Origin of the sequence: Ideonella sp. (genome assembly GCF_041287625.1) — a bacterium.
GTDB lineage: Bacteria > Pseudomonadota > Gammaproteobacteria > Burkholderiales > Burkholderiaceae_C > Ideonella.
The window spans coordinates 1-55,890 of record NZ_JBGGNH010000013.1 but is presented as its reverse complement, the minus strand read 5'-3'; the positions used below and the strand labels follow the sequence as shown (position 1 = coordinate 55,890).

Below are 55,890 nucleotides of genomic sequence, written 5' to 3'. Positions count from 1 at the left end.
ATCGGCATGACGCTGAAGGACACGCCGCAGATCGTCTCGCCCTCCGGCATCAAGGACCTGGTCTTCACCGACGAGGCGACCGCGGTGAACAACCTGGTACCGGTGCTGAAGGCGGCCGGTGTCGAAGCCATCGTCGTGCTGATCCACCAGGGCGGCGCACAGACGGGCACCACGCCGGTGGACATCAACGGCTGCGTCGGCAACCTGGATGGTTCGCCGATCCCGGCCATCGTCGGCCAGCTGGACGACGCAGTGGACCTGGTCATCAGCGGCCACACCCACGCGGCCTACAACTGCCAGCTGCCGCTGGCCTCGGGCCGAAACATCCCGGTCACCAGCGCCAACACCCAGGGCCGCGTGCTGACCGACATCGACCTGACGCTGCAGCGCGGCAACCGCGATGTGGTGGCCGTGGCCGCGAAGAACGTCGTGGTCGACCGCAGCAATGTGGCGATCACGCCGAACCCCGAGATTGCCGGCATCGTCGCCGGTTACAAAACGCTGGTGGCGCCGGTCGCCAACCAGGTCATCGGCCGCATTGCCGCCGATGTGCCCAACACCAAGGACGCCGCCTGCAACATGCCCGCCGGTGACCTGATCGCCGACTCTCAGCTGGCCGCCACCGTGCAGGCCGGCGGCGCGCAGCTGGCGCTGATGAACCCGGGCGGCGTGCGCAGCCCCGGCTTCATTTACGCCGGCAGCCCCGTTGGCGAAGGCGACGGCAACGTGACCTACAGCGAATCGTTCACCGTGCAGCCCTTCGGCAACAGCCTGGTGACGCTGACGCTGAACAACCAGCAGCTGCACGACACGCTGGAGCAGCAGTTCCCGAACTGCTTCGGCCAGGTCACCTTCTCCAAGGTGCTGCTGCCGTCCAATGGCGTGCACTACGAGTGGGACAACGCGCAGGCCTGCGGCGCCAAGGTGCGCAACCTGACGGTGACCACCAGCGCCGGCACGGAGACCATCGTCGACGCCAGCGGCACCGTGCTGAACCCGGGCAAGACCTGGCGTGTCACGGTCAACAACTTCCTGGCCGATGGCGGCGATGGCTTCAGCGTGCTGAAGGGTGGCACCAACCGCGTGGGCGGCGGGCAGGACATCGATGCACTGACCGCCTACCTGGCCGGCACCCAGGCGCCGAACCCGCCGTACGACCCGGCCGCTGCCAACCTCGGCAAGCCGCGCATCGTGCGCGTGGACGCGGGCACCGTCTGCCCCTGAGCGAGCGCGCTTGAACGGCCGCGGGCGGCAAGGCTGCGCCCGCGGATCGCGAAGGGCCTCCCCTACACTTGCCGCCCATGACCCTGGACGATCTCGAACCGCTGCTGGCGCGCGCCGAGCGGGTGTTGGCCCGCCTCGAGGCCAACCTGCCGCAGCCGCTGCCGGCGCCTGACTGGGCCGCCTCGGCCGCCTTCCGTTACCGCAAGCGCCAGGGCCAGGCGCGGCTGGAGCCGGTGCGGCTGGTGGCCGGCATCCGGCTGGCGGACCTGCAGGAGATCGACGGCCAGAAGGTGCGGCTGCAGCGCAACACCGCGCAGTTCGTCGCCGGCGCCACCGCCAACAACGTGCTGCTGACCGGCGCGCGCGGCACCGGCAAGAGCTCGCTGATCAAGGCCTGCCTGAACGAATACGCGGCGCAAGGGCTGCGCCTGATCGAGGTCGACAAGGCCGACCTGGTGGATCTGCCGGACCTGGTGGAGCTGGTGTCCGGCCGGCCCGAGCGTTTCATTGTCTTCTGCGACGACCTGAGCTTCGAGGAAGGCGAGCCCGGCTACAAGGCGCTGAAGTCCATCCTCGACGGTTCGGTTTCCGCAGCCAGCGACAACCTGCTGATCTACGCGACCAGCAACCGCCGCCACCTGCTGCCCGAGACGATGAAGGACAACCTCAGCTACCGCCACACCGAGGACGGCGAGTTGCACCCGGGCGAAGTGGTCGAGGAGAAGATCTCGCTGTCCGAGCGCTTCGGGCTGTGGATCAGCTTCTACCCGTTCAGCCAGGACGAGTACCTGGCCATCGTGCACCAGTGGCTGTCGCACCTGGGGCTGGACGAAGCCGCGATTGCCGCGGCCCGGCCGCAGGCGCTGCTGTTTGCGCTGGAGCGTGGTTCGCGTTCGGGCCGCGTGGCCTACCAGTTCGCCCGCGACCTGGCCGGCCGGCGTGCGATCGGCGCCGTCGAGGAGGCATCGTGAGCGACGCTGCAACGGAGCGCACGCCGGTCGACGTGGCGGTGGGCGTGCTGATCGAGCGCGACGCTGCTGGCAACGAAGGGCGCTTCTTGCTCACTTCGCGGCCCGAGGGCAAGGTCTACGCCGGCTACTGGGAATTCCCGGGTGGCAAGCTTGAAGCCGGCGAAAGCGTGCACCAGGCACTGGCGCGTGAGCTGCACGAGGAGCTGGGCATCATGATTGGCGAGAGCCATGCCTGGCGCGAGCTGGTGATGGACTATCCGCATGCCCGCGTGCGGCTGCATTTCTGCAAGGTCTTCGACTGGCAGGGCGAGTTCCAGATGCGCGAGCAACAGGCCATGGCCTGGGAGCAACTGCCGGTGACCAGCCAGCCTGTGCTGCCGGGCACCATTCCCGTCCTGCAGTGGTTCGCCGAAGAGCGGGGCCACCCTGGCGCCACCCATCGCGGATGAGCAGTGTCGCCCCTGGCCAGCTGGCTACACTTGGCCCCATGGATTGGCTGGATCACATTCGCTGGGACCGTGACGGGCTGGTGCCTGTCATCGCCCAGGAGCAGGGCAGCGGCGACGTGCTGATGTTCGCCTGGATGAACCGCGAGGCGCTGGCGCGCACGGCGGCGCTGGGCCAGGCGGTGTATTTCAGCCGCTCGCGGCAGAAGCTGTGGCACAAGGGTGAAGAATCCGGTCACTTCCAGACGGTGCATGAGATCCGCCTCGATTGCGACCAGGACGTCGTGCTGCTGAAGATCACGCAGCACGGACACGAACCCGGCATTGCCTGCCACACCGGTCGCCACAGCTGTTTCTACGAGCGGCTGGAAGGGGGGCAGTGGCAGGCGGTCGACCCGGTGTTGAAAGACCCCGGCAGCATCTATCGCTGAGTTGCCTTTTTCCAAGAATTCCCAAGACTTTCACCGAGATTCGACGATGACTTCCCAGGACACCTTGATGCGGCTGCATGCCGTGATCGAGACCCGCCGCCAGGGCGATCCGGACAAGAGCTACGTGGCGCGCCTGTTCCACAAGGGCACGGACGCGATCCTGAAGAAGATCGGCGAAGAGGCCACCGAAACCGTGATGGCGGCCAAGGATGGCGACAAGCAGAAGATCGTCTACGAGGTGGCCGATCTCTGGTTTCATTCGATGATTGCGCTGGCACAGTTCGGTCTGTCGCCGGCCGAGGTGCTGGCCGAGCTGGAACGCCGCGAAGGCCTGTCCGGCCTGGAAGAGTTTGCCGCGCGCAAGGCGCAAGTCAGGGAACAACAGGAGGGTTCATGAACCAGGTTTACGACACCACGCCATCGGCCGAGCGCCTGGCCAGCTTGAAGCAGATCACGCTGGTCACCTACGTGCTGTACGCGGTCTCGGCGTTTGTGGGGCTGACGGCCATCATTGCGATCATCATCAACTACATCAAGCGCGAAGAGACGCACGGCACGATCTACCAAAGCCATTTCACCTGGCAGATTCGCACCTTCTGGTGGAGCCTGCTGTGGGCTTTCCTGGGCTTTGGCACGATCTGGATGCTGGGCCTGGGTTTCATCGTGTTGCTCGCCGACTCGATCTGGGTCATCTACCGCATCGTCAAGGGCTTCCTGAACTGGAGCGACGGCAAGCCGATGCCGGTGCCGGTCTGACATGAGTGCCGATCCGAACTGCATCTTCTGCAAGATCGTCGCCGGCCAGATCCCGGCGCAGAAGGTCTTTGAAGACGACGAGGTCCTGGTTTTCAAGGACATCCAGCCCTGGGCGCCGGTGCATCTGCTGCTGATCCCGAAACGCCACATCGTCTCGATGGTCGACGTGACGCCGGCCGAGCAGGCCTTGATGGGCAAGCTGATGGTGCTGGTGCCCAAGCTGATGGCCGAGGCGGGTGTCACCAACGGCTTCCGGCAGGTCATCAACACCGGGGTGGACGGCGGGCAGGAGGTGCTTCACCTGCACATGCATGCCGTGGGCGGGCCTCGCCCATGGGCCAAAGGGTGAGCTGACAGGACGCTTCCTCTCAGCCAAGACCCTCCGGGCGTGGCGGACACGGCTTGCACCGTGCTGCCGCGACCCCATCTTCCCGCAGGGGCGTTTTGCGCCTCCTGCCCGAGGGCCGTCACGGACGGCCCCGTAGAATCAACGCATTCGCTTTCTGGAGAATCGTCATGGGATCGTTCAGCATCTGGCATTGGCTGATCGTGTTGGTTGTTGTGGTGCTCATTTTTGGCACCAAGAAGCTGAAGAACGTCGGCTCCGATCTGGGTGGCGCCGTCAAGGGCTTCAAGGACGGCATGCGCGACGGTGGCAGCGATGCTGCGGTGCCGCCGAACCAGCAAGTCACTGGCAGCCCGAAGCCCGCGGACGCCGACACGGTGGACGTCGAAGCCCGTCGCAAGTCCTGAGCGGCCGACTTGGCTGCAACGTCGCTGCAGGCGCCTTCAGGGCGCAGCCGCGTCGCCTCGTGATGTCCGCCCGGGTCTCGCATGATTGATTTTGGTTTCGACAAGATCGCGCTGATCGGGGCCGTCGCCCTGATCGTGATCGGCCCTGAAAAGCTGCCGCGCGTGGCCCGCACCGTGGGCCACCTGGTGGGCAAGGCGCAGCGTTACGTGGCCGACGTGAAGGCCGAGGTCAACCGCTCGATCGAACTGGAGGAGCTTCAGAAGATGAAGAGTCAGTTCGAGACCGCGGCGAACGACGTCAGCAACAGCGTGCGCCAGGAAATCCATTCGGCTTCCACCGAACTGGAAAAGACCTGGTCCGAGGCTGCGGATGGCCTGAACGGCAGCGCCGGCGCCTCCTCCTCCTCGGCGGAATGGAGCCCGCCGCCGCCCGTCTACCAGCCGCCGCGCAAGCACTGGCGCGTCAAGCGCGGTGCGGTGCCGCGCTGGTACAAGCAACGCAATGGCGTGCGCCAGCATGCCCAGTCCGGTGCGGCCCGTGTGGCGCGTTTCCGCCCACCCCACAGCGGATCTTCGTCTTCCACATGAGCAGTCCTGAACCCCAAGACGAACTGGCGGGCACCGAAGCACCGTTTGTCTCGCACCTGATCGAGCTGCGCGACCGCCTGGTCAAGTCGGTGATTGCCATCGGCATCGCCTTTGGCGTGTTGGCGCTCTGGCCAGGCCCTGGTGGCCTGTACGACCTGCTGGCCGCGCCGCTGGTGCACTCGCTGCCAGCCGGCGCCACGATGATCGCGACCAACGTGATCTCGCCTTTCCTGGTGCCGCTGAAGATCACCTTGATGGCCGGCTTCCTGCTGGCGTTGCCCGTGGTGCTTTATCAGGTCTGGGCCTTCGTGGCGCCTGGCCTGTACAACCATGAGAAGCGGCTGGTGCTGCCCTTGGTCGTGTCCAGCACCTTGCTGTTCCTGCTGGGCGTTTGCTTTTGCTACTTCTTTGTCTTCGGCCAGGTCTTCAAGTTCATCCAGGGCTTTGCGCCAAAGAGCATCACGGCCGCGCCTGACATCGAGGCCTACCTGGGCTTCGTGATGACGATGTTCATCGCCTTTGGCGCTGCTTTCGAAGTGCCGGTGGTGGTGGTGGTGCTGACGCGCATGGGCGTGGTCAGCGTCGAGAAGCTGCGCGAGTTCCGCGGCTATTTCATCGTGCTGGCCTTCATCATCGCAGCCATCTTGACGCCGCCGGACGTCGTCTCGCAGCTCTCGCTGGCGATCCCGATGTGCCTGCTGTTCGAGGTGGGCCTGATCGCCGCCAAGGTGTTCATCAAGCACACCCAGGCGCCGGACGCCGACGCTTCGTCGTCCTCGTCGTCGACCTGACGCGCCGATGGGTCGGACGCGGCGCCTTGCCGCCGCGTGACGCAGGCGCTCACTGCGTGTCGTCTTCCTCGTCCATCGGCCCGGGTGCCTGAGGCGCCTGGGCCTGTGCCTTCGGGCGCTGCGCGACGTGCACCGTCAGGTCCAGGGCCTGGGTGCCGCGCTGCACGCCGATCACCGTGTCGCTCAGCGGCTTCAGTGCCGCGACCACGTTCAGCAACTGCGAGGTGTTGCGGACCGGTTGGCCGGCAATGCGCACCACCACGTCACCGGGCTTCATGCCGGCCTTGCTGGCTGGGCCGTCCTGCAGCACGCCGGTGATCAGCACGCCTTCGTCGACCGGGATCTTGAAGCTCTGCGCGAATTCAGGGTCCAGGTCGCGCGGCTGAACGCCAATCCAGCCTCGCGTGACCTGGCCATCCCGCACCAGGCCTTCCATCACCTGGCGCGCCAGGTCGATGGGGATGGCAAAGCCGATGCCCAGGCTGCCGCCGCTGCGTGAGTAGATGGCGGTGTTGATGCCGATCAGGTTGCCGTTGACGTCGATCAGCGCGCCGCCGGAGTTGCCGGGATTGATCGCGGCATCGGTCTGGATGAAGTTCTCGAAGGTCGACAGGCCCAGCCCGCTGCGGCCCAGCGCGCTGATGATGCCGCCGGTCACCGTCTGGCCGACGTTGAACGGGTTGCCAATGGCCAGCACCGAGTCGCCGACCTGCAACTGGTCCATCTGGCCCAGGCTCACGACCGGCAGCCGGTCCAGGTCGATCTTCAGCACCGCGACGTCGGTTTCGGGGTCGGTGCCGACCAGCCTGGCCTTGGCCTCGCGGCCGTCCGACAGCCGCACGCGGATTTGGTCCGCACCTTCGACCACGTGGTTGTTGGTCAGCAGGTAGCCTTCGGGTGAGACGATCACGCCCGAGCCCAGGCCGACTTGCGGCTCGGCTTCTTCCTGCGGCATCAACTGCGGCTTGCCGCGCTGGCCAAAGAAGCGGAACCACGGGTCTTGCGGGTTCGCCGAAGCGCCAGGCTTGGCGCTGCGGCTGGCCGTCACGCTGACGATGGCGGGCGAGGCCTTGCGCGCGGCCGCGCTGAGCGGCTGGACCGGCACGTTGACGTCTGCAATCTGCACCGGCACGGTGCCGCCTTCGGCGCGGGTGTTGCTGGGCCACCAGGCCTGCGGGCGCTGCTGCAGCCAGCCCGGCTTGAGGGTGCTCACCACAAACACCATGGCCACCGCGACGGTGACGGCCTGGGAGAAAATGAGCCAGATTCTGCGCATGACTTGGAAGGATGGAGCCCATGGCCGCAAGAGCCGAGATCGAGAGCCTTCTCAACCAGTGGCTTCAGCCTGAGCGTTTCAAGGATTATGGGCCGAACGGTCTGCAGGTGGAGGGCAAGCCGGAGGTGCGCAAGATCGTCTCCGGCGTCACCGCCAGCCTGGCCTTGATCGAGGCAGCCATCGAGGCAGGTGCCGACGCGCTGATCGTGCACCACGGCCTGTTCTGGCGTGGCCAGGACGGGCGGCTGACCGGCTGGCTGAAGGCCAGGGTCGAGCGGTTGATGGCCAGCGGCCTGAACCTGTTTGCCTACCACCTGCCGCTGGACGCGCATGCCGAGCTGGGCAACAACGCGCAGTTGGCGCTGCAGCTTGGCTGGACGGCGGACGGCCGCTTTGCCGAGCAGTCGCTGGGCTTCCTGGGCACACGCGCTGCCGGCGTGCCCGGCAGCGCACAGGCGCTGGCCGACGAGGTGGGCGCTGTGCTGCGCCGCCCGCCGCTGCTGCTGCCCGGCGATGGCCGGCCGCTCCGCCGGCTGGCCTGGTGCACCGGCGGCGCGCAGGGCTATTTCGAGGCGGCCATTGCCGCCGGCGCGGACCTGTTCCTGACCGGCGAGATTTCCGAGCCGCAGGCGCACCTTTCGCGCGAGACCGGTGTGGCCTTCCTGGCCTGCGGCCATCACGCGACCGAGCGCTACGGCGCGCCCGCGCTGGCCGGTGCGGTGGCGCGGCAGCTCGGCCTGGCGCACGTGTTCATCGAGATCGAGAACCCGGCATGAAGACCGACACGCCGCTGCTGCTGACGATGGGCGACGCCTGTGGCATCGGGCCGGAGATCATTGCCAGGGCTTTTGTGCGCCGCACGCTGGGCCGGGCCGTGGTGATCGGCGATGTCGCCGTGATGCGGCGGGCGCTGCAAGCCGTCGGTCATGCCTGCCCCGTGGCGAAGCTGGACACGCCTGGGGACCTGGCTGCGGTGCCGGCAGGCGTACTGGCCGTCATCGTGCCTGCAGGCATGCCCGCCGGCTTGGCTGAGCTGCCCTGGGGCCAGGTGAATGCCAAGGCGGGCGCGGCTGCAGCGCGCTGCATCGAGGCCGCGGTGGCGTTGGTCAGGGCAGGGCAGGGCGCAGCCGTCGTCACGGCACCTGTCCACAAGGAAGCGCTGAGCGCGGCCGGCGTGGCCTACCCGGGTCATACCGAGATGCTGCAGGCCTTGTGCGGTCAGCCGGACGAACCGTTGCCGCCGGTGCGCATGATGCTGGCCAACGAGCAGTTGAGGGTGGTGCTGGTGACGATTCACGTCGCGCTGCGGCGGGCCATCGAACTGCTGGAAACGCCTGGCCTGATCCTGGAGACGCTGCGCATCACGCACGCCGCCGGTCAGCGTTTCGGCATGGCGTCGCCGCGCATTGCGGTGGCCGGGCTGAACCCGCATGCGGGCGAGGGCGGGCTGTTTGGCGACGAAGAGATCCGCCTGATCCGCCCCGCGATTGAAGCGGCGCGCGCCCAGGGGCTGAACGTCAGCGGGCCGCATGCGCCGGACACGGTGTTCATGCGGGCGCGGGATGCCGCCGGCCACCCCGGCGAATTCGACTTCGTGGTGGCGATGACGCACGACCATGGCTTGATCCCGGTCAAGTACCTGGGCGTGGAAGAAGGCGTCAACGTCACGTTGGGGCTGCCGCTGGTGCGCACCAGCCCCGATCACGGCACCGCGTTTGACCTGGCCGGCACCGGCTCGGCAGACCCGGCGAGCTTCGAGGCTGCGGTGCGCATGGCCCGCCGGCTTGCCGGCCCGAACTGAAGCCGGGGCCGGCAAGCCAAGGCGACTTCAGCGCTTCAGCGAGTCGCGGATCTCACGCAGCAGCAGCACGTCTTCTGGCGTGGGTGCCGGTGCAGCGGGTGCAGGGGCCGGGGTGTTGGCGGCCTTCAGGCGATTGATCTGCTTGATCATCAGGAAAATGATGAAGGCCAGGATCACGAAGTTCAGCAGCACGGTGAGGAAGTTGCCATAGGCGAACACCGCACCCGCCTTGCGGGCCTCGGCCAGCGTGGCGGCGGGCGCGCCCGAGAACTGGATGTAGTAGTTCGAGAAGTCCAGCCCGCCAATCGCCAGGCCGACCAGCGGCATGATCAGGTCGGTCACCACCGAATCGACGATCTTGCCAAAAGCGCCGCCGATGATCACGCCGACTGCCAGGTCGACGACATTGCCCTTGATGGCAAATTCCTTGAATTCGGTGGCAAATCCCACGGCCTTGCTCCTCGTTGATTGGTCTCAATGACGGGTTCTCCCGCGGCCCACAGTATCGCGCCTTAGGGTACACCCCTTGGTACATGCAACAGCAGTATTGCGCAGGCCGGCCGGCTGTCAACGGTGAGAGCCACGAGTCGCCAACAAGATTGAGAAATCGCAAATTGAACAGCGAATGCGTCCGCTAAACTCACCGGCTAACCAGAGCCGGATTGCGAAGGGCGGCAGTCCTTGCAGCAGTTCCAACAGAGTCCCAGAGAAGGATCCCCATGAGTGACAACGCGGTGGACCAAGGCAAACGCACATGGCTGATCGCCACGAGTTGTGCGGGTGCGGTCGGTGGCGTGGCAACGGCCGTGCCCTTCGTCAGCAGCTTTGCGCCTTCCGAGCGCGCCAAAGCAGCCGGCGCCCCGGTGGAGGTGGACATCAGCGCGCTGAAGCCGGGCGAGAAGATGACGGTCGAGTGGCGCGGCAAGCCGGTCTGGGTGGTGCGCCGCACGCCTGAGCAACTGGCCTCGCTGAAGGGACTCGATGGCCAGCTGGCCGATCCGAAGTCTGAGCGCACGGCCTATCCGATCCCGGATTACGCGAAGAACGAGTACCGCTCGATCAAGCCGGAAGTGCTGGTGGTGGTCGGTGTCTGCACCCACCTGGGCTGCTCGCCGTCCGACAAGTTCGTCGCCGGCCCGCAGCCTTCGCTGCCCGACGACTGGAAGGGCGGTTTTCTCTGCCCCTGCCATGGCTCCACCTTCGACATGTCGGCCCGTGTCTTCAAGAACAAGCCTGCGCCCGACAACCTGGAAGTGCCGCCGCACATGTACCTCTCCGACGCGAAGCTGCTGATCGGCGAAGACAAGAAGGCCTGAACGGGCACCCGAGACAAGAGGACGAAAGGCAATCATGGCTGAATTCAAAGTCGCGCCGGCAGACGCGTCGACCGGTGAGAAGCTGCTGACCTGGGTGGACAACCGCTTCCCTGCGTCCAAGCTCTACAAGGAGCACCTGTCGGAGTACTACGCGCCGAAGAACTTCAACTTCTGGTATTTCTTCGGCTCGCTGGCCATGCTGGTGCTGGTGATCCAGATCGTCACCGGCATCTTCCTGGTGATGCACTACAAGCCCGATTCGGCCCAGGCCTTCGCCTCGGTCGAATACATCATGCGGGACGTGCCATGGGGCTGGCTGATCCGCTACATGCACTCGACCGGCGCGTCGTCGTTTTTCGTCGTCGTCTACCTGCACATGTTCCGCGGCCTGCTGTACGGCTCATACCGCAAGCCGCGCGAGTTGGTCTGGATCTTCGGCTGCGCGATCTTCCTGTGCCTGATGGCCGAGGCCTTCATGGGCTACCTGCTGCCCTGGGGCCAGATGTCGTTCTGGGGGGCGCAGGTCATCGTCAACCTGTTTGCCGCCGTGCCCTTTGTCGGCAACGACCTGGCGCTGCTGATCCGCGGCGACTATGTGGTGGGCGACGCGACGCTGAACCGCTTCTTCAGCTTCCACGTGATCGCCGTGCCACTGGTGCTGCTGGGCCTGGTGGTGGCGCACATCATCGCGCTGCATGAGGTGGGCTCGAACAACCCCGACGGTGTCGAGATCAAGGCCAAGAAGGACGCGCTGGGCCGGCCGCTGGACGGCATTCCGTTCCACCCGTACTACACGGTGCACGACATGCTGGGCGTCGGCGTCTTCCTGATGGTCTTCAGCGCCATCATCTTCTTCTCGCCGGAGTTGGGCGGCTACTTCCTCGAGTACAACAACTTCATCCCGGCGGACCCGCTGAAGACGCCGCTGCACATCGCGCCGGTCTGGTACTTCACGCCGTTCTACTCGATGCTGCGTGCGACCACCGACGACATGCTGCTGGCCTTTGACGCCGTGGTCGTGTTGGCTGCCTTGGCGGCCATCGTGCGGGGCCGCTTCTCGTCGGGTGTGAAGCTGGGCATCGCGGCGGCGGCGTTCGCTGCGCTGGCCTGTTTTGGCGCCTTCAAGTTCACAGGCCTCGCCGTCTTCGCCGGCTTCGATGCCAAGTTCTGGGGCGTGGTCGTGATGGGCGGTGCGGTCATCATGCTGTTCTTCCTGCCCTGGCTGGACCACAGTCCGGTCAAGTCCATCCGCTACCGGCCCGATTGGCACAAGTACCTGTACGCGGTGTTTGTCGTGTTCTTTTTCGTGCTGGGTTACCTGGGCATCCAGCCGCCGTCCGCGATGGGCACCCTGGTCGCCCAGGTCGGCACGCTGTACTACTTCGGCTTCTTCCTGCTGATGCCGTGGTGGAGTCAGCTGGGCACCTTCAAGGCCGTGCCCGACCGCGTGACCTTCCACTCGCACTGAGCCCGAGCAGGAGCCATACAAACATGATCAAGCTCAAGCAACACATTGGCGGCGCCGTCGCGGCGCTGTGCATGGCCGGCGCCCTGGTGGGGGCGGCGCAGGCCAACGAAGGCGGCGTGCCGTGGGACAAGTTCCCGACCGAGCGCGTCACCGATGTCTCGGCGCTGCAGAACGGCGCCAAGCTGTTCGTCAACTACTGCCTGAACTGCCACGGTGCGGCCTACATGCGCTACAACCGCATGCGCGACATCGGCCTCACCGAGGCGCAGATCAAGGCCAACCTGATGTTCGCCACCGAGAAGGTCGGCGACACGATGAAGGTTGCGCTGGATGCAAAGTCGGCCAAGGAATGGTTTGGTGCGGCGCCCCCTGACCTCAGCGTGATCGCCCGCTCGCGAGCGGGCGCCCAGGGCAGTGGTGCCGACTACCTTTACACTTACCTCCGCAGCTACTACCGCGACGAGAGCAAAGCCACCGGCTGGAACAACACCGCGTTCCCCAGTGTGGCCATGCCTCATGTGCTCTGGGAGCTGCAAGGTCCGCAGAAGGCGGTTTACGAGGAAGTGCCTGACCCGCACGAGCACGGCAAGACCGAGCACCATTTCAAGGGTTTCGAACCGCTGGCGCCGGGCAAGCTCAGCACCGCCGAATACAACAGCGCAGTGGCCGATCTGGTCGCTTACCTGCAGTGGATGGGCGAGCCGGCCCAGAACCAGCGGGTGCGTTTGGGGGTGTGGGTGTTGATCTTCCTGGCGGTGCTGACGACCCTGACCTGGCGCCTCAATGCGGCGTACTGGAAAGACGTGAAATAAAATAGCCGAAAATACGCGGCTTGGCCGTTCGCGGCCAGACACCATGCGCAGTGGGTTCAATCCAGGCCCACTGCGTTTTCTTCTTTCGGCGCCTGCCGTCGACACAGCTATTTGAAGGAGCCCACCTCCATGATGGTGCTTTATTCCGGAACCACTTGCCCCTACTCGCACCGCTGCCGCTTTGTGCTGTTCGAGAAAGGCATGGACTTCGAGATCCGTGACGTCGACCTGTTCGCGAAGCCGGAAGACATTGCGTTGATGAACCCCTACAACGAGGTGCCCATCCTCGTCGAGCGCGACCTGATCCTGTATGAGTCGCACATCATCAACGAGTACATCGACGAGCGTTTCCCGCATCCGCAGCTGATGCCCGGCGACCCGGTGGCCCGTGCCCGCGTGCGCCTGTTCCTGTTCAATTTCGAGAAAGAGCTGTTCTCCAATGTGAACATCCTCGAAAGCCGCGGGATCAAGGGCACCGACAAGCAGCTGGAAAAGGCCCGCTCGCAGATCCGCGACCGCCTGACCCAGCTCGCGCCGATCTTCCTGAAGAACAAGTACATGCTGGGCGACGACTTCTCGATGCTCGACGTGGCCATCGCACCGCTGCTGTGGCGCCTGGACTACTACGGCATCGACCTGTCGAAGAATGCTGCGCCGCTGCTGAAGTACGCCGAACGCATCTTCTCGCGCCCGGCCTACATCGAGGCGCTGACGCCTTCCGAAAAGGTCATGCGCAAGTGAGCGTGCGCCGGTAAGCAGAGAAGGTTTCATGAGTCCTGTCACCCCTTCGGACGCCCAGGGCAGTTCGACCCGACCCTACCTGATCCGCGCCCTGCATGACTGGTGCACCGACAACGGCTTCACGCCGTACCTGGCGGTGTATGTCGACCGTGGCGTGCAGGTGCCGATGGAGTACGTCAAGAACAACGAGATCGTGCTCAATGTCGGCTTCGAGGCCACCAGTGGCCTGAAGCTGGGCAACGACTACATCGAGTTCAAGGCGCGCTTTGGCGGCGTGGCGCGCGAGATCGTCGTGCCGGTGGACCACGTGGTGGCCATCTACGCCCGTGAAAACGGGCAGGGCATGGCCTTCCCGATGCCGGTCAGCGCACCGGCTGCAGACGAAGGCGGCGACGCACAGGCGGGTGACGACCCGGCTGAGCGCGCGCCGCGCGGCCTGCGCCTGGCCGGCACCGAGGCGAACGGCAGCACACCGGCCCGGCCGGCGCCGCTGGCGTCCGTTCCGGCGCCGGAGCCCGAACCCGCCGCGCCAACTGCTGCCACGGCACCCGACGCAAGCGACGACACGCCGCCACCCGCCACACCCGGCGGTGGCCGGCCGGCGCTCAAGCGCATCAAGTAGGCGGCAGCGGCGGCGCAACCGCCGCTCACCCAGCCTCTACACCCTGTTGCACAGGGGCCATTCAAATCGGCTTTGGGGCTGGCTCGCCAGCGCCAAAAGCACGCCTAGAATCGCGGCTCCCGAAGAGTTTCAAAGTGCCGGCTTAGCTCAGTTGGTAGAGCAACCGCCTTGTAAGCGGTAGGTCATCCGTTCGATTCGGATAGCCGGCACCACGCCACGCGGCGCGCCCGTCGTTCAGGCTCGTTCGGATTGAACCTTGACCCGGATCTCGCGGCGGGGCCAGCCTTGATCGGCCAGCACCTGCGCCAGCAGCGGCAGGCATTGCCGCAGCTTGGCGGCCACCGCGCTGTTGGGCACCAGCAGGTTCCATCCCTCGTCGTCCAGCACGCCGGGCCGCACATGGGCCGCCAGCGCGGCCGGCAGCACCAGGCGCACGGTCGCCATGCGGGCTTCCGATTCGCGCAGGCGCTCCAGCAGCCGGCCCAGCGTGGCATTGGCGCCCAGTGCTTCGGCAATGGGGCGAGTGAAGGGCTGGTGCATGGGCAGCGGCATGGCAGGAGTGTAGCGATGCAGATCATGATCACCCACGGCGGACTGGCGCGCACCCGCGTGGTCAGCTTCAGCCGCATGCAGCTGGGCCTGGCCATTGCGGCGCTGGTGCTGGTGCTGCTGCTGGCCTCCGGCGCGGTCTACCACTTCATCTTCCTGAAAGCGGCGCGCGAGGGCTGGCCCATCGTCAGCCAGCTGGTCAAGCTGGTGGTGCATGACGAAATTGCCCAGCGCGACCGCTTCATGCGCGAGAACCTGGACGCGATGGCCGTCAAGGTCGGCGAGATGCAGGCCCGCATGGTCAAGCTGGAAGCCATGGGCGACCGCGTCACCGGGCTGGCCGGTGTGAAGCCCGATGACCTGAAGGTGATGACGGCGCCAGCGCCCGGACCGGCTGCGAGTGGCGCTTTCCGCGCTGCGCCCGGTGTTGGCGGCCCCTATGTGCCGCTGGACCACCCGACGCTGGACCAGCTGAACCTGGCGCTGCAGGGCCTGGAAAGCCAGGCCGAGCAGCGCACCGACCTGCTGACCTTCGCCGAGTCGCGGCTGTTCGAGACCCGGCTGCGCGCGCTGATGGTGCCCAACAGCCGGCCGATTGCCAGCGACGTGATCGGCTCCGGCTTCGGTTTCCGCACCGACCCCTTTACCAACCGTCCGGCGTTGCACACCGGGCTGGACTTCGCGGCCGATGTCGGCACCACCATCGTTGCCGCCGCTGGCGGTGTCGTGTTGTCGACCGATTGGCACCCGCAATACGGCCACCTGCTGGAGATCGACCACGGCAACGGCCTGGTGACGCGCTACGCGCACACCTCGGCCATCCTGGTCAAGGCCGGTGACCTGGTCAAGCGTGGCCAGCCGGTGGCGCGTGTCGGCACCACCGGCCGCTCGACCGGGCCGCATTTGCACTTCGAGGTCGTGGTCGACGGCGTGCCGCAGGACCCGGCCAAGTTCCTCGCCGCCGGGCCGGCGCCTGCACTGCCGGCACTGGCGCAGCGGACCTTGGTGCCGACGCCGTCAGGCCCGCTCGGCACCCACTGATTGCCCCTTTCCGGGCCTTGCGAGGTGCTGCCGGCACCCCTTGGCCGGGGCTCAGGCCTGCCACACCCCGGTGCTAAACTCGCACGCTTTTGCGAAGCGCATCGCGCTTGCAAGATTGCGCGCCGCCCCCATCTGCATCCGCTGGAACATGGCCTGCGCGCATCTGTGCAGGCCGTGGCTCGCGTGGCCGGCATCTCGGCCACCGCGGGCGCTGTCGCCACCCGAATCACCAGGCCCTGACGCTGCATGTTGCCCAAGCTTCTTACCCAGATTTTCGGCAGTCGCAATGACCGCCTGCTCAAGCAATATCGCCGCGTCGTCGAGCAGATCAACGCGCTGGAGCCGCAGTTCCAGGCCCTGGACGACGCGGCGCTGCAAGGCAAGACGGCCGAATTCCGCGCCCGCCTCGAAAAAGGCGAAACGCTGGACGACCTGATGCCCGAGGCCTTCGCCACCGTGCGCGAGGCCGGCAAGCGGGTGCTGAAGATGCGCCACTTCGATGTGCAGATGCTGGGTGGCATGACGCTGCACAACGGCAAGATCGCCGAAATGCGCACCGGCGAAGGCAAGACGCTGATGGGCACGCTGCCGGTCTACCTGAATGCGCTGCCTGCCAAGGGCGTGCACGTGGTGACGGTCAACGACTACCTGGCCCGCCGCGACGCCGAATGGATGGGCCGGTTGTACACCTGGCTGGGCCTGAGCGTGGGCGTGAACGTGCCGGGCATGGACAAGCCCGAGAAGCAGGCCGCCTACGCTGCCGACATCACCTACGGCACCAACAACGAATACGGCTTCGACTACCTGCGCGACAACATGGTCTACGAGCCCAGCGAGCGCGTGCAGCGCGGCCTGGCCTACGCCATCGTCGACGAGGTCGACTCGATCCTGATCGACGAAGCCCGCACGCCGCTGATCATCTCCGGCCAGGCCGAGGACCACACCGAGCTCTACGTGCGCATCAATGCCGTGGCGCCCAAGCTGAAGAAGCAGATCGGTGAAGCCGACCCGCGCACCGGCGAAGGCGTGATCGAACCTGGCGACTTCACGGTCGACGAGAAGAGCCACCAGGTCTTCCTGACCGAGGACGGCCACGAAAACGCCGAGCGCATCCTGGCCGAAGCCGGCCTGCTGGTCGAAGGCGCGAGCCTGTACGACCCGGCCAACATCACGCTGATGCACCATGTGTACGCAGCGCTGCGGGCCACCCACCTCTACCACCGCGACCAGCACTACGTGGTGCAGAACGGCGAAGTGGTCATCGTCGACGAATTCACCGGCCGCCTGATGACAGGCCGCCGCTGGTCCGACGGCCTGCACCAGGCCGTCGAGGCCAAGGAAGGCGTGCAGATCCAGAGCGAGAACCAGACCCTCGCTTCGATCACCTTCCAGAACTACTTCCGCATGTACGGCAAGCTGGGCGGCATGACCGGCACGGCCGACACCGAAGCCTACGAATTCCAGGAGATCTACGGCCTGGAAACCGTGGTCATCCCGCCGAACCGGCCGACCATCCGCAAGGATGAGCTGGACCTGGTCTACAAGACCGCGCGCGAGAAGTACAACGCCGTCACCGAAGACATCCGCGACTGCCACACGCGTGGCCAGCCGGTGCTGGTCGGCACGACCTCGATCGAGAACTCCGAGCTGGTCTCGGAGCTGCTGACCAAGGCGAAGCTGCCGCACCAGGTGCTGAACGCCAAGCAGCATGCCCGCGAAGCGGAGATCGTGGCCCAGGCCGGCCGGCCTGGCGTGATCACCATTGCCACCAACATGGCAGGCCGTGGCACCGACATCGTGCTGGGTGGCAATGTCGAGAAGCAGATCCAGTTCATCGAGGCCGACGACGCGATTGCCGAGGCCGACAAGGCCACGCGCATCCAGCTGCTGAAGGACGAGTGGGCGGGGCTGAATGCCGCGGTCAAGGAAGCCGGCGGCCTGCGCATCATCGCCACCGAGCGCCACGAATCGCGCCGCATCGACAACCAGTTGCGCGGCCGCTCCGGCCGCCAGGGCGACCCGGGTGCCTCGCGCTTTTACCTGTCGCTGGAAGACCCGCTGATGCGCATCTTCGCCGGTGACCGCGTGCGCGCGATCATGGACCGGCTGAAGATGCCCGAAGGCGAGGCCATCGAGGCCGGCATCGTCTCGCGCTCCATCGAGTCCGCGCAGCGCAAGGTCGAGGCGCGCAACTTCGACGTGCGCAAGCAACTGCTGGAATACGACGACGTCTCGAACGACCAGCGCAAGGTCATCTACCAGCAGCGCAATGAGATCCTGGAAGCGAGCGAGCTGACCGAACAGATCACCAACCTGCGCGCCGCGACGATGGAGGACGTGACACGCGACTTCGTGCCGGCCGACAGCGTCGAAGAGCAGTGGAACCTGCCAGGCCTGGAGAAGATCCTGAAGGAAGAGTGGCAGCTGGACGTGCCGCTGCAGGCCCTGGTCGCCGGTGCCAGCAGCATCACCGACGAGGAAGTGCTGGAGAAGGTCCAGGCCGTTGCGAACGCCGCGTTCCAGGCCAAGCTGGACCTGGTCGGCGAGGGGCAGTTCACGCCCTTCATGCGCATGGTGCTGCTGCAGGCCATTGACTCGCACTGGCGCGAGCACCTGGCTGCACTCGACTACCTGCGCCAGGGCATCCACCTGCGCGGCTATGCCCAGAAGAACCCGAAGCAGGAATACAAGCGCGAGGCTTTCGAGTTGTTCGCCCAGCTGCTGAACGTCGTGAAGATGGAAGTCACCCGCGTGCTGATGACCGTGCGCGTGCAGACGCAGGAGCAGGTCAGCCAGGCGGCCGAGGCCATCGAGGAACAGGCCGAGCAGCTGCGCAACATCACCTACACCCATCCGAACGAAGACGGCAGCATCAGCGCCGAGACCGATCCGGCCACGGTGGCTGGCGAGATGCCGCGCGTCGGCCGCAACGACCCTTGCCCTTGCGGCAGTGGCCTGAAGTTCAAGGCTTGCCACGGCAAGCTGGCCTGAACCTTCTTTCACTGACAACCCCGCGAGGCGCACCGCCTGCGCGGGGTTTTCTTTTTCCTGGATTGCTTTGCCTTGTTCAAGAACCTGATCGTCTACCGCATCGGCCCGGACTGGGTGCCGGACCTCGGCGCCGCGCTGGAAGCCTTCGAGCACGAACCCTTTGTGCCCTGCGGCGCCACGCAGCCCACGTCCTCGGGCTGGACGCCGCCGCGTGGCGTGGTGCACGCACCGCTGGTCGAGAGCATTGGCGGCCAATGGCTGACGAAGCTGATGGTCGAGCAGAAGGTGTTGCCGTCGTCGGTCGTCAAGCGCCGCACCGACGAGATTGCCCACCACATCGAACTGCAGACCGGCCGCAAGCCCGGCAAGAAGCAGCAGAAGGAGCTCAAGGAGCAGGCCACGCTGGAGCTGCTGCCGATGGCCTTCACCAAGCAGTCCGCCGCGCAGGCCTGGATCGACCCCGAGCACCGCCTGCTGATCCTCGACGCCGGCAGCGCCAGCCGCGCCGACACGGTGGTCACGCACCTGGTCAAGGCCTTGCCCGGCTTTGCGGTGCAGCTGTTGCAGACCCGCTGCTCGCCCGCCGTGGCCATGGCCAACTGGCTGGCCAGCGGCGAGCCCCCGGCCGGCTTCAGCGTGGACCGCGAGTGCGAGCTGAAGTCCACCGACGAGATGAAGTCCGTCGTGCGCTATGCCCGCCATCCGCTGGACACGGACGAGGTGCGCCAGCACATCGAGCTGGGCAAGCAGCCCACGCGCCTGGCCATGACCTGGGCCGAGCGCATCTCGTTTGTGCTGACCGATCAGCTGCAGGTCAAGAAGCTGAAGTTCGAGGATGTCGTCTTCGAAGGCAAGCAAGGCTCGGCCGACCGGCCCGAGGACGCCTTCGACACCGATGTGGCCATCACCACCGGCGAGCTGGTGCAGTTGATCCCGGACCTGATCGAGGCGCTGGACGGCGAGCTGCAGCCCGGTGAGCTGCCTTCCGAGCTGACTGGTGCGGCACCCGCGGCCAAGCCCGCTGCGGTCGCATCGCCGGCCGCGACAGACGCTTCGTCCGCCTTGGCGACCGATACCGCGCCCTGGGACTGAAACCCGGCCCTGGTGCATGGCGCCCCGCGGCGGTGCGGGGGTTGCCAGGGTCGCGATGCCAGCCGTGACATCCGACCGTCGGCCTGACCCATCGCTGGGCGACAGGCCGCGACGCGGCATGGTGCGGATCTTGATCGACAGTTGCATTCCGATCACTGCCCCATGAACGCCTCCTTGCCCACCGCCGCCCTGGATCCGCCGCCACCTGATGCCCAGCCCGCTGTGCACCAGCAGGTCGTGAAGATCCGGCGCGACTACAACCTGTGGGTCGCCAGCGAGACGATGGAGGACTACGCGCTGCGCTTCACGCCGCGCGCCTTCCGCAAGTGGTCCGAATGGCGGGTGGCGAACACTGCCTTTGGCGCCGCGTCCTTCCTGGTGCTGGAAGCGGTGGGCGCCACGCTGCTGGTGCGCTACGGTTTTGCCAACGCCTTCTGGGCCATCCTGGCCACGGGGCTGGTGATCTTCCTGGCGGGGCTGCCGATCAGTGTCTATGCCGCCCGGCACGGCGTGGACATGGACCTGCTCACGCGCGGCGCCGGTTTTGGCTACCTCGGCTCCACGCTGACCTCGCTGATCTACGCCAGCTTCACCTTCATCTTCTTTGCGCTCGAAGCCGCGGTGATGGCCTACGCGCTGGAACTGGCCTTCGACATCCCGCCGGTCTGGGGCTACCTGCTCTGTGCGCTGGCGGTCATTCCGCTGGTCACCTATGGCGTGACCGTCATCAGCCGGCTGCAGGTCTGGACCCAGCCGCTGTGGCTGCTGATGCTGGTCGCGCCGTATTTCTACGTCTTCCGCGAGAACCCGGGCCTGCTGAAAGGGCTGGTCGCCTACGCCGGCGAGAGCGGCCGCTTCCCTGGCTTTTCGCTGCAGGCCTTTGGCGCGGCGATGACGGTGGGCGTGGCGCTGATCACCCAGATGGGCGAGCAGGTCGACTATCTGCGCTTCATGCCCGAGCTCACGCCGGCCAACCGCAAGCGCTGGTGGTTCGGCGTGATGGTGGGCGGGCCCGGCTGGGTGCTGCCGGGCGTGCTGAAGATGCTGGGCGGCGCGCTGCTGGCCTGGCTGGCGATCGAACATTCGGTGCCGGTGGACCGCGCGGTGGACCCGAACCAGATGTACCTGGCGGCCTACGAATACGTGTTCCCGCACTACGGCCTGGCGGTCGCCGCCACGGCCTGTTTTGTCATCGTCTCGCAGCTGAAGATCAACGTCACCAACGCCTACGCCGGCTCGCTGGCCTGGTCCAACTTCTTTTCGCGGCTGACCCACAGCCACCCCGGCCGCGTGGTGTGGATGGTGTTCAACATCGGCATTGCGTTGATGCTGATGGAGCTGGATGTGTTCCAGGCGCTGGGCGGCGTGCTGGGCCTGTTCTCCAACATCGCCATCGCCTGGATCATGGCGGTCGTCGCCGACTTGGTCATCAACAAGCCGCTGGGCCTGAGCCCGCCCGGCATCGAGTTCCGCCGCGCTTATTTGCATGACGTGAACCTGGTCGGCGTCGGCGCGATGGGGCTGGCCTCTCTGCTGTCGGTCGCCGCGCACCTGGGTGCGTTTGGCGCCATGGCCCAGGCCTTCTCGGCACTGATCGCGCTGGTCACGGCGCTGGTCGCGTCGCCGCTGATCGCCTGGTACACCGGCGGGCGTTACTACCTGGCGCGCGAGCCGGAAGCGCCCGAGAGCCACACCAACCGCGGCGACGGCCGCGGCGGCTACGCCCGGCTGCGCGCCCACACCTGCGTGGTCTGCGCCCGCAGCTACGAGGGCGAGGACATGGCGCGCTGCCCCGCCTATGGCGGCTTCATCTGCTCGCTGTGCTGCACGCTGGACGCTCGCTGTGGCGACCAGTGCAAGCCGCAACAACGCGCGGTGGACCGCTTCTGGCAAGGCTGGCGCCAGTTGCTGTTGCGCGTGCTGCCGCAGCGCCTGGCGCCACAGGTGGACACCGGGCTGGGTCAGTACCTGCTGCTGATGGGCCTGATCGTGCCGGCGCTGGGCGCGCTGTTCGGCCTGCTGTACCACCAGGAGCTGAAGGTGCTGGTCGAGCGCGGCGGCGAAGTCGCGGCGCGGCTGGCGCCTTCACTGCAGGGCAGCTTCGTGAAGGCCTATGCGGCGCTGCTGCTGGTCTCGGCCGTGGTCGCCTGGTGGCTGGTGCTGGCGCACAAGAGCCGGCAAGTGGCGCAGGAAGAAACATTGCGCCAGACCGAGGCGCTGATGCGTGAAATTGCCTCGCACCGGCAGACCGACCTGGCGCTGCAGCAGGCCAAGCGCGTGGCCGACGCAGCGAACCAGGCCAAGACCCGCTACATCACTGCCATCAGCCACGAGCTGCGCACACCGCTCAACAGCATCCTCGGCTATGCCCAGCTGCTGGAAGACGACGACAGCATGCCGGCGCACCGGCGCCAGGCCGTCAGCGTGATCCGCCGCGGCGGCGACCATTTGCTGAGCCTGATCGAAGGCACGCTGGACGTGGCCCGCATCGAAGGCGGCAAGCTGACGCTGGACTTGAAGCCCATGCGCTTTGCCGACCGCCTGCACGAGCTGGCCCGCATGTTCGAGCTGCAGGCCCAAGGCAAGGGCATCCGCTTTATCTTCGAGGGCGGCGACACGCTGCCCGAATGGGTGCGGGCCGACGAACGCCGGCTGCGCCAGATCCTGATCAACCTGCTGGGCAACGCCGTGAAGTTCACGACCGTTGGCCATGTCACGCTGCGCGTTTCATACGCACGTGAAATGGCCCGCGTCGAGATCATCGACTCCGGCCCCGGCATGGGCGAGGCCGAGCTGGCACGGGTCTTCGAGCCCTTTGTGCGCGGCTCTGCTGCCGGCAGCGCCAGCGTTGGCGGCACCGGCCTGGGCCTGACCATCAGCAAGATGCTCACCGACCTGATGGGCGGCGAGATGACGGTGCACAGCATGCCTGGCCACGGCAGCACCTTCCGGCTGCGCCTGTTCCTGCCCGAGGTGCAGGGCGGGCAAAGAGGGCAGGGCGGCCAGGCCAACGCACCGCGCGCCGCGCACATCGGCTACGAGGGCCCGCGCCGCTGCATCCTGGTGGTCGACAACGAGGAGGCCGACCGGCAGTTGCTGGCCGACCTGCTGCAGCCGCTGGGCTTTGTGATCGAGCAGGCAGCCTCCGGCGAAGAAGGCCTGGCGCGGCTGGCCACGCTGCAGCCGGACGCGATTTTCATGGACCTGGCGATGCCCGGCATCGACGGCTGGGAGACCATCCGGCGGCTGCGCGCACAGGCGCTGTCCAGCGCGCCGGTGGCGGTCATCTCGGCGAATGCCTTCGACCAGGGACTGGACAACATCGTCGGCCTGCCGGCGTCGGACTTTCTGGTCAAGCCGGTGCGCCTGGCCGACCTGCTGGACTGGCTGGGCAGCCGGCTGCAGCTGCGCTGGATCGACGCCGCGCCGCGTCGCGCGGAACCTGTGGTCGAGCCCGTTGCCGAGGTGCTGCCGCCAGCCGAGGCGCTGGAAGCGCTGCAGGAACTGGTTGGCCTGGGCTATGTGCGCGGCGTAACCCGCAAGCTCGACCAGATCGAGGCCGAACACCCCGCAGCCGCCGCCTTTGTCGCCCGGCTGCGCGCACTGGCGCGCGGCTTCCAGCTCGATGCGATCAACCACACCTTGACGAAAGCGCTCGATGACCTCCGCCGTGCTGGATGAAGGCCCCGGCACCGGGCTGGACGCCGGCACCGCCGAGCGGGTGCTGATCGTCGACGACGTGCCGGACAACCTCGCGGTGCTGCACGACGCGCTGGACGAGTCCGGCTACACCGTGCTGGTCGCCACCCATGGCGAGGCCGCGCTGCAAAGCGCCCGCCAGGCCCGGCCGGACATCGTGCTGCTGGACGCGGTGATGCCCGGCATGGATGGCTTCGAGGTGGCCCGCCGCCTCAAGGCCGACCCGGTCACCGCCGCCGTTCCCATCATCTTCATGACCGGCCTGACCGACACCGAACACGTGGTCGCGGCCTTTGCCGCCGGCGGCGTGGACTACGTGACCAAGCCCATCCGCACCCGCGAAGTGCTGGCGCGGCTGGCCACGCACCTGCAAAGCGCGCGCAGCCAGCGCCAGGCCCGCAATGCGCTGGATGCCTTCGGCCACGCCACGCTGGTGGCCCGCGAGCGCGACGGCAAGCGCGTCTGGCAGACGGGCCTGGCGCGCGAGCTGATGGCGCGTTATTTCCCTGAGGTGCCTGAATTGGCCATGCCGGCCGAGGTGCAGGCCTGGCTGGCCCGCGAGGCGCCGCGCCGCCGGGCTGGCGCTGAAGGCCAGGCGCTGACGGTGGCCCGCGCCGCCCAGCGCATCAGCTTTGCGCTGCACCCGATGAACGGCGAGCAGTTCAGCGAAGGCGAGTGGCTGCTGGTGCTGCGCGAAGAGTCCGAGACGGCGCTGCTGCAGGCGCTGTCGCAGGCGCTGCCGCTCACCGCCCGCGAGGCCGAGGTGCTGTACTGGGTGATCCAGGGCAAGACCAACCGCGACATTGGCGACATCCTCGGCACCAGCCCGCGCACCGTGCACAAGCACCTGGAGCACGTGTTCGAGAAGCTGGGTGTGGAGACCCGCACCGCCGCCGCGGCGCTGGCGCTGGGCAAGGTGCGGCGGCCGGGCGGGGAGTGAGCCGGCCTCAGCGCGCCAGTGCCCGCAGCTTTGCCAGATCTTCGCGCCGGTAGGTCGCATCCAGCTGAGGGTCGTTGCCGCCCTGGTCCACATTGCTGCGCGCCAGGCCCTGTGCCCGAGAGCCAGGCATTTCGTAGAAGTTCACCGGCACCGGCTCGATCTGCCTCACAGGAAAGCCTTCCCACAGCGCGACCGCGTTGAGCCAGATGTCATCCGCCCGCGGGCAGCAGCTCAGGAAGTCCAGCCCGCGGGCGCGCAAGGCGAGTTGCATCGCAGGCGGGTAGATGATGCCGGACACGCCGGTGGCAAAGTGCAGCAGGCTGGCTTGCGTCGAATGGCATTTGGGCCAGCGCTTGTAGGGCTGGAGGTGCCCGTCTGTCGTGAGTGCGATCACATAAGCGCGAAAGCAGTGCAGGGCAGTGTCGTCGGTTCGGTACGCCTGCTGCAATGTCTGCAGCCATTGACGCGGGTACAACTGATCGTCGTCTGCGGTGACCAGCGGCAGGCTGGGCGCAGGGTCAGACATCACCTGCGGGAAAAACTTCGTGTGAGGGCCAACGTCCCGGCAGCCGCGAATTTCGAGTCCACGCGACTGCTGGCGCACCAGCGAGGCTGGCAGCCCCTTGTCGATGAGGCCTTGGTCCAGCCACAGCACCAATCTGCTGGGCTGCAGTGCGCCGTTGGCGATGGCCTCCAGCGTGTAGAAGACGGTGGGCAACCGGACCGAGGTGGTCGTGATCGAAAGAACCGGTCCGCCTGGTGCGGTCATGGGTGACCGGCTGCGCGCGTTTTGTCGGCGCAAATGAGCCATCCACAGGGGCCTGACGAGCCGCTTGGCGGCGCGTCGCAGGCGGGCTGCAAGGCGATGGCGGCGCAGCGTGAACGGAGAAGCGTCAGTTGCGTACGGCATGGGCGCGGGCAGGTCAAAAGGCGAGGCAGTGTACCGTTCGCGCGTGTCGCGGCATCGCCGACAATCCCACGGATGTCTGCTGATTCGCGCATCCGTTCTACTGGCAACTTTTCGTCTTCTGGCGCGCACGCCGAGATCGACGCCGTCATCACCTGGGTCGACGGCAGCGATCCACGGCACAAGGCGAAGCTCAATGCGTATTTGAGCGAGATCGGCCGGCAGCCGGTGGCAGCCGCTGCCACGCGTTTCCAGTCGGTTGGCGAGATCGACTATTGCGTGGTCTCGCTGCTGCGCTTCGCGCCGTTTTTGCGGCGCATCCATGTGGTGACCGACGAACAGGTGCCGGCGCTGTTCGAGCGTGCGCAGCACTGGCCGGCCGAGTGGCGCGACAAGCTGGTGCGGGTGGACCACCAGCAGATCTTCGCCGGGCATGACGATGTCACGCCGAGCTTCAACAGCCGCTCCATCGAAACCGTGCTCTACCGCATTCCCGGTCTGGCCGAGCAGTTCGTCTACCTGAATGACGACTTCATGCTGGTCAAGCCGGTCCGGCCCGAGCATTGGTTCCGGGACGGCAAGCCGGTGTTGCATGGCCGCTGGCGTTCTGCGCCGGAACTGCGCTGGTCGCGCCGCCTGCGGAAATACTGGGCCACCCTCACCGGCCAGCCAGCCCAGGACAAGCGGCCCAGCCACCAGGATGCGCAGGCGCTGGCTGCCCGGCTCGCCGGCTACGAGCATCGCTTCCTGGAGCACGACCATCATCCGCATCCCTTGCGGCGCAGCACGCTGGCGCGCTATTTCGACGACCACCCGGAAGTCCTGCGCCGCAACATCTCGCCGCGCCTGCGTGATGCGTCCCAGTTCCTGGCGCAGATGCTGGCTGGCCACCTGGAAATGCGTGCCGGCACGGCTTGGCTGGAGCCAGCGTCCCAGACCGCCAACATCAAGCCGGCTTCGCTGTCGCCGCAACAGCTGGCCCGGCGGCTGCACGCTGTGGAACAAACCCCCGGGCTGCTGTACGTCTGCATCCAGAGTCTGGACCAGGCATCGCCGGCCGCCCAGGCAGCGGCGCTGGCCTGGCTTGATCGCTTGATCGGGCTCGCGCCGCCTGGCGAGATGTTTGCTCGCACGCCTCAGCCGTAGCGCTGGGCCTGCGCCATCTGCGGTTGCGGCGTCTGCATCCTGCGCTGGCGGGCTTCGAGCAGGCGCTGCACCAGCTTGCAGATCTGCCTGGCCTCGTGTTCGTCGATGTCCTGGCCCTCGATCACCGAGCGCTTGAACTGGATGCCGCTGACCACGCCGCTGTGCTCGATGAAGCCCAGCGTCAGCGTGCGGTTCAGCAGGTAATAGGCCGCGGCGAACAGCAGGCCGAAGCCGATGACCACTGCGCCGATCGTGCCGCTGCTGGGCTCTCGCATCAGCGAGCCTGCCACCAGGCCAAAGAGCAGCACGATGGACAGCGCCGTCTTCCACGGCTTGTGATAGCCGTAGTAGGTCGACGAGATGCTTTCCAGCGGGATCAGGCGTGCCTCCACGCCCGACAGCGATGAGCGGGTGAACTCCAGCCGCTCGATGCCGACGGCGATGCGGGTGGTTGGATCCACGCGCAGCCGGGAGAGCAACCATGCCAGCAGGCCGCCGTTGCGGCCCACGATGTGCACATAGTTGCCCTGTTCATCGACAGGCTTGTTACCGCTCTTCCATGACTTGATGACGAACGTCCCCACGACGGTCCTTTCATGCTTTTATGTACGGCTGTGCAGATTGTGGCAGAGCGCCCTGGCGCTGCGTGTCGCCGGCGTGTGAAGTGATCGCTGTGGCTGTGCCGAGACGAGCTGTCGGCACGCTGTCCATGCCTTTGGTACTGTCATCGCCGCGTCGCGCGGCCCGTTGAAGCTGGCATGCATCTGCCACTGGCAACCCGCCGACCATGAGAATCCTGCACATCGTCCTGTCCCGCGGTTTCGCTGGTTCCGAGCGCTCCACGGCAGAGTCCTGCAACGCGCAGTGCGAGCGCCACGACGTGGCCCTGGTGCTGCGCAAGGACCATCGCAAGCATGGCGCCAGCATCAAGGACCACCTCGACCCGCGGGTCCAGTGCTTCGAGCTGCCGCGCTTCTGGTTCACCGGCTGGCAGCTGGGGCGCGTGCTGCGCCGCTGGCGGCCCGAGCTGGTGCACTGTCATCTGCGCCGGGCCACCCGCCTGGTCGCCCGGCTGAAGCCGCCCTGCGCGTCCGTTTCCACGCTGCACATTGGCGTCAATGGCCCGCACTTCCTGCAGATGGACGGCCTGGTCTGCAATGCGCATTGGCAACTGCAGCAGTTGCCGAAGCACTATGCAGGCCGCGCGCTGAAGGCCCACAACTCGCTGACCCCGCACCGCCGGCTGTCTGCGGACGAAGTTGCCGCGCTGCGCGCCAGCTGGGGCGTGCGGCCCGGCGAGCTGCTGGTGGGCGGCGTGGGCCGGCTGACCGACGTCAAGGGCTGGGACACCTTGATCGCCGCAGTGCGCAGCCGCCCGGAACTCCACCGCCTGAAGCTGGTGCTGTTTGGCACAGGCTCCGCCGAAACCCAGCTGCGGGCGCAGGCGGAAGGCGACGCGCGCATTCAACTGCTGGGCTTCCGGGCCGACGTGAAGGACTGCTACCAGGCCTTCGACGTGTTTGTCTGCCCCTCGCGCTTCGAGCCGCTGCCACGCGTGGTGCTCGAAGCCATGGACGCCGGCACGCCGGTCATCACGTCGACGGCCGACGGCTGCCGCGAGCTGGTCGAGGACCACGGTGGCGAACTGTTCCCGATCGGCGACGCGCAAGCCCTTGCCGGGCTGCTGGCCGGCCATGTGGCGCGGCCCCGGCCTCGCCACCGGCCCGACTTGTCGGCCCACGACGTCGCGGTCAGCAGCCAGGTGATGCTCGGCTTCTACCGCGAACTGCTGGCCCGCCGTGACCGCCAACTGCTGACCGAAGCCGACGCCGAACTCGCGCTCTGAACCGGCACTGCCTGCCTTGCACGCGGCACCTATACGCCAAGCTGCGTATAGGTGCGAACCCGGGCTGCTCCTAAGCTTGCGTCAGCCGTGAGACACGGCACACCGCCTCGCCCCAGAGGCTTGGCTGACACATCCCCCACAGGTTTCGGAGCACCCACCCATGAAAATGTCCCGCCGTTCGATCACCGCGCTGGCCGCGGCTGCCTGCGCGCTTGGCTTCACCTCGCTGGCCCAGGCCGAAGACACCATCAAGGTCGGCATCCTGCACTCGCTGTCCGGCACCATGGCCATTTCCGAGACGGTGCTGAAGGACGTCGCGCTGATGACCATCGACGAGATCAACGCCAAGGGCGGCGTGCTGGGCAAGAAGCTGGAACCGGTCGTCGTTGACCCGGCTTCGAACTGGCCGCTGTTCGCCGAGAAGGCCAAGCAGCTGATCGACCAGGACAAGGTGGCCGTCGTCTTCGGCTGCTGGACCTCGGTCTCGCGCAAGTCGGTTCTGCCGGTCTTCGAAGAGAAGAACTCGCTGCTGTTCTACCCGGTGCAATACGAAGGCGAAGAGCTGAGCAAGAACGTCTTCTACACCGGCGCGGCGCCGAACCAGCAGGCCATTCCCGCAGTGGAATACCTGATGAGCAAGGACGGCGGCGGCGCCAAGCGTTTCGTGCTGCTGGGCACGGACTATGTGTACCCGCGCACCACCAACAAGATCCTGCGCGCCTTCCTGCACAGCAAGGGCGTGGCCGACACCGACATCATGGAGGAGTACACCCCGTTCGGCCACTCCGACTATCAAGGCATCATCGCCAAGATCAAGAAGTTCGCTGGCGAAGGCAAGAAGACCGCCGTCATCTCGACCATCAACGGCGACTCCAACGTGCCCTTCTATAAGGAACTGGGCAACCAGGGCCTGAAGGCGACCGACGTGCCGGTGGTGGCCTTCTCGGTCGGTGAAGAAGAGCTGCGCGGCGTGGACACCAAGCCGCTGGTCGGCCACTTGGCCGCGTGGAACTACTTCATGTCGATCAAGAACCCGACCAACGCAGCCTTCATCAAGCAATGGAGCGACTACGCCAAGGCCAAGGGCATCCCGGGCCACAAGGACAAGCCGCTGACCAATGACCCGATGGAAGCCACCTACATCGGCATCCACATGTGGGCCCAGGCGGTTGCCAAGGCCAAGTCCACCGACACCGACAAGGTCATCGCCGCGATGGCCGGCCAGACCTTCAAGGCACCGGGTGGCTTCACCTCGACGATGGACAAGGAAAACCATCACCTGCACAAGCCGGTCTTCATCGGCGAAGTGAAGGCCGACGGCCAGTTCAACGTGGTGTGGAAGACCCCGGGCCCGGTCGTGGCCGATCCGTGGAGCGACTACATCCCGGAAAACAAGGGCAAGAAGAACATCCCCGAAAAGAAGTAACCCCCCTACCGCAGCACAGCTGCGGCCCCCCAGGGGGCGCCACCAGTGGACCGGCGGAGCCGGATCCACGGCGGCTGCTTGAAGGCGCGGGCGGCGTTGGCGGCCCGCGTTTCTTCTCAATCGAGGGTTCTCGAGATGATTCGATTTCTTGCGGGACTCGGGCTGGTGTTGTCGGCGGCGCTGCCTGCGCACGCACTCACCACGGAGCAGGCGAAGGCCATTGCGGCGGGGGACACGGATGCGCGGGTGGCGGCGTTGAATGACGCTGTCGCGCGTGCGGATGCGGGGCTGCCGAAGCTCGTTGCGGCGCTGCTGGACGATGCCGTCAAGCTCGCGCCGGCGCAGGTGCTGATCGTCGATGGCGAGAAGGTCAGCGATGCGGCCACTGGTGCCGCCGCCACGCTGCCCGAAGACGCGGAAGACGTGGTCAACAACAACCGCATGCGCGGCGCCTTGCAGGCGGCGCAGGCCGGTCTCAAATTGCTGTCGCCCGACATTGCGCTGCGCCGCGAAGCGGTGACCGAACTCGCCAAGGACACGCTGGACCCGTCCCAGCTGCCGCTGATCGACAAGGCGCTGGCCGCCGAAATCGACCCCTCACTGAAAGACCGCCTGGGCCTGATGCGCGCTGCGCTGCAGATTGCTTCGCCGGACAAGGCCCAGCGCCTGGCCGCGGCCCGGTCGCTGGGCGAAAGCGGCATGTCGCAGGTCAAGAGCCTGCTGCAGGCGCGCCTGGCCGAAGGTGGCGAGAGCGACGCCGAAGTGCGCGGCGTCCTCCTCAGCTCGGTCGACAAGGTCTCGGCCCGTCTGGCCTGGGGCGAGCGCCTGGGCGTGGTCTTCACCGGCATCAGCCTGGGCAGCATCCTGCTGCTGGTCGCGCTGGGCCTGGCCATCACCTACGGCCTGATGGGCGTCATCAACATGGCCCACGGCGAGCTGATGATGATCGGCGCCTATGCCACCTACCTGGTGCAGAACCTGTTCAAGGCTTACCTGCCGGGTCTGTTCGACTGGTACATCCTGCTGGCCGTGCCGGCCTCGTTCCTGGCCGCGGCGCTGGTCGGCGCGGTGCTGGAGCGGTTGGTCATCCGCTGGCTTTATGGCCGGCCGCTGGAAACGCTGCTGGCCACCTGGGGCATCAGCCTGGTGTTGATGCAGGGCGTGCGCGGCCTGTTCGGCGCGCAGAACGTGCCGGTCGAAAACCCGGCCTGGATGTCGGGTGGCGTGGCCGCGATGAGCAATCTCACGCTGCCGTACAACCGCCTGGCCATCATCGTCTTCGCCTTTGCGGTGCTGGGCGGCGTGGCGCTCTTGATTGCCAAGACGCGGCTGGGCTTGTTCGTTCGCGGTGTCACGCAGAACCGCCGCATGGCCGCCTGCATGGGTGTCAACACCGCCCGCATCGACACCTATGCCTTCTCGCTGGGCGCAGGCATCGCAGGCCTCGCCGGTTGCGCCTTGAGCCAGGTCGGCAACGTCGGCCCGGACCTGGGCCAGAGCTACATCGTCGACTCCTTCATGGTCGTCGTGCTCGGCGGTGTGGGCCAACTGGCCGGCACCGTTTACGCGGCCCTGGGCCTGGGCGTGCTGAACAAGCTGCTTGAAGGCTGGGCCGGCGCGGTGCTGGCCAAGATCATGGTGCTGGTCTTCATCGTCGTCTTCATCCAGAAGCGGCCCCAGGGGATCTTCGCCATGAAGGGTAGAAGTGCTGAAGCTTGATTGCGGCACGCCTGACGAATCAATGGAATGAGTGAGATGACCACCTTGAAGCTTCCTCCTCCCAAACGCGGGCTGCTGCTCGGCAAGGCCGGCTGGGCCGGGCTGATGCTGGCGCTGATCGTTGTCACGGTAATGGCGCCGCTGCTGAACCTGGTGGTGCCTGAAGGCAGTGTGTTCCACCTCAGCGACTACGCGGTGGCGTTGATCGGCAAGATCATGTGCTACGCGATCTGCGCGCTGGCGATGGACCTGATCTGGGGTTACACCGGCATCCTGTCGCTGGGCCACGGGCTGTTCTTCGCGCTCGGCGGCTATGCAATGGGCATGTACCTGATGCGCCAGATCGGCCATGACGGCAACTACAAGAGCGACCTGCCGGACTTCATGGTCTTCCTCGACTGGAAGGAACTGCCCTGGGCCTGGGCCTGGAGCGACTCGTTCATCTTCCAGATGATCTGCGTGGTCGCGGTGCCGGGCGTGCTGGCGCTGATCTTCGGCTTCTTCGCCTTCCGCTCGCGCATCAAGGGCGTGTACTTCTCCATCATCACGCAGGCCATGACCTTCGCGGCCATGCTGCTGTTCTTCCGCAACGAGACCGGCTTCGGCGGCAACAACGGCTTCACCGACTTCAAGCGCATCCTGGGCATTCCCATCGCCCAGCCGTCCACCCGCATGGTGCTGTTCGTGCTGACCGGGCTGGTGCTGATCGGCTTCTGGGTCATGGCGCGCTACCTGGTCAACAGCAAGTTCGGCCGCGTGCTGCAGGCCATCCGCGATGCCGAAACCCGCGTCATGTTCACCGGCTATGACCCGCTGGCCTACAAGCTCGCGATCTGGACCCTGTCGGCCATGATGTGCGGCGTGGCCGGTGCGCTGTACGTGCCGCAGGTCGGCATCATCAATCCCGGCGAGATGAGTGCGGCGTCGTCGATCGAGATCGCGGTCTGGGCCGCAGTCGGCGGCCGGGCCACCTTGATCGGCCCCATCGTTGGCGCGTTTTTCGTCAACGGTGCAAAGAGCGCGTTCACGCAGATCTTCCCGGAGTTCTGGCTGTACTTCCTCGGCGCGCTGTTCATCGCCGTGACGCTGTTCCTGCCGAACGGGCTGGTGGGGCTGGCCGCGCAACTGCGGGAACGCGCCAGCACGTCGGCCAGGCTCAAGCGGTCAAAGGCCGCCGAACAAGGTACAGAGCCAGTCACCGAGATCGCCCAGGAGGCCCGCGCATGACCCCCGAACTGCAGGAAGCCGGCGCCGCGCAACTCGCCGCTGCGCAGGCCAAGTTGCAGGAAGCTTCGTCAGGCGGACGCGACGCGTCCTTCGGTCGCGTGCTGCACGGCGCCCAGCCGGACTTTGCCCACGGCGTGGCGCTGTACCTGGACGAGATCACCGTCAGCTTCGATGGATTCAAGGCCCTCAATGCGCTGAGCCTGGCGATCAATGTTGGCGAGCTGCGCTGCATCATCGGCCCCAACGGCGCCGGCAAGACGACAATGATGGACGTCATCACCGGCAAGACGCGGCCGGACCTGGGCACCGCCTCCTTCGGCTCCAACATCGACCTGCTGCGCCTGCGCGAAAACGACATTGCGCAGATCGGCATCGGCCGCAAGTTCCAGAAGCCCACCGTCTACGAACAGCTCAGCGTGTTCGAGAACCTGGAGCTGGCGCTGAAGGCGGACCGCCGCGTGCGCGCCAGCATCTTCTCGCGCCTCACCGGCACCCAGCTGGACCGCATCGCCGAAATCCTGCAACTCATTCACCTGCTGCCCGAGGCGCAGCGCACCGCCGGCCTGCTGAGCCACGGTCAGAAGCAGTGGCTGGAGATTGGCATGCTGCTGATGCAGGACCCCAAGCTGCTGTTGCTGGACGAGCCGGTGGCTGGCATGACGGACGAGGAGACGGAACGCACGGCCGAGCTCTTCCTGTCGCTCGAAGGCCAGCACTCACTGGTTGTCGTCGAGCACGACATGAAGTTTGTCGGCGAACTGACGCAGGGCTGGAAGAAGGTCACGGTGCTGCACGAAGGCAGCGTGCTCGCCGAGGGCACGCTGGCCGATGTGCAGTCGAATGAGAAGGTTGTTGAGGTCTACCTGGGGCGCTGACCAAATGCTGAAAGTAGATTCACTCAATCAGTACTACGGTGGCAGCCACATCCTGCGCGGTCTTGGCTTTCAGGCCAAGCTCGGCGAGGTGACGGTGGTGCTGGGCCGCAATGGCGTGGGCAAGACCACGCTGCTCAAAAGCCTGATGGGCGTGGTGCCGATCAAGACCGGCAGCATCCAGCTCGACAGCCAGGACATCACCAAGGACACGCCTTACGAGCGCGTGCGCAAGGGCGTGGGCTATGTGCCGCAAGGCCGCGAGATCTTCGGCCGCCTCACGGTCGAGGAAAACCTGCGCATGGGCCTGGCCTACAAGAAAGCCGGCACGCCCATTCCGCCCGAGCTGTTCGAGCTGTTCCCGGTGCTGAAGCAGATGATCAACCGCCGCGGCGGCGACCTCTCCGGCGGCCAGCAGCAGCAGCTCGCCATCGCGCGCGCGCTTGCCGCCGGTCCCAAGCTGCTGATCCTCGACGAGCCCACCGAAGGCATCCAGCCCAGCATCATCAAGGACATCGGCCGCGTCATCCGCATGCTGGCCGACCGCAAGACCATGGCCATCGTGCTGGTCGAACAGTTCTATGACTTCGCCGCTGAACTCGCCGACCAGTACCTGGTGATGGAACGCGGCGAAATCATCGCCCGCGGGCGTGGCGAGGACATGGAGGCCAATGGGGTGCGGGACTTGATGTCGATTTGAACCCTGTCAGTAACGGAGCGTGGGCGCGGTCCCAGTTTTCGGCGGAAGCGAGGCGGCGTGCAGATCCCGGCTTTCCTTGCGCAGCATGTGGGCGATGTCCACGAGATTGGCGAAACGCAACCAGCGCTGCCATGCGATAAGCCGGCTTTTCAGCGCCTGCGCGTCATCAGGCAGTTCGGTATCCGTCGGCAAGGCCCTCAGCCTGGAGAGAAATGCCGCTGTTTCGCCCAGGGTCAGCCAGGGCGCCTGCGTCGGCGCGAGCGTAAGCAGCGCATTCATCTCCTGCCGGAGCTGGGCAGGCCAAGGGTTGTCGCTGGTGTACCAGGCGGCCCGCGTGACCGTGCCGGGCAATGGGCCGGCGCCCGGTGACGCAGCGACATCAACCGCGCTACCCGAGGTGGTGGCCAGCGCCTCGCCGTAGCTGGTCAGCCAGTCCAGCGTGACATCGGTTGGCGCTTTGGGCCAGCCCGTGTGCTGGCTGCGTTCGCTCACGCCATCGCGGAAAGCGTGGCCTTGCTCGTTCTGCCCAGCGGCTTCCCGGCAAGCCGAGAGATGCGCATGCAGCCCCTTCACCAGATCGCCTTCGGCCAGCAGATCCGCCGCCAGCAAGCTGACGATCAGCGCCTCCTGCTGCTCCACCAGGGTGCGCGTCAGCGAGGGCCTGTTGCGCAGCCAGGCGCCATAGCGGTGGCGCCAGCGCAGCAGTAGCTGCTGCCAACCGCTGCCGTCGCCTTCGGCCACCCGCACGCTCATCGCGGCGAAGCGAGCCATGTTCTGCAGCCGGCGCCATTCGCGTGGCGTGCTCAGCACCGGCCGCAGGGCCTGCTGCCAGGCCAAGATGGCTTCTCGGAAACTGGCTGAATCGCGAATCAACTGGGAAGCCCACATCAGCCACAGCCCGGCCGCCAGCAGGCCCAGGACGGGGCCAGCCCACCACACGGCAGTTGGCGCGGTGTTGGGCTCGGGCTGCAGGACCGTGACCGGGCCTGAATTGACCGGCCGGCGCTCCTTGTCGGGTTGGGTTGTCGTTGGCGGGGGCACTGGCTGGGTGGTTGTTGCGCCCGGCAACTGGGGAGCCGCCGCGGCGGTGGTTTGCCACCGGTCCGCGAGCAGTTGGCCCACGCCCCAGGTGCAGCCAAACACCAGCGCCAGCACCAGCACCCGCCCGGCAGCGCTCTGCGCGGCGCCAGGCGACCAACGGCGTGCACTGCGGCGCAGCCCAGCGAGCAGCGCCCAGGCGGCGGTGCCCACGCCGCGCTTCAAGCTTCCCATGAAGGAGCGCAGTGCTGCTGAGGCAGCCTGCTGCCGCCGGCCGCGCCACAACCTGCGCAAAGCCAGCGCCACCCGCTTGGCCCGCCAGGCAAGCGAAGTGGCTGGCTGCAATCGGGTTTCGGGCAAGCCCGATGCGCGCTCGCGCAGCACCACGCTGGCCGCGGAGTGCGCGGGCAAGCTCAGCCGCAGCTGCACGATCTTGCGCAGGAAGCGTTCGCCGAAGTGTTCTCGGCCTGCCGCCTCAGCTGCCTCTGGTTGCAAAGCCTTGGCCATGTCCTTGTAGGCCAGGCCCACCGCGGTTTTCACATAGTGCCAGTCCATGCCCAGCACGGCATGGCAGTCGGCGCTGCTGAACAGGAAGTTCAGCGTGCTCATCACCTTGTCGATCTGCTCCGGGTCGCACCGGTCCAGGTCGTCAATGATCAGCACCAGCTTGCCCTTGCCCAGTGCCTGGCACACCTCCTCAAACTCGCGTTGAAACAGGTAGCGCTTTCCCGCATCCGAGCTTGTGTCGGCCACCTCGCTCTTGGCCATCAGCTTTTGCAGCGGCGCTGTGAAAGGGCTGAGCTTGGAAGCCAGCGTGTGCAGCAGCAGCCCGAGCGCGAGCAGCGTGCCGGCTGCGGGTGCAAGTTGCTTGAGCGGGGCTGCCAAGGCCAGCAGCCAAGCCGGCAGGCTGGCGCCCAGGGCCTGGTTCACCTGGGCCAATTGCGCGTCGACCAGCAAGCGCGCACCTTCCGGCCACTGCAGCAGGGCCAAGGCAGCGACTCCTACCAGCAGCGCCAAAGGCCACCATTGCCGCAGCACCCGCAGCCACAGCAAATGCAGCCGAAACCGCAGCCCCTGCAGCGTCAGGCCGCTGGTGCCGGCTTGCTGCTTGATGTGCGCCATCAGGGCCGCCAGCAGTTGGGTGTCTTCCCGGTAATGCCAGGCGTTGAACCACACAGGGTGCGCGTCAGTGGCTTTCAGTTCCCGCGCCAGCATGCGCAGCAGCGAGCTTTTGCCCATGCCCCAAGGCGCGCAAACCGCCACCGCCAGCGGCGGGGCCGTGTCCTGGTTGCGCAGCAACATGGCCAGCGCCTTGGCCCAGCCCGCCATGGCCAGTCTGTCGTCGTCTGGGTGGTCAATCGGGTTGTCATGCACCCCGCCTTCGTCCCCATGGCGGAGGGTGTCGAGTTGGGTGCTGATGCTTGCCAGGCAGAGTGCTAGCCACGCGATGGCGCTGACCAGCGCCAGCCATGAAGCCGGGCTGGGCAGCAGCAAAGCTAGGTCACCCACCCCAGCATCCACCCAAGGAGGCGTGCTTGAAGATTGGGTGACCCAGGAGGCGCCGCCATCGGCGGTGGCCAGGATGATGCCGTCGTAGCCCGCGGCCCAGCCGTGGGTGCCATTGGCGCTGAAGCTCACGCTGGTGAGGACTTGCGAGCTGCCGCTGGCCTGGGGCTTCCAGGAGGCACCGCCATCGGTGGTGGCCAGGATAGTGCCGCCGGCACCCACCGCCCAGCCCTTGGCGCCATCGGCGCTGAAGCTCACGCTGGTGAGCCATTGCGAGCTGCTGTTAGCCTGGGGCTTCCAGGAGACGCCGCCATCGGTGGTGGCTAGGATGGCGCCGCTGTCGCCCACGGCCCAGCCGTGGGTGCCATCGGCGCTGAAGCTCACGCTGTTGAGGATTTTCGAGCTGCCGCTGGCCTGGGGCTTCCAGGAGGCGCCGCCATCGGTGGTGGCCAGAATGGTGCCCCCGTCGCCCACGGCCCAGCCACGGGTGCCGTCGGCGCTAAAGCTCACGCTGTTGAGGCTTTGCGAGCTGCCGCTGGCCTGGGGTTTCCAAGAGGCGCCGCCATCGGTGGTGGCCAGGATGGTGCCACCTTCGCCCACGGCCCAGTCCCGGGAGCCATCGGCGGTGAAGCTCACGCTGCGGAAGCCTTGCGAACTGCCGCTGGCCTGGGACTTCCAGGAGAAGCCGCCATTGGTGGTGGCCAGGATGGTGCCGCCTACGCCCACGGCCCAGCCTCGGGTGCCATCGGCGCTGAAGCTCACGCTGCTGAGGTATAGCGAGCTGCCGCTGGCCTGTGTCTTCCAAGAGGCGCCGCCATCGGTGGTGGCCAGGATGGTGCCGTCCCAGCCCACGGCCCAGCCGCGGGTGCCATCGGCTGTGAAGCTCACGCTGCTGAGGTATTCCGAGTTGCCGCTGACCTGCGGCTTCCAGGAGGCGCCGCCATCGGTGGTGGCCAGGATGGTGCTGCCGGAACCCACCGCCCAGCCCTTGGCGCCATCGGCGCTGAAGCTCACGCTGGTGAGCCGTTGCGAGCTGCTGTTAGCCTGGGGCTTCCAGGAGGCGCCGCCATCGGTGGTGGCCAGGATGGTGCCGCCTTCGCCTACGGCCCAGCCGTGGGTGCCGTCGGCGCTGAAGCTCACGCTGGTGAGGTTTTGCGGGCTGCCGCTGGCCTGGGGTTTCCAATAGGCGCCGCCATTGGTGGTGGCCAGGATGGTGCCACCTTCGCCCACGGCCCAGCCACGGGTGCCGTCGGCGTTGAAGTTCACGCTGGTGAGGTTTTGGGAGCTGCCGCTGGCCTGGGGCTGCCAGGAGGCGCCGCCGTCGGTGGTAGCCAGGATGGTGCCGACGTTGCCGACTGCCCAGCACTTGCTGCTGTTCACGCAGTAGACGCTGTTCAAGGTAGCTGCGGGGCTGATGATTGTTTCGCGTAGCTTTTGAGGCGCAAACGCCACCGGTTTCAGCCAGGCGTTTGCGTGCTGCAGGTCGCCCCAGGCAAAGTCTCGCTGGCCTTCGGGGATCTGCTGCATGTCGAACCGCATCCACAGGCCCACTGCGATCAGAAGCAGCAGTGGCAAACCCAAGCGCCCGAATACCCGTGCCCACATGGCTGTCCCTCGTCACCGATTTTTGTTGGGCGTTTGCGAACGATGGCTTGCGGGCCGTGGCTTGCGTTTGGCGCCTGTGGCGCAGGCTACTTCGATCTCCGAAGGCTTGCCACCTCAAGAATCAGGACGTTGGCGGACCGGAACCGCCTTACACCTGACCCGGTGCGCGCCGCCTAGCCACCATTTCCAGGTAGCCCGTGTGCGGGTCCAACTCCCGCGTCAACTGCCACTCCGGCAGCAGCGCCAGCAGCACTTCCGCCGTGGTGCGGACGATGTTCCCGTGACCCACATGCCCACCCAGCACCGTGCCATCCGCCCGCGACACGGCCATGTGCAGGTGCACGCCGTTTTCTGCCAGGCTGCCGCTGAGGCTGAGGATTTCCAGGGGGCCTTCGACTGCGGTTTCGGTGTCGGCCTGGGCGAAGCGCAGCCTGGCTTGTGTGAGGCTGCCGATGCCGCAGACCACGAAGGCCGCGCCCACGTCCGGCCGGCGCGCGGCGTCTTCCAGCGCCTGGCGCAGGTCCGCACCGGGCGACAGGCGCAGCGGCAGCAGTTGCATCGTCATGCCGCCTTGGGCGCTGCGCCTGCTGCGTCGGCCATCTGCCTGGCCAGCTGCCCCACGCGCTGCAGCGCCTGCTGCTCCACCGTGCCCCAGGCACGGCCCAGGCCCAGGCGGATGCAGTGGTTGTAGCGGGCGGTGCTGCTGAACATCGGGCCGGGGGCGAGGCAGATCTTTTCGGACAAGGCGGCGTGGAACAGGGCCATCGCGTCGACGGCGCGGGGCAGTTCCAGCCACAGCGTGAAGCCGCCTTCGGGGGCGGTGATGCGGGTGCCGGCGGGGAAGCTTGCGGCGATCAGGCGGCGGGCCTGGTCCAGGCGGCTGGCGAGCAGCGCGCGCAGCTGGCGCAGCGCGGGTTCGTGGCCGGGCTGGTTCAGCAGGTCCGTCATCGCGATCTCGACCAGCTCGGTGTGGCCGCCGCTGAGCGTGGACTTGAGGCGCTGCACCTGTGCCGACCAGCGGCCGGCCTCGACCCAGCCCAGCCGCAGGCCCGGCGCCAGCGTCTTCGAGAACGAGCTGCAGAGCATCACCTGGCCGCGCGTGTCGAAGGACTTCACGGCGCGGCGGCCTTCGGCGCGGCCGGCCAGGTCGTTGATCAGCGCGTCCTCGATCAGCGGCACGTCGCGCGCTTCCAGCAACTGCAGCAACTGGCGCCGGGCGGCCAGCGGCATGGTCGCGCCCAGCGGGTTGGACAGCGTGGGCACCACCAGCACGGCCTTCACCGGCTGGGTGTCCAGCGCCAGTTCCAGGGCTGGCAGCGAAATGCCGCTGCGCGGGTCGGTGGGGATCTCCAGCGCCCGCAGGTGCAGGCTTTGCAGGATCTGCAAAAAGCCCCAGTAGGTGGGCGACTCCAACGCCACGGTATCACCCGGCTGGGTGACGGCGCGCAGGCACAGGCTGATGGATTCGACACAGCCGTTGGTGACCAGGATGCGGGCCGGGTCCAGCTGGCAGCCGATGGCCAGCGCGCGGCGGGCAATGGCCTCGCGCAGTGCGGGCGTGCCGGACCCAAACGGGTAGCGGCTCAGCGCGTGGTGGTGGCGCTGCGCGGCGCGGGTGATGGCGCGGCGCGCGCGGTCGCTGGGGAACATGTCGCCGCCGGGGCAGGCGGCGCCGAAGGAGACCATGGCCGCGTCGCTGGCGGCGGCCATCACCCGGTCCACGATGTCCGGCAGCTCCACCGGCTGGGACTGGTTGGGCGGCTGGGTCATTTCGGTCAGCGCCTGCGGGGCGGGCGAACTGCCGCGGCCGGTAGCAGCGGCCATGCGCCGCAGCGTGACGAAGTAGCCCGAGCGTGGCCTGGCCTCGACCAGCCGCCGGTCTTCGAGCGTGCGATAGGCCTGCAGCACGGTGGCCATGGACACGCCCTGCTGCTGCGCCATGTCGCGCACCGAGGGCAGGCGGTCGCCGCGCTTGAGCGCGCCGCTGGCGATCAGCGCGCCAATGCGCTCGGCCAGCTGCGCGTACAGGGAGGGCTCTGGGGTGGCAGCGGCTTCGACGGGCGGCATGGCCTTGATTCTGCGGCCGGCGCTGCCGGACGGACCGGTACAGCCGGCGGCCGAATCGACCGGTACAGAACAGCAGAGGTACCGCATCTGTACCGCCACAAGCTGCGGCGTTGTGCCTGTGCGCCTGGCGCGGGCCTGCCTAAGGTTGAGCCCATGAACACCACCACCGCCCCTGTCTCGCTGCGCCTGGTCGATCCGGGCGCGTCTTTTGTGCTGGCCCAGGGCCAACTGGTTCACCTGGGCCCGGCCGGACGGGCAGGGCCTGTGCTGGGCGCTTCTGCGGCGCCGTGGCGGCTGCAGGTGCAGGCCGGTGCGGTGTGGGTGACCTGGCCCGGCTGTGGGGACGATGTGTTCCTGTCGGTGGGCGAGGAGGTCGCGGTGCCGGCCGGCGTGACGGTGCTGGTCGAGGCCGAGCCGCGCATCTGGCGCGGTGCCGCACGGCTGGGCGTGTCGCTGCGGGAGGCTTCCCAACCCGGCACAGCCGCCCGGCTTTGGCGCTGGGTGCGGCGGTTGCGCGTGCCGGGTGCCGGCTTCGGATCGCCGGCATGAACGCGGCTCGCGCCGGGAGCGCCACAGCGCCAGGCGGCCTTCCGGTGTCCGCGCGGCCGGGCCAACCCGTTGATCGGCGCGTCCTCGATCAGCGGCAGCTCACGCGCTTCCAGCACCTGCAGCAGGTGGTGCCGCGCGGCCAACGGCATCGTCGCGCAGCATGGCGGAGGTCCATTGCCGCAGGGTGATGGTGGTCCCGGTGCCGATCTCGGATTCGATCTCGAACTCGTCGACGAGCCGGCGCGCGCTGGGAAGACCGAGGCCCAGGCCTTGCGCCGTCGAAAAGCCGTCCTGCATCACCTGTTCGACGTCCTCGATGCCTGGCCCTGCATCGCGAGCGGTGACGACGACGCCGCGCCTCGGTGCGTTCCCGACCGCGCTGAACTGAAGCTCGCCGCTCCTCGCATGAACGACGATGTTGCGCGCGAGTTCGGTCACCGCGGTTGCGAGCGCTTCGGACCGCACCTCGGAGAGTCCCTGCTGCGCGGCCAGTTCGCGGGCACGTCGCCTGGCGACCGCGACGTCGGACTCGTGGGAGACAAAGACGCTGTACCGGGTCGCGGGCGGTGGCCGGTCGGTCACGGATTCTCCTCGCCGCCGAGCGTGAAATAGAAGGTCGCGCCGCTGTCCATCCGTCCTTCGGCCCAGACGTGGCCGCTGTGGCGGCGAACGATGCGCTGGACGATGTTCAAGCCAATGCCGCTGCCCTCGAAATCGCTCGCGGCGTGAAGGCGCTGGAAGGCAATGAAGAGCTTGCCGGCGTAGGCCATGTCGAAGCCCGCGCCGTTGTCCCTGACGAAGTAGGTCACGTTGCCATGGCGTTCCTCGCAGCCGAACGTGATTTCCGCGCACTCGCGCTTGGCGCTGTACTTCCAGGCATTGCCCAGGAGATTCTCGAGCACGACCGCGAGCAGGTTGTGATCGGCGTTGGCGTGCATCCCGCGCTGGACCTCGAACTTGCCAATGCGCCCGGGCGCTGCGTCACGCAGCCGGGCGAGGATGCCGTCGGCGATGGCGCTCAGGTCCACGTCGACGCGGTGCAACTCGCTGCGATTGACGCGCGAGAGCGACATGAGGTCGTCTATCAGCTGCCGCATGTGCTGTGCGGACTCGCCAATCAGCTCGAGACACTTTTTCCCCCGGTCGTCGAGCGCGTCCGCTGAATGATCGAGCAGGAAGCGGCTCAACCCTTCGATGCCGCCGAGCGGATTGCGCAGGTCATGCGAGGCGGAATAGCTGAACGCCTCCAGTTCCCGGTTGGCAAGCTCCAGCTGTTCCTTCTGCTGGCGAAGCGTCTCGTTGAGCCGCTGCAGCTCTGCGTTGGCCTCGCGATAGCCTCGAAAAGACATCTCGAACAGAGAGAGCAGCTCCTTGAAGATTTCCGCCGCCGCGCGGCCAAACCGTGCCTGGTCCGCGGCAGGCGCGGAGAGCACCAATTCTTCCAGCGCGGTGCCGTGAAGACGTGCCATGTCGAGCACGCCCAGCCCTTCGGAGATGGCGCGCCGGCCCAGCTCATAGGCATTGCTCAGCGCAGATTCACCGCCGGCCTGGAGGTAGTTTTCGAGTGCCCGGACGTACTCCTGCTGGAACCCGTTGGCCTGCGCTCTGCTCATGCCGGGCTTCCCACATAGCGCGCGACGACGACGTGCGCATCATCGGCCCCGGTGGCGAAGCCGGCCAGGATGGCTTCTGCGATCTCCTGGGGAGCACATGCCATCTCCAGGCCTGCCGTGAATCCCCAGCGGATGCCATCGGTGGCCATGACGAGGGTATCGCCAGGCGCGACCTGCAATGCCTTGGCCTGAAGCGGCGGAAGACGGTAGCCCACGACGCCGCCACGCGAGACCAGGGCCTCACTGGCTTCATTGCCGTTTGCCAGCAGCCTGTTCACGCGCAGCAGCACGGCCGCCACGTTGCCAACGCCTGCCCAGGTCATGGACGAGTCCTGCGAGTCGAAGCAGGCCAGGCTCATCACTGCGCCGCGTGTCTTGCGCAGGCCTTCGTGGCAGCGCTGCAGGAGCCTCGGCAATTGTTCGCCCGCATGGGCCTCCAGCAGCGGCACCGTCGCTGCAGCGGCTTCCGCTGCTTCTGCACCGTGCCCGAGTCCGTCGACAAGGGCGACCAGGGTGCCGCCGACGAACGGCGTGACGACATGGAGGTCGCCCGAAGCCGATTCGAGTGCGCTGCCCGCCCATCCCCATTGGATGATCGGATGCAGGTCAGGCACGGCGCCACTCATCGCAGCCACTTCCTCATCGTCACGGTCGTGCCCCGGCCCGGCGCGGAGACGAGCTCGAAGTCGTCCATCACGCGCTTTGAACCGGGCAGCCCGACGCCCAGGCTCCTGCCGGTGGAGTAGCCGTCGCGCATCGCCAGCTCGATGTCGGGAATCCCGGGACCCTCATCCCAGGCGATGATCAATACCCCCCGGTGGCCACCTTCATCCAGCAGCCCGATGCTGACCTTGCCTTGCCTGGCATAGGTGACGATGTTGCGCGCGATCTCGGAGATGGCGAGCGCGATCATCGTCTGGTCCGTGCTCGAAAATCCGGTGGCCGCGGCAAGCTCGCGGCCTTTCTGGCGAGCGGAGACGATGTCCGCTTCGCACTCGATGGACACCGTCACGTCAACGGTCACCGTGACCTCCCAGCCGCGTCATCTTGTCGACTTCCGCGAGCCCCTCCTCGAGGTCGAGCGCCGTCGCCACACCGTCCAGCGACAAGCCGAGCTGGACCATCGCGAAGGCGACATCGGGCTGGATGCCGACCACCACGGTGTGCGCGCCGCGGAGCTTGGCGGTATAGGCGATGGCCAGGAGCGTGCGCGTCGCGAACGAGTCGAGCACGTCGAGTGCCGTCACATCGATGATGACACCGCGGCTGCGCAGCCGCCCGACCCGCTCGGCGAATTCTTCCTGAAGCCGGACAAGGTCCTGGTCCGAGAGCGCCGCCTGTATCGAGGCGATGAGCACGGCGCCCTGCTTGAGGATCGGAACGGCCACGGCTTCAGGCCCTTCCGAGGGAGGCGGCGACCACGGCATCCGTCGAGAGCATGCGATATCCGAGGATGCGTTCGGCCTCTTCGAGGCCGCCCTGGAGGTCGCCCACGGTGTTCAGCGAGGACAGCTCGATCCCCAGCGTCACCAGCGATTGCGCCACGTCCGCGGTGAGCCCGGTCACGATCACCAGCGCCCCCATCAGCCGTGCCGCAGCCACGGTCTGCAAGAGATGGTTCGCCACCTTGGAGTCGATGGTCGCGACCCCCGTGACGTCCATGACGACGACCTTCGCGCGGTTGGCGCGTATGGCCTGCAGCAGGCTTTCGGTGATCAGCCGCGCGCGCTGGGTGTCAATGACCCCGATGATGGGCAGCAGCAGCAGCCGTTCGCGGATCTGCAGGACCGGCGTCGACAGTTCGCGGATCGCCTCCTGCTGCTGGCGGATGATGCGCTCGCGTTCGAACACGAGGATGTCGACAATGATGCCGATGTCGAAAAAGGCGACCTTCTTCAGCGCCATGAAGTTCTCGAACCCTTCCGCAGGGTCCTGCGCGAACTGCTTCATGATCGCGTTGCCGATGTGCCTCAGCAACTGGTGGAAGGCGCCGAGAAAGGTGCGTGTATCGAGTCCGGCGCGGGCGTAGAGCACACCGAGTTCAAGGCGTTGCTCGACATACCTGGATCCGTAGTTGCCTTGCACCATTGCAGCCAGGTGCTCGGCCTTCAGTGCGCGGGCCTTCTCCACGAGTTTGCGGCTCGCCATCAAGGGGCGGGCCTCGTCCAGGCCGGAGAGGTGATTGAAGAAGGTCGCCACGCAGTCTTCGGTGTGCTGCGTCACGACCTCCCTGACTGCCGCGATGCGCACAAGGTCTGCCGGTTCGAGGCCGACGATTCTCTTTCGCCGCTCGATGGCTGAATCGGTGAGCCCCATGTCACGCATCAGCGTCTGCGTGCCGCCGGCTTGGGTCTGATCGGTCATGTTTGCCCTTCGGGGAGACTGGGTATACCGGCGCGCAGACATCGTTCAGACATCGTTGCGGGCCGGTGTTTCATGTTACCCACGGGGCTATGAACAGAACAGCGGCGCGGCCATGCCCACGGCGCTCACATGAGATTGGGAACTGCCGCCTGACGGCTGCCTGCGGGAAGCCTCGCAGCCGCAGTGGCAGTGGCAGCGTGACCTGGCGCTGGCTTCAGATCGCCGGCATGAACACCGGCTCGCCCTGGGCCTGCCACATGGCCAGGCCGCCTTCCAGCGTCCAGGCGGCCGGGTGGCCCAGGCGCCTCAGGGTTTGCGCGGCCTGCAGGCTGCGGCCACCGCTGCGGCAGAAGAACAGCAGCGGCCGGCCCGGTTCGGCCAGCCAGGCCGGCGCGCCTTGCGCCGGGTCGGCCAGGCGTGACAGCGGCAGCGCCTGCAGCTCGGCGCCGTGCAGCGCCGGCATGTCGCTCAGCAGCTGCTCGTAGGGCTCGCGCACGTCCACCAGGCGCAGCCCCGGCTGGCTGCGCACGAAGGCGGCGAGCGTGGCCGGCGAGATCGCTGGCTGGGCCGCAGGCTCGCTGGCTGCCGTGATGCGGCGCAGCGCGGCCGGGCCGGTGGCCTCGCTGCAGAGCACGGTGCCAGCCGGCAGCAGCTGCGCCAGTGCAGGGTGCTCGGCAGCGCCACCCACGAAGGCCAGTGCCGGTGCGCCTTCGCGTTGCAGCAGCCACACGGGCTGCGCGGCGCGCGGGCCGTCCGGGTGCGTCGCGTCGGCCGGCAGTTGCAGTCGGCTCAGTTGCAGCGCGCTGGCGGGCGGCGCCAGCGTGTAGACCGCGTCGCTGCGGCCAGGCCAGCCCTGGGCATCGGCATCGGCGGCGAGCTGCGCCAGGTTGGCGGCGTCGCAGGCCTGCAGCAGGTCGGCGCGTGCGGTGGCGGCAAGCAGCGGTGCACGGGTGTCCAGCACGGCATGCAGCTGCAAGCTGTGACAGCGCAGCAGCCGCGCCACGCGCTCGTTGAATTCGGGCTGCGGGTCCAGCACCCAGGCCTGGCGGCGTTCGCCGTCCACCAGCAGCCAGCTGCTGGCGCCGCCAGCGCTGAGCTGCAGCACGCCGTCGCTGGCCAGCGGGTCTTCGCTGGGGCCAGCCAGGCAGCTGCGGCGCAGCGCCAGGCCGCAGGCGGCGATGCGGGCCACGGCTTCGGCTATGAAGGCTTCGTCTGCCGCCGGGCCAAAGGACAGGCGCACCGCGCTGGCGGTCTGCCAGTCCGGCAAGCCCATGGCCTGCAGCACGAAGCTGGGCGCGGCCTGCGCGGCGCTGCAGGCCGAGCCGCCGCTCACGCGCACGTCGGCCGCATCGAACAGGTCCAGCAGCAGCCGGCTGGGCAGGCCGGGCACCGAGAAGTTCAGCGTGGTGGGCAGGCTGCCGGCCAGCGGCGCGTTGAAGACCAGGCCGGGGAAGGCGGCGAGCAAGGCCTCGGCCAGGCGGTCGCGGAAGCGCTGCAGCTGCGCACCGCTGCGGAAGGTGCGGCCGTCTTCCAGCGCGGCCAGCACGGCACCCAGCGCGGCAATGCCGGACATGTTTTCGGTGCCAGAGCGCAGGCTGCCTTCCTGGCCGCCGCCAGCCAGCAGCGGCGTGAACGGCGCGCCGGGCCGCACGTAGAGCAGGCCGATGCCTTTGGGTGCGTAGAGCTTGTGGCCGGAAAACGGCGCGTAGTCGATGCGGCGTTCGGCCAGGCGCAGCGGCAGCTTGCCCAGTGCCTGCACGCCGTCCACCATCCAGAAGGCGCGGCTGCCGGCGGCCTGCAGCGTGGCGGCAATGCCGTCCAGGTCGCTGATGACGCCGGTTTCGTTGTTCGCGGCCATGGTGCAAACCAGGCCTGCGTCCGCTGCATGTCCGGCCAGCCAGGCCAGGTCGTGTTGCCCGTCGGTGCCCACCGGAATTGCCTGGACCTGCAGGCCCAGGCCGAGCAGCCGGTTCCAGTGTTTCAGGGCTTCCGGCACAGCCTTGTGTTCGGTGGCGCCGTACAGCAGCAGGCTGCCGACGGGCTCGCCGCGTTCGCGGCGCTCGCGCAGCGCGCCCAGGCTGGACAGCACGGCGGTCTGGATGCCTTCGGTGGCGCCGCTGGTGAACAGCAGCTGGCCGTCACCTGCGCCGAGCAGGCGCCGGGCCAGCGCCCGCACGCCGTCGATCAAGGCCTTGGCCTTCAGCCCGGTGCTGTGGATGGAACTGGGGTTGCCGTAGTCGTCGACCATCGCCTGGATGGCGGCGGTGCGGGCCTGGGCCAGCACCGGGGTGGTGGCATTGGCGTCGAGGTAGATGTCCATGGTGGCGGGAGGCGGCGTGTGGCCGCTTGTGGCGGTCAGCCAGAGGGGAAGATCGGTCAATGGTAGCGGCTGCACCCGCGGCTATTCACCGTTGGTGTGGGTGTCGATCAGCACCGAGCGGTTGCGGCCCTGGCGCTTGGCTTCGTAAAGCGCCAGGTCGGCCTGGTTCAGCGCGCTGTCCAGCGTGTGCTGCTCGGGGCGGATGAGCGCGGCGCCCAGGCTGATGCGGCAGGGCAGCTGGCGCTCGCCCAGTGTCAGCGGATGTTCATTGAACAGCAGCGGCAGGCGCTGGGCCAGGCTGGCCGCGTGTTCCGGCCCGTCGAGCACGACGGCGAATTCGTCGCCGCCGACGCGGGCGAAGATGTCGTCGGCCCGCAGCGTGGCGCGGACCAGCTGCGTCAAGTGGCACAGCATGGCGTCGCCCGCGGCATGGCCGTGTTCGTCGTTGACCTGCTTGAAGTGGTCCACGTCCAGCAGCAGCAGGGCCATGGGCTGGCCGCGCTGGCAGGCGTCGCGCAGTCGCTGGCCGGCTTGTTCGATGAAGCTGCGGCGGTTGTGCAGGCCGGTCAGCACGTCGGTGCCGGCCAGGTGGCGCAGGCGGTGTTCCAGCTGGCGGCGTTCGGTGATGTCGAACATTGCGCCGGCCTGGCCGGCCGGGCGGCCGAATTCGTCGCGGTAGACGGCCTTGTGGAACATCACTTCGCGCAGGTTGCCGTCGGCCCAACGCACCTGGGCTTCGTAGATCTGCCGCGTGCCGGCGGCCAGCAGCTGGCGGTCGGCCTCGGCATAGGTGGCCGCCTGGGCTGGCGGCGCCACTTCATAGACGGTGCGGCCGATGACCTGTTCGCGGGTCAGCCCCAGGTAGTCCAGGAAGGCCTGGTTGCACTCGGTGTAGAGGCCGGCGGCGTTCTTGACGAAGATGGGCGCGGGCAGGTTGTCCAGGCTGGCGCGCAAGGCCTGCAGCTCGCTGCGCAGCTGGCGCAGCCTGGCGGCCGGGCCGCTCTGGGTGCGGGCCTGGATCAGCAGCCGGCGCAGCGTGCGGGAGATGGCCTGCGGCTCGGCTTCGTCCAGCACGTCCCAGGCACCGGCGTCCCAGGCGCGTGCCAGCTGTGCTTCGCGATCAGGTTGGCCGTCGTCCGGCAGCCAGAGCAGCCAGGGCGACAAGTCCAGGCCTTCGCCGCGCAAGGCGTCCAGCAGCAGCGCGTGTTGCCCGTCCGGCAGGTCCAGCACCCAGAAGGCCTCGCCAGGCGGCTGCGCATGCCAGCACTGCACCAGCTCGGACAACAACTCGGGCCTCGCCTGCAGGTCTCGCCAGCGCAAATGCGAAACCAGCTGCGGGTGCAGCAGGGCGGGGCAGGCATGGTCGCTGAGCAGGAACAGGCAGGGCGTCATGAGGATCAGTGGCGGGCGCCGGTGGGCCGATTATGCGCAGGCCTCGGGTGCCGCTGGCATAGACTGCAGCACCCATGAATGATGCTTCTCACACCGCCGTGCCCGGCGAAACGCCGCGTGTCGCGGTGATCGGCGGCGGTCCCGCCGGCCTGATGGCCGCCGAAGTGCTGGCCGCCGCCGGCCTGCAGGTCGACCTGTTCGACGCCATGCCCTCGGTGGGTCGCAAGTTCCTGCTGGCCGGCAAGGGTGGGCTGAACCTGACCCATGGCGAGCCGCTGGCCGGCTTTGTCAGCCGCTATGGCGAGGCCGCGCCGCAGGTCGGCGAATGGCTGCAGCAGCTGTCGCCACAGGCCTTGCGCGACTGGGCCGCCGGCCTGGGCATCGAGACCTTTGTCGGCAGCTCCAACCGGGTGTTTCCCAAGGAGATGAAGGCTGCGCCGCTGCTGCGTGCCTGGCTGCACAGGCTGCGCGTGGCCGGCGTCGTGTTCCACATGCGGCACCGCTGGCAGCCCGCGCTGGCGCAGCCGCTGCGCTTTGAAGGTCCGCAAGGTCCCATCAGTCATCAGGCAGGTGCCGTGGTGCTGGCACTGGGGGGCGGCAGCTGGGCGCGGCTGGGTTCGGACGGGGCCTGGGTGGCGCCACTGCAGGCGGCAGGCGTGCCGGTGCGGCCCTTGCGGCCGGCCAATTGCGGCTTCGACGTCGCCTGGAGCCCGCACCTGGCCGAGCGCCATGCCGGCGCGCCGCTGAAAAACGTGCGCCTGCTGTTCGAGGGCAACAATGGCCGGCGCTTCGAACGGCTGGGCGAATGCGTGTTGACCGCGGGCGGCCTGGAAGGCTCGCTGGTGTATGCCGCGTCCGCCTTGTTGCGTGACAAGATTGCCGCTAGCGGCAGCGCCACACTGGCGCTGGACCTCATGCCGCAGCGCAGCCTGGACGAGCTGGTCACGGCGCTGTCGCGCGGCCGCGGCACGCGCTCGCTGGCCAATCACCTGAAGGAGCAGGCGGGGGTGTCCGGCGCGAAGGCAGGGCTGTTGCGCGAGGGTTTGTCGGCCGAGCAGTGGCAGGACCTCTCGCGCGACGCAGCCTGGCTGGCTGGCCGCATCAAGGCGCTGCCTGTGATGTTGACTGCACCGCGGCCACTGGACGAAGCCATCAGCAGCGCGGGCGGGCTGGCGCTGTCCGGGCTGACGCCGCAGCTGATGCTGCAGCGGCATCCCGGCTGGTTTGGTGCCGGCGAGATGCTGGACTGGGAAGCGCCCACCGGCGGCTACCTGCTCACGGCGGCGATGGCCAGCGGCAAGGTGGCGGCGCAAGGCGTGCTGGGCTGGCTCGGCCGCCAGGGTTGAGGATCAAAAAGAGGAGACCGTGTCGATGATCGTCGTCCACCACCTGAACAACTCGCGCTCGCAGCGCATCCTGTGGCTGCTCGAAGAGCTGGGCCTGCCGTACGAGGTCAAGCGCTACGAGCGCAACAAGCAGACCATGCTGGCGCCGCCGGAACTGCGGCAGGTCCACCCGCTCGGCAAGTCACCGGTGATCACCGATGGCAACGCGACCATGGCCGAGAGCGGCGCGATCATCGAGTACCTGCTGGCGACCTACGGCGCCACCAGTGGCCTGCGCCCGCCGGTCGCCACGCTGGAAGGCCAGCGCTGCACCTACTGGCTGCACTTCGCCGAAGGCTCGGCCATGCCGCCGCTGCTGCTCAAGCTGATCTTCGGCCGCATCCAGACCGCGCCGATGCCGTTTTTCGTCAAGCCGATTGCCCGCGGCATTGCGCAAAAGGTGCTGACCATGATGGTCGAGCCGAACATCAAGTCCCAGCTGGACTTCATGGAAGCCGAGCTGTCGCAGCGGCCCTGGTTCGCGGGCGCGGACTTCACCGCGGCCGACATCCAGATGAGCTTTCCGCTGGAGGCTTCGGCCTCGCGCGCCGGGCTGGATGCGAGCCGGCCGAAGTTGATGGACTGGCTGCACCGCATCCACCAGCGGCCGGCTTACAAGCGGGCGTTGGAGAAGGGTGGGCCGTATGACTATGCGAAGGACTGAGTCAAAGCCCGATCTTGCCGAAAGCGCCAGCGGCCAGGCCTGGCAGTGAATGGCACTTCGACGAGACCGCCGTTGCGCCACCCGGGCAAGGCGCGTCTCGCTCCAGTGACCAGTAGTAGACGCCGGCCAGCCGATGCGTGCGCGCATCGGCCAGCAGCAGTGCCGCGTCTTCCGGTGTGAACACGTTCTCCGTCACGTCATTGACGCCGAGCATCGCCGTCAACGCAATGCGCGGCAGCGGCACGCCGAACTCGCGTTGCAGGTTCAGCGCGGCTTGCAAGCCTGAGCGGCCCATGTCGCAGCGGCTGTCGCTGGCACGCAGCACGCAGCTCGCCGCGCTCGCCGGTCCGAAGTCCATCACCATCAGGTTGACGACTGCCGTGTCGAAGCGATGCCGCTTCAGTGCGGCCATCACCTTGGCGCCGGTGGCGTTGAGGTTCGCGCCGCGCGCATCGCTGCCAGCCAGCGTGGCCAGCGTGAAGCTGAATTGCCATTCGGGGTGGGCGCGGGCGGCGTTGGCCGCGGTGCGCACGAGGTCGTCCAGTTGCTGGTCGGTCTGGCCGCCCTCGATGTCGAAGTCGAAGCCCGCCAGCGCCGGGCTGGCGTAGCGCTGCGTGAAGGCCTGCATGCCGGCGTCGCTGGCGCAGGTGAACACGCCGGCCTGGCCGCCGGTGGAGATGCGGTAGCGCATGCCGGCCTGGGCGAAGGCCGGCGTGTTGGCGGCGGCCAGCTTCGTGGCATCGATGCCTGGCCCCCAGTCTTCGGCACCGCATTCACCGCTTGCGAATGCCCACACCACTTCGCGCGGCCGGCCCGGCAGCGCATTGCGGCCGGCCTGCACCAGCGGCGCGGGCCGCTGTTCGCCGGCCACGCTGCGCAGCGCGTGCGTGGCCGGGTCCAGGCCCTGGACGATGTGCAGGTAGGGCACGTAGCGCAGCGGCGGCTGGCCGGCGGGCGACGTGGGCATCGCGCAGCCGGCCAGGGCGCTCAGAACCAAAATGGCGGTTGGCAGCAGGGGGCGGAAGGGAATCACGTATTGGGGTGCCTGAATGGGTGCCCATGAAAGAGGGCGGCAGGCTCATTGATGTTTTCAAAATTCGTGACATAGCCCCCCCGTTCGGGCTGAGCCTGTATTTCCGATCGTCCTGAGCTTGTCGAAGGGAGCCGGCGCGTACCTCGACGCAAGCATTTCGACAGGCTCAGTGCGAATGGATCCAAAACTGTCTCGAATAAGGGAAGCCTCAATGGAAAGCCGCCGCCCGGCCCTCGGGGCCTCATTCAGAACTTCACGCGGACACCGCCGAAGTACATCTTGCCAGCCTTGTAGACGCCAGCGACCTGGGTCGTGTCGGTCTTGTAGACCTTCAGCAGCGGGTCGGTCAGGTTCTGGGCTTCGAAGGTCAGCGCAATCATGTCGTTGACGTTGTAGTTCAGCGCCAGGTTCAGCTGGCCGTTGCCGTTCTGGAAGTAGTCGGCGCCACCGCGGTTGCCCAGCTTGTAGGTCGAGCGGTGGCTGTAGGCCAGGCGGGCACTGAAGCTGTCGTTCTCGAAGTACGCGCCAACGTTGTAGACGTCCTTCGAGGTGCCATACAGCGTGCAATCCTCGGTGGCCGAGCCGTTGCAGGTGCCAGTGGCGAGCTTGTCGGTCTGCCTGCCGTTCGAGCGGGTGTAGTTCAAGTCCACGCCGAAGCCCATGCCGAGGCCGGCCTGGAACATCACTTCGAAGCCGGTCATGCGGCCTTGGGTGTTGACGGGGCTGGAGATGTCGTACGTCGCGACCGTGCCGGGAACCGGTGCCGATGCGTCGATGTAGTCCAGCTGCTGGTGACCGTAGGCAATGACCCCGTCCAGCTTGCTGGCGAAGAAGCCCACGGCCAGCGCCGACTTGGGCGCGAAATACCATTCGGCGGACAGGTCCAGGTTGTTGCTGCGGATCGGGTCCAGGTACGGGTTGCTGCCGACGCCGTTGTGCTGGAGGTCGCGCAGGTCGTTGCCGGCGAGCTGGCCGTAGTCAGGGCGGGACAGGCCGCGGTTCAATGCAAGCCGGCCCACCAGGTCCTTGCCCAGGTCCGCACGCAGGTTCAGGCTGGGCAGCACGTCGGTGAAGCTCTTCTTGTAGCTGGGCTGGCCGCCCGGCAGGAAGGCCTCGATGTCCTCGTTGGTGCGGACCACGCGCACGCCGAAGTCGCCGCTGATGGTGTCGGCCGGCGAGAACTCGGCCATCACGTAGCCGGCGCCGGTCTTCTCCTTGATGTCGAATTCCTGCTGCGTGGCGTGGCCGGCAAACGTCGCGTACTGGTTCATCCAGTCGACGACGAAGTCGTTCCTGATCTTCCAGGGACTGAAGCCCGGCGTCGGGTTGACCGGCAGGCCGCCGTACCAGTTGTCGCTGTAGTGGGTGATGGCAGCGTCGGTGATCAGGTCCTCGCTCTTCGCCGCAGCGTCCAGCTGCATGTTCAGCTTGGTCAGCGAACGGCGGTGCGAGGTGGCGCGGGCGCCCCACTTGACGGTGTGAACGAAGTCGTTGTCCAGATGCAGCGTGGCGTCCAGCTGGGCGTAGTTCTCCCGGTCGGCCGACGAGGTGTAAGAGCCCCAGCCGCCAATGCCGGCGCCGGTCTTGGTGAGCGTGTCACCGCCGGGCACGTTGAGGATCAGGATGCCGTCCTTGTTGACCGAGTAGCCGGAGCCCTGGTCCCAGCCGCTCCAGACTTCGAAGCCGACGTCCTTGGTGCGGGCGCCGCCGTTGGTCGTGCCGATCTTGCTGGTCAGGGTCAGGTTGTCGGAAACCAACCACTTGCCGTCCAGGTTGATGAACTTCGAGTCGGTCTTGGCGTCGGGGCGGATGGCCACGTCTTCCACCGCCGAGAAGGCGCCGGCCGAGCCGCCGTTGTTGGCAAAGGCATCCTTGCCGAAGAAGACGTTGCTGATGGTGCCGTTGTTGACGGTGTAGTCGCCGGTGGGCGTGCCGGTCTTGCCGTTCCATCCCGGGCCGTTGAACGGGTTGACCGTGTCGGCCATGAAGTTGGTGTTGTAGTTCTTCGCGTCCACCGTCGAGTAGAAGCCCGAAAGGTTGAAGCTCAGCCGCGGGTCCACCTTCAGCTGCGCTTCCAGGTAACCGCCTTCGCGCTTGCGCTCCTGCTCGAACAGCACCGCGCCGCTCAGGTAGCTGACGTTCTTGCCGGCAAGGTCGGCGATCGGGTAGGTGGCGGGCGTCTTGTCCCACCACACGCCTTCGGAGCCGGCGCGCTGCAGGTGGCGCGTCTGCGAGAAGACCTGGCCCAGGATGCCGAAGCTGCTGTCGTTGTTCTTCCAGTTGATCAGCGCGCTCAAAGACGGATCGGTCTTCTTCGCTGCTTCCGAGTGCGCGGCTTCCAGCGTGACCACGCCGGAGAGCGTCTTCTTGAAATCCAGCGGATGGCGGGTCTCGATGTCCACGTTGCCGGCGGCGCCGCCTTCGGGCAGGTCGGCACGCGAGGACTTGTTGACCACCACGCGGCCGATCAGGTCGGACGGCAGCAGCGTGAAGGTGACACTGCGGCCGCCGGCGGCGATGTTCGGGCCGTACCAGTCCCCGGTCGAAACCAGGTGTCCGTTCAGCGTGGTCAGCGTGAGCTGCGAACTCAAGCCGCGCAACTGCACATGTTCGTTTTCGCCGAAAGAGCCTTCGGCCGATCCGGCGCTGGTGGTCGTCACGCCGGGGATGCGCTGCAGCGAGTCGGCCACGTTCTTGTCCGGCATCTTGCCCACATCTTCCGCGGTGATCACTTCCACGCGAGAGCTGGAATTGCGCTTGCTTTGCAGGGATTGCTGCATGGCCGCGCGAATGCCGGTGACCTCGACCTGTTGCACGCCATCGTCCGGCGCGCTGGCAGCGGCGGCCGGGGCGGGCGCGGTCTGGGACAGGGCAGCCGTGCTCACCACAAACAGTGCGGCGGCGGCGACAGGGTTGAGTTGCAGTTTCATGGACTCCTCTGTTGTGTGGGGCGGGTCAATTGATGAGTACCAATGTACTACCAAACAAAACCAATTTGCTACCACTTTTCACTGAGGAAGACCCTGATCCGTATCTTCTCCGCCCTCTTTGCAGGGAGACTTGGATTTCGTCCGGACCGATGCGCGCAAACCGGGGCACATCCACTGGCATCAGCTGGTACTGCAGTGGTACTATTTGAATGTTGTCTGCAGAGCCCTCGCTACACTTCCCAGCTGACCGATACGGAGATGTGCTGACCGATGAGCCCGACCCTGGCCGAACGCCTGCTGCCCTTGCTGGATGCAAGCAGCAGCCAGCCTCTCTATCAGCAGTTGCAGCGCGCATTGCGCGACGCGATCGAGCAGCACGTGCTGAGCCCGGACGACGCGCTGCCCTCGGAGCGCCAGCTGGCAGCCGAACTGGGCGTCTCGCGCATTACCGTGCGCAAGGCGATCGACGGGCTGGCCGGAGAAGGTCTGCTGGTCAGCCGGCAGGGCTCGGGCAACTTCGTCAGCGCCCGCATCGACAAGAACTTCTCCAAGCTCACCTCGTTCTCGGAAGACATGCGCGCCCGCGGCCGCACGCCGCGCAGCGAGTGGCTGCGCCGCACCGAGGGCACGGTTTCGCCAGAGGAAGCGCTGAAGATGGCGCTGAGCCCCGGTACCACAGTGTTCCGCTTCCACCGCCTGCGCTATGCCGACAACGCGCCGATGGCGCTGGAATACGCCACCGTGCTGGCTTCGGCGCTGCCTTCGCTGGCATCGGTACAAAACTCGCTTTACGACGCCCTGGAGGCCGCAGGCCACAGACCGGTGCGCGCGCTGCAACGTTTGCGTGCATTGCTGCTCGATGACGAGCAGGCCGGGCTGCTGCAGGCCCAGCCGGGCGATGCCGGCCTGCTGGTCGAGCGCCTGGGCTACCTGCGCGATGGCCGTGCCATCGAGTTGTCCCAATCCTTCTACCGCGGCGACACCTACGACTTCATCGCCGAGCTCAACACACAGGGCTGACCACCATGTCCATGGTTTTTTCGGAGGACCCGCAGAAGTCGGGTCAACGCAGCTACACCGGCCTGGCCACCGTCGGCTCCACCGCACCGTTCGTCGGCCTGTTCGGCACGGGCTGGGGCATTTACCACGCACTGACGGCCATCGGCATCTCGGGCCAGGCCTCGATCGACAAGGTTGCCGGCCCGGTCGGCGAAGCGCTGATCATGACCGCCTTCGGCCTGGCCGTCGCGGTGCCTGCGGTGATGGGCTACAA

51 protein-coding genes, 1 tRNA gene and 1 pseudogene (1 of these 53 only partly in view) are annotated in these 55,890 nt (G+C 67.2%); 35 read left to right on the top strand and 18 right to left on the bottom strand.

Annotated elements, in window-relative coordinates; all coding sequences use genetic code 11:
- From ACAH41_RS03870 to tatC, 10 genes are all read left to right on the top strand, one after another.
- A protein-coding gene (locus ACAH41_RS03870) for a 5'-nucleotidase C-terminal domain-containing protein (protein WP_325655158.1) crosses the window boundary here: on the top strand, positions 1-1,224 show its 3' portion. The gene continues 633 nt to the left of window position 1, outside the view; the window shows 1,224 of its 1,857 coding nt (coding positions 634-1,857); the start codon falls outside the window, past its left edge; the stop codon is at positions 1,222-1,224.
- A gap of 77 nt (positions 1,225-1,301) precedes the next feature.
- On the top strand, positions 1,302-2,195 hold the full coding sequence (locus ACAH41_RS03865; protein ID WP_370538178.1) for an ATP-binding protein: 894 nt from the start codon (positions 1,302-1,304) through the stop codon (positions 2,193-2,195).
- Positions 2,192-2,644, top strand: a complete 453-nt coding sequence (locus tag ACAH41_RS03860; RefSeq protein WP_325655850.1) for an NUDIX domain-containing protein — start codon at positions 2,192-2,194, stop codon at positions 2,642-2,644. The genes ACAH41_RS03865 and ACAH41_RS03860 overlap by 4 nt, the downstream gene beginning before the upstream one ends.
- Positions 2,645-2,682: 38 nt before the next feature.
- A complete protein-coding gene (gene hisI, locus ACAH41_RS03855; RefSeq protein WP_325655849.1) occupies positions 2,683-3,072 on the top strand; it encodes a phosphoribosyl-AMP cyclohydrolase in 390 nt (129 codons plus the stop codon).
- Positions 3,073-3,118: 46 nt separating this feature from the next.
- The gene (locus ACAH41_RS03850; RefSeq protein WP_325655848.1) at positions 3,119-3,469 is read left to right on the top strand and encodes a phosphoribosyl-ATP diphosphatase; all 351 of its coding nucleotides are present in this window, start codon (positions 3,119-3,121) and stop codon (positions 3,467-3,469) included.
- Positions 3,466-3,828, top strand: a complete 363-nt coding sequence (locus tag ACAH41_RS03845) for a hypothetical protein (RefSeq protein ID WP_325655847.1) — start codon at positions 3,466-3,468, stop codon at positions 3,826-3,828. The genes ACAH41_RS03850 and ACAH41_RS03845 overlap by 4 nt, the downstream gene beginning before the upstream one ends.
- Position 3,829: 1 nt before the next feature.
- The gene (locus ACAH41_RS03840; RefSeq protein ID WP_325655846.1) at positions 3,830-4,177 is read left to right on the top strand and encodes a histidine triad nucleotide-binding protein; all 348 of its coding nucleotides are present in this window, start codon (positions 3,830-3,832) and stop codon (positions 4,175-4,177) included.
- A gap of 167 nt (positions 4,178-4,344) precedes the next feature.
- Complete coding sequence (tatA, locus tag ACAH41_RS03835; RefSeq protein WP_325655845.1) at positions 4,345-4,581, top strand: Sec-independent protein translocase subunit TatA; 237 nt, start codon at positions 4,345-4,347, stop codon at positions 4,579-4,581.
- Positions 4,582-4,662: 81 nt separating this feature from the next.
- Entirely contained in the window at positions 4,663-5,169 is a 507-nt protein-coding gene (tatB, locus tag ACAH41_RS03830) for a Sec-independent protein translocase protein TatB (protein WP_325655844.1), read from the top strand.
- Positions 5,166-5,960: a twin-arginine translocase subunit TatC gene (tatC, locus tag ACAH41_RS03825; RefSeq protein ID WP_325655843.1), complete on the top strand. Its 795-nt coding sequence runs from the start codon at positions 5,166-5,168 to the stop codon at positions 5,958-5,960. Before tatB ends, tatC begins: the two co-directional genes overlap by 4 nt.
- A 49-nt stretch (positions 5,961-6,009) precedes the next feature.
- Here the strand turns inward: tatC and ACAH41_RS03820 are convergent, their stop codons facing one another.
- Entirely contained in the window at positions 6,010-7,236 is a 1,227-nt protein-coding gene (locus tag ACAH41_RS03820) for a Do family serine endopeptidase (protein ID WP_325655842.1), read from the bottom strand.
- Between the two features lie 20 nt (positions 7,237-7,256).
- Here ACAH41_RS03820 and ACAH41_RS03815 point away from each other — a divergent pair, with 20 nt between their 5' ends.
- On the top strand, positions 7,257-8,012 hold the full coding sequence (locus ACAH41_RS03815) for a Nif3-like dinuclear metal center hexameric protein (RefSeq protein ID WP_325655841.1): 756 nt from the start codon (positions 7,257-7,259) through the stop codon (positions 8,010-8,012).
- On the top strand, positions 8,009-9,037 hold the full coding sequence (gene pdxA, locus ACAH41_RS03810) for a 4-hydroxythreonine-4-phosphate dehydrogenase PdxA (RefSeq protein ID WP_325655840.1): 1,029 nt from the start codon (positions 8,009-8,011) through the stop codon (positions 9,035-9,037). Before ACAH41_RS03815 ends, pdxA begins: the two co-directional genes overlap by 4 nt.
- A 27-nt stretch (positions 9,038-9,064) precedes the next feature.
- Here pdxA and mscL read toward each other — a convergent pair whose 3' ends face one another.
- Positions 9,065-9,487, bottom strand: coding sequence for a large conductance mechanosensitive channel protein MscL (gene mscL / locus ACAH41_RS03805; protein WP_325655839.1), 423 nt, complete (start codon positions 9,485-9,487; stop codon positions 9,065-9,067).
- Between the two features lie 269 nt (positions 9,488-9,756).
- On the opposite strand from mscL, the gene petA reads away from it, so the two are divergent.
- The 6 genes from petA (at position 9,757) to ACAH41_RS03775 (ending at position 14,208) form a co-directional block, all read left to right on the top strand.
- Positions 9,757-10,353 (top strand): ubiquinol-cytochrome c reductase iron-sulfur subunit, encoded by a 597-nt coding sequence (petA, locus tag ACAH41_RS03800; protein ID WP_325655838.1) that lies wholly within the window; start codon positions 9,757-9,759, stop codon positions 10,351-10,353.
- A gap of 34 nt (positions 10,354-10,387) precedes the next feature.
- A complete protein-coding gene (locus tag ACAH41_RS03795; protein ID WP_325655837.1) occupies positions 10,388-11,821 on the top strand; it encodes a cytochrome bc complex cytochrome b subunit in 1,434 nt (477 codons plus the stop codon).
- A 23-nt stretch (positions 11,822-11,844) separates the two neighbouring features.
- Positions 11,845-12,633, top strand: a complete 789-nt coding sequence (locus ACAH41_RS03790; RefSeq protein ID WP_325655836.1) for a cytochrome c1 — start codon at positions 11,845-11,847, stop codon at positions 12,631-12,633.
- A 129-nt stretch (positions 12,634-12,762) separates the two neighbouring features.
- Positions 12,763-13,374 (top strand): glutathione S-transferase N-terminal domain-containing protein, encoded by a 612-nt coding sequence (locus ACAH41_RS03785; RefSeq protein WP_325655835.1) that lies wholly within the window; start codon positions 12,763-12,765, stop codon positions 13,372-13,374.
- 28 nt (positions 13,375-13,402) lie between these two features.
- Entirely contained in the window at positions 13,403-13,996 is a 594-nt protein-coding gene (locus tag ACAH41_RS03780; RefSeq protein ID WP_325655834.1) for a ClpXP protease specificity-enhancing factor, read from the top strand.
- A 136-nt stretch (positions 13,997-14,132) separates the two neighbouring features.
- A tRNA-Thr gene (locus ACAH41_RS03775) sits at positions 14,133-14,208 on the top strand.
- A gap of 22 nt (positions 14,209-14,230) precedes the next feature.
- Here the strand turns inward: ACAH41_RS03775 and ACAH41_RS03770 are convergent.
- Positions 14,231-14,548 (bottom strand): hypothetical protein, encoded by a 318-nt coding sequence (locus tag ACAH41_RS03770; RefSeq protein ID WP_325655833.1) that lies wholly within the window; start codon positions 14,546-14,548, stop codon positions 14,231-14,233.
- Positions 14,549-14,563: 15 nt separating this feature from the next.
- On the opposite strand from ACAH41_RS03770, the gene ACAH41_RS03765 reads away from it, so the two are divergent.
- The 5 genes from ACAH41_RS03765 to ACAH41_RS03745 all read left to right on the top strand — a co-directional run bounded on the left by ACAH41_RS03765 (position 14,564) and on the right by ACAH41_RS03745 (position 24,308).
- Positions 14,564-15,586, top strand: coding sequence for a M23 family metallopeptidase (locus tag ACAH41_RS03765; RefSeq protein ID WP_325655832.1), 1,023 nt, complete (start codon positions 14,564-14,566; stop codon positions 15,584-15,586).
- Positions 15,587-15,832: 246 nt separating this feature from the next.
- Positions 15,833-18,577, top strand: a complete 2,745-nt coding sequence (secA, locus tag ACAH41_RS03760; protein ID WP_325655831.1) for a preprotein translocase subunit SecA — start codon at positions 15,833-15,835, stop codon at positions 18,575-18,577.
- A 72-nt stretch (positions 18,578-18,649) separates the two neighbouring features.
- Positions 18,650-19,669 carry a recombination-associated protein RdgC gene (locus tag ACAH41_RS03755; RefSeq protein WP_325655830.1) on the top strand — a complete coding sequence of 340 codons (1,020 nt, stop codon included), beginning with the start codon at positions 18,650-18,652 and terminating at the stop codon, positions 19,667-19,669.
- Positions 19,670-19,831: 162 nt separating this feature from the next.
- Positions 19,832-23,350 carry an ATP-binding protein gene (locus ACAH41_RS03750; RefSeq protein WP_325655829.1) on the top strand — a complete coding sequence of 1,173 codons (3,519 nt, stop codon included), beginning with the start codon at positions 19,832-19,834 and terminating at the stop codon, positions 23,348-23,350.
- The gene (locus tag ACAH41_RS03745) at positions 23,328-24,308 is read left to right on the top strand and encodes a response regulator (RefSeq protein ID WP_325655828.1); all 981 of its coding nucleotides are present in this window, start codon (positions 23,328-23,330) and stop codon (positions 24,306-24,308) included. The genes ACAH41_RS03750 and ACAH41_RS03745 overlap by 23 nt, the downstream gene beginning before the upstream one ends.
- A gap of 7 nt (positions 24,309-24,315) precedes the next feature.
- Here the strand turns inward: ACAH41_RS03745 and ACAH41_RS03740 are convergent, their stop codons facing one another.
- Positions 24,316-25,077 (bottom strand): hypothetical protein, encoded by a 762-nt coding sequence (locus ACAH41_RS03740; RefSeq protein ID WP_325655827.1) that lies wholly within the window; start codon positions 25,075-25,077, stop codon positions 24,316-24,318.
- A 213-nt stretch (positions 25,078-25,290) separates the two neighbouring features.
- Here ACAH41_RS03740 and ACAH41_RS03735 point away from each other — a divergent pair, with 213 nt between their 5' ends.
- Positions 25,291-26,361 (top strand): Stealth CR1 domain-containing protein, encoded by a 1,071-nt coding sequence (locus ACAH41_RS03735; RefSeq protein ID WP_325655826.1) that lies wholly within the window; start codon positions 25,291-25,293, stop codon positions 26,359-26,361.
- On the opposite strand, the gene ACAH41_RS03730 is transcribed toward ACAH41_RS03735, so the two are convergent.
- Positions 26,352-26,945, bottom strand: coding sequence for a hypothetical protein (locus tag ACAH41_RS03730; protein ID WP_325655825.1), 594 nt, complete (start codon positions 26,943-26,945; stop codon positions 26,352-26,354). The two genes, ACAH41_RS03735 and ACAH41_RS03730, sit on opposite strands and share 10 nt — an antisense overlap.
- A gap of 203 nt (positions 26,946-27,148) precedes the next feature.
- On the opposite strand from ACAH41_RS03730, the gene ACAH41_RS03725 reads away from it, so the two are divergent.
- From ACAH41_RS03725 to urtE, 6 genes are all read left to right on the top strand, one after another.
- Positions 27,149-28,207, top strand: a complete 1,059-nt coding sequence (locus tag ACAH41_RS03725) for a glycosyltransferase (protein WP_325655824.1) — start codon at positions 27,149-27,151, stop codon at positions 28,205-28,207.
- A gap of 166 nt (positions 28,208-28,373) precedes the next feature.
- Complete coding sequence (urtA, locus tag ACAH41_RS03720; RefSeq protein ID WP_325655854.1) at positions 28,374-29,633, top strand: urea ABC transporter substrate-binding protein; 1,260 nt, start codon at positions 28,374-28,376, stop codon at positions 29,631-29,633.
- A gap of 135 nt (positions 29,634-29,768) precedes the next feature.
- Positions 29,769-31,352 carry an urea ABC transporter permease subunit UrtB gene (gene urtB / locus ACAH41_RS03715; protein ID WP_325655823.1) on the top strand — a complete coding sequence of 528 codons (1,584 nt, stop codon included), beginning with the start codon at positions 29,769-29,771 and terminating at the stop codon, positions 31,350-31,352.
- Between the two features lie 36 nt (positions 31,353-31,388).
- Positions 31,389-32,579: an urea ABC transporter permease subunit UrtC gene (gene urtC, locus ACAH41_RS03710; protein WP_370538177.1), complete on the top strand. Its 1,191-nt coding sequence runs from the start codon at positions 31,389-31,391 to the stop codon at positions 32,577-32,579.
- The gene (urtD, locus tag ACAH41_RS03705; RefSeq protein ID WP_325655821.1) at positions 32,576-33,454 is read left to right on the top strand and encodes an urea ABC transporter ATP-binding protein UrtD; all 879 of its coding nucleotides are present in this window, start codon (positions 32,576-32,578) and stop codon (positions 33,452-33,454) included. The genes urtC and urtD overlap by 4 nt, the downstream gene beginning before the upstream one ends.
- Positions 33,455-33,458: 4 nt before the next feature.
- Positions 33,459-34,151, top strand: coding sequence for an urea ABC transporter ATP-binding subunit UrtE (gene urtE, locus ACAH41_RS03700; protein ID WP_325655820.1), 693 nt, complete (start codon positions 33,459-33,461; stop codon positions 34,149-34,151).
- Positions 34,152-34,157: 6 nt separating this feature from the next.
- Here urtE and ACAH41_RS03695 read toward each other — a convergent pair whose 3' ends face one another.
- From ACAH41_RS03695 to ACAH41_RS03685, 3 genes are all read right to left on the bottom strand, one after another.
- On the bottom strand, positions 34,158-38,270 hold the full coding sequence (locus ACAH41_RS03695; protein WP_370538176.1) for a YCF48-related protein: 4,113 nt from the start codon (positions 38,268-38,270) through the stop codon (positions 34,158-34,160).
- A gap of 178 nt (positions 38,271-38,448) precedes the next feature.
- Complete coding sequence (locus ACAH41_RS03690) at positions 38,449-38,859, bottom strand: PPC domain-containing DNA-binding protein (RefSeq protein ID WP_325655853.1); 411 nt, start codon at positions 38,857-38,859, stop codon at positions 38,449-38,451.
- Between the two features lie 2 nt (positions 38,860-38,861).
- Positions 38,862-40,367, bottom strand: coding sequence for a PLP-dependent aminotransferase family protein (locus tag ACAH41_RS03685; RefSeq protein WP_325655818.1), 1,506 nt, complete (start codon positions 40,365-40,367; stop codon positions 38,862-38,864).
- Between the two features lie 153 nt (positions 40,368-40,520).
- On the opposite strand from ACAH41_RS03685, the gene ACAH41_RS03680 reads away from it, so the two are divergent.
- Positions 40,521-40,916, top strand: a complete 396-nt coding sequence (locus ACAH41_RS03680; protein ID WP_325655817.1) for a DUF2917 domain-containing protein — start codon at positions 40,521-40,523, stop codon at positions 40,914-40,916.
- A gap of 99 nt (positions 40,917-41,015) precedes the next feature.
- On the opposite strand, the gene ACAH41_RS03675 is transcribed toward ACAH41_RS03680, so the two are convergent.
- The 8 genes from ACAH41_RS03675 to ACAH41_RS03640 form a co-directional block, all read right to left on the bottom strand.
- Positions 41,016-41,498, bottom strand: a complete 483-nt coding sequence (locus tag ACAH41_RS03675; protein WP_325655816.1) for an anti-sigma regulatory factor — start codon at positions 41,496-41,498, stop codon at positions 41,016-41,018.
- A complete protein-coding gene (locus ACAH41_RS03670) occupies positions 41,495-42,529 on the bottom strand; it encodes an ATP-binding protein (protein WP_325655815.1) in 1,035 nt (344 codons plus the stop codon). Before ACAH41_RS03670 ends, ACAH41_RS03675 begins: the two co-directional genes overlap by 4 nt.
- The gene (locus tag ACAH41_RS03665) at positions 42,526-43,155 is read right to left on the bottom strand and encodes a SpoIIE family protein phosphatase (RefSeq protein WP_325655814.1); all 630 of its coding nucleotides are present in this window, start codon (positions 43,153-43,155) and stop codon (positions 42,526-42,528) included. The genes ACAH41_RS03670 and ACAH41_RS03665 overlap by 4 nt, the downstream gene beginning before the upstream one ends.
- On the bottom strand, positions 43,152-43,553 hold the full coding sequence (locus ACAH41_RS03660; protein ID WP_325655813.1) for an anti-sigma regulatory factor: 402 nt from the start codon (positions 43,551-43,553) through the stop codon (positions 43,152-43,154). Before ACAH41_RS03660 ends, ACAH41_RS03665 begins: the two co-directional genes overlap by 4 nt.
- Positions 43,543-43,917 (bottom strand): STAS domain-containing protein, encoded by a 375-nt coding sequence (locus ACAH41_RS03655; RefSeq protein WP_325655812.1) that lies wholly within the window; start codon positions 43,915-43,917, stop codon positions 43,543-43,545. The genes ACAH41_RS03660 and ACAH41_RS03655 overlap by 11 nt, the downstream gene beginning before the upstream one ends.
- 4 nt (positions 43,918-43,921) lie before the next feature.
- The gene (locus tag ACAH41_RS03650; protein ID WP_325655811.1) at positions 43,922-44,893 is read right to left on the bottom strand and encodes a protoglobin domain-containing protein; all 972 of its coding nucleotides are present in this window, start codon (positions 44,891-44,893) and stop codon (positions 43,922-43,924) included.
- 214 nt (positions 44,894-45,107) lie between these two features.
- The gene (locus ACAH41_RS03645; protein WP_325655810.1) at positions 45,108-47,213 is read right to left on the bottom strand and encodes an aminotransferase class V-fold PLP-dependent enzyme; all 2,106 of its coding nucleotides are present in this window, start codon (positions 47,211-47,213) and stop codon (positions 45,108-45,110) included.
- Positions 47,214-47,294: 81 nt separating this feature from the next.
- A complete protein-coding gene (locus tag ACAH41_RS03640) occupies positions 47,295-48,605 on the bottom strand; it encodes a diguanylate cyclase (protein WP_325655809.1) in 1,311 nt (436 codons plus the stop codon).
- A gap of 74 nt (positions 48,606-48,679) precedes the next feature.
- Here ACAH41_RS03640 and ACAH41_RS03635 point away from each other — a divergent pair, with 74 nt between their 5' ends.
- The gene (locus ACAH41_RS03635) at positions 48,680-49,951 is read left to right on the top strand and encodes a TIGR03862 family flavoprotein (protein WP_325655808.1); all 1,272 of its coding nucleotides are present in this window, start codon (positions 48,680-48,682) and stop codon (positions 49,949-49,951) included.
- Between the two features lie 25 nt (positions 49,952-49,976).
- Positions 49,977-50,654 carry a glutathione S-transferase gene (locus ACAH41_RS03630; RefSeq protein WP_325655807.1) on the top strand — a complete coding sequence of 226 codons (678 nt, stop codon included), beginning with the start codon at positions 49,977-49,979 and terminating at the stop codon, positions 50,652-50,654.
- Position 50,655: 1 nt separating this feature from the next.
- Here the strand turns inward: ACAH41_RS03630 and ACAH41_RS03625 are convergent, their stop codons facing one another.
- On the bottom strand, positions 50,656-51,621 hold the full coding sequence (locus ACAH41_RS03625) for a glycosyl hydrolase (protein ID WP_325655806.1): 966 nt from the start codon (positions 51,619-51,621) through the stop codon (positions 50,656-50,658).
- Positions 51,622-51,932: 311 nt separating this feature from the next.
- Positions 51,933-54,617, bottom strand: coding sequence for a TonB-dependent receptor (locus tag ACAH41_RS03620; protein ID WP_325655805.1), 2,685 nt, complete (start codon positions 54,615-54,617; stop codon positions 51,933-51,935).
- Positions 54,618-54,887: 270 nt separating this feature from the next.
- Between ACAH41_RS03620 and ACAH41_RS03615 the strand changes: the two genes are divergently transcribed.
- Positions 54,888-55,637 carry a GntR family transcriptional regulator gene (locus tag ACAH41_RS03615; protein WP_325655804.1) on the top strand — a complete coding sequence of 250 codons (750 nt, stop codon included), beginning with the start codon at positions 54,888-54,890 and terminating at the stop codon, positions 55,635-55,637.
- A 62-nt stretch (positions 55,638-55,699) separates the two neighbouring features.
- Positions 55,700-55,890 (top strand): annotated as a pseudogene (locus ACAH41_RS03610) (MotA/TolQ/ExbB proton channel family protein); the annotation flags it as partial.

What these genes read in the sequence shown, in the direction of transcription:
- ACAH41_RS03740 (WP_325655827.1), bottom strand. Translation starts at nt 25,077, where the DNA reads ATGACCGCACCAGGCGGACCGGTTCTTTCGATCACGACCACCTCGGTC.
- ACAH41_RS03770 (WP_325655833.1), bottom strand. Translation starts at nt 14,548, where the DNA reads ATGCCGCTGCCCATGCACCAGCCCTTCACTCGCCCCATTGCCGAAGCA.
- ACAH41_RS03640 (WP_325655809.1), bottom strand. Translation starts at nt 48,605, where the DNA reads ATGACGCCCTGCCTGTTCCTGCTCAGCGACCATGCCTGCCCCGCCCTG.
- ACAH41_RS03645 (WP_325655810.1), bottom strand. Translation starts at nt 47,213, where the DNA reads ATGGACATCTACCTCGACGCCAATGCCACCACCCCGGTGCTGGCCCAG.
- urtC (WP_370538177.1), top strand. Translation starts at nt 31,389, where the DNA reads ATGACCACCTTGAAGCTTCCTCCTCCCAAACGCGGGCTGCTGCTCGGC.
- ACAH41_RS03840 (WP_325655846.1), top strand. Translation starts at nt 3,830, where the DNA reads ATGAGTGCCGATCCGAACTGCATCTTCTGCAAGATCGTCGCCGGCCAG.
- ACAH41_RS03650 (WP_325655811.1), bottom strand. Translation starts at nt 44,893, where the DNA reads ATGACCGATCAGACCCAAGCCGGCGGCACGCAGACGCTGATGCGTGAC.
- petA (WP_325655838.1), top strand. Translation starts at nt 9,757, where the DNA reads ATGAGTGACAACGCGGTGGACCAAGGCAAACGCACATGGCTGATCGCC.
- urtA (WP_325655854.1), top strand. Translation starts at nt 28,374, where the DNA reads ATGTCCCGCCGTTCGATCACCGCGCTGGCCGCGGCTGCCTGCGCGCTT.
- tatC (WP_325655843.1), top strand. Translation starts at nt 5,166, where the DNA reads ATGAGCAGTCCTGAACCCCAAGACGAACTGGCGGGCACCGAAGCACCG.
- ACAH41_RS03865 (WP_370538178.1), top strand. Translation starts at nt 1,302, where the DNA reads ATGACCCTGGACGATCTCGAACCGCTGCTGGCGCGCGCCGAGCGGGTG.
- ACAH41_RS03815 (WP_325655841.1), top strand. Translation starts at nt 7,257, where the DNA reads ATGGCCGCAAGAGCCGAGATCGAGAGCCTTCTCAACCAGTGGCTTCAG.
- secA (WP_325655831.1), top strand. Translation starts at nt 15,833, where the DNA reads ATGTTGCCCAAGCTTCTTACCCAGATTTTCGGCAGTCGCAATGACCGC.
- pdxA (WP_325655840.1), top strand. Translation starts at nt 8,009, where the DNA reads ATGAAGACCGACACGCCGCTGCTGCTGACGATGGGCGACGCCTGTGGC.
- ACAH41_RS03630 (WP_325655807.1), top strand. Translation starts at nt 49,977, where the DNA reads ATGATCGTCGTCCACCACCTGAACAACTCGCGCTCGCAGCGCATCCTG.
- ACAH41_RS03850 (WP_325655848.1), top strand. Translation starts at nt 3,119, where the DNA reads ATGACTTCCCAGGACACCTTGATGCGGCTGCATGCCGTGATCGAGACC.
- tatB (WP_325655844.1), top strand. Translation starts at nt 4,663, where the DNA reads ATGATTGATTTTGGTTTCGACAAGATCGCGCTGATCGGGGCCGTCGCC.
- ACAH41_RS03795 (WP_325655837.1), top strand. Translation starts at nt 10,388, where the DNA reads ATGGCTGAATTCAAAGTCGCGCCGGCAGACGCGTCGACCGGTGAGAAG.
- urtE (WP_325655820.1), top strand. Translation starts at nt 33,459, where the DNA reads ATGCTGAAAGTAGATTCACTCAATCAGTACTACGGTGGCAGCCACATC.
- ACAH41_RS03620 (WP_325655805.1), bottom strand. Translation starts at nt 54,617, where the DNA reads ATGAAACTGCAACTCAACCCTGTCGCCGCCGCCGCACTGTTTGTGGTG.
- ACAH41_RS03845 (WP_325655847.1), top strand. Translation starts at nt 3,466, where the DNA reads ATGAACCAGGTTTACGACACCACGCCATCGGCCGAGCGCCTGGCCAGC.
- ACAH41_RS03820 (WP_325655842.1), bottom strand. Translation starts at nt 7,236, where the DNA reads ATGCGCAGAATCTGGCTCATTTTCTCCCAGGCCGTCACCGTCGCGGTG.
- ACAH41_RS03725 (WP_325655824.1), top strand. Translation starts at nt 27,149, where the DNA reads ATGAGAATCCTGCACATCGTCCTGTCCCGCGGTTTCGCTGGTTCCGAG.
- ACAH41_RS03750 (WP_325655829.1), top strand. Translation starts at nt 19,832, where the DNA reads ATGAACGCCTCCTTGCCCACCGCCGCCCTGGATCCGCCGCCACCTGAT.
- ACAH41_RS03625 (WP_325655806.1), bottom strand. Translation starts at nt 51,621, where the DNA reads ATGCCCACGTCGCCCGCCGGCCAGCCGCCGCTGCGCTACGTGCCCTAC.
- urtD (WP_325655821.1), top strand. Translation starts at nt 32,576, where the DNA reads ATGACCCCCGAACTGCAGGAAGCCGGCGCCGCGCAACTCGCCGCTGCG.
- ACAH41_RS03785 (WP_325655835.1), top strand. Translation starts at nt 12,763, where the DNA reads ATGATGGTGCTTTATTCCGGAACCACTTGCCCCTACTCGCACCGCTGC.
- ACAH41_RS03635 (WP_325655808.1), top strand. Translation starts at nt 48,680, where the DNA reads ATGAATGATGCTTCTCACACCGCCGTGCCCGGCGAAACGCCGCGTGTC.
- ACAH41_RS03665 (WP_325655814.1), bottom strand. Translation starts at nt 43,155, where the DNA reads ATGAGTGGCGCCGTGCCTGACCTGCATCCGATCATCCAATGGGGATGG.
- ACAH41_RS03765 (WP_325655832.1), top strand. Translation starts at nt 14,564, where the DNA reads ATGCAGATCATGATCACCCACGGCGGACTGGCGCGCACCCGCGTGGTC.
- ACAH41_RS03745 (WP_325655828.1), top strand. Translation starts at nt 23,328, where the DNA reads ATGACCTCCGCCGTGCTGGATGAAGGCCCCGGCACCGGGCTGGACGCC.
- ACAH41_RS03780 (WP_325655834.1), top strand. Translation starts at nt 13,403, where the DNA reads ATGAGTCCTGTCACCCCTTCGGACGCCCAGGGCAGTTCGACCCGACCC.
- ACAH41_RS03670 (WP_325655815.1), bottom strand. Translation starts at nt 42,529, where the DNA reads ATGAGCAGAGCGCAGGCCAACGGGTTCCAGCAGGAGTACGTCCGGGCA.
- ACAH41_RS03735 (WP_325655826.1), top strand. Translation starts at nt 25,291, where the DNA reads ATGTCTGCTGATTCGCGCATCCGTTCTACTGGCAACTTTTCGTCTTCT.
- urtB (WP_325655823.1), top strand. Translation starts at nt 29,769, where the DNA reads ATGATTCGATTTCTTGCGGGACTCGGGCTGGTGTTGTCGGCGGCGCTG.
- ACAH41_RS03685 (WP_325655818.1), bottom strand. Translation starts at nt 40,367, where the DNA reads ATGCCGCCCGTCGAAGCCGCTGCCACCCCAGAGCCCTCCCTGTACGCG.
- tatA (WP_325655845.1), top strand. Translation starts at nt 4,345, where the DNA reads ATGGGATCGTTCAGCATCTGGCATTGGCTGATCGTGTTGGTTGTTGTG.
- ACAH41_RS03690 (WP_325655853.1), bottom strand. Translation starts at nt 38,859, where the DNA reads ATGCAACTGCTGCCGCTGCGCCTGTCGCCCGGTGCGGACCTGCGCCAG.
- hisI (WP_325655849.1), top strand. Translation starts at nt 2,683, where the DNA reads ATGGATTGGCTGGATCACATTCGCTGGGACCGTGACGGGCTGGTGCCT.
- ACAH41_RS03615 (WP_325655804.1), top strand. Translation starts at nt 54,888, where the DNA reads ATGAGCCCGACCCTGGCCGAACGCCTGCTGCCCTTGCTGGATGCAAGC.
- ACAH41_RS03680 (WP_325655817.1), top strand. Translation starts at nt 40,521, where the DNA reads ATGAACACCACCACCGCCCCTGTCTCGCTGCGCCTGGTCGATCCGGGC.
- ACAH41_RS03790 (WP_325655836.1), top strand. Translation starts at nt 11,845, where the DNA reads ATGATCAAGCTCAAGCAACACATTGGCGGCGCCGTCGCGGCGCTGTGC.